This window comes from Hydrogenophaga sp. A37, assembly GCF_002001205.1.
Taxonomy (GTDB): Bacteria; Pseudomonadota; Gammaproteobacteria; order Burkholderiales; family Burkholderiaceae_C; genus Hydrogenophaga.
The window spans coordinates 1-55,975 of record NZ_MUNZ01000124.1; the positions used below are offsets into that span (position 1 = coordinate 1).

The 55,975-nt window shown below is 67.8% G+C and carries 54 protein-coding genes, 1 other RNA gene and 1 riboswitch; of the genes, 45 read left to right on the forward strand and 10 right to left on the reverse strand.

The features are described 5' to 3' along the window. Nucleotides 1-167: 167 nt before the first annotated feature. Together B0E41_RS16570 and B0E41_RS16575 are read right to left on the reverse strand one after the other, a co-directional pair. Complete coding sequence (locus B0E41_RS16570; RefSeq protein ID WP_077332309.1) at nt 168-644, reverse strand: peroxiredoxin; 477 nt, start codon at nt 642-644, stop codon at nt 168-170. Nucleotides 645-825: 181 nt separating this feature from the next. Beyond that, nucleotides 826-1,218, reverse strand: a complete 393-nt coding sequence (locus tag B0E41_RS16575; protein ID WP_077332311.1) for an Mth938-like domain-containing protein — start codon at nt 1,216-1,218, stop codon at nt 826-828. A 155-nt stretch (nt 1,219-1,373) separates the two neighbouring features. Here B0E41_RS16575 and B0E41_RS16580 point away from each other — a divergent pair, with 155 nt between their 5' ends. The 11 genes from B0E41_RS16580 to B0E41_RS16630 all read left to right on the forward strand — a co-directional run bounded on the left by B0E41_RS16580 (nt 1,374) and on the right by B0E41_RS16630 (nt 15,871). Continuing rightward, nucleotides 1,374-2,600, forward strand: a complete 1,227-nt coding sequence (locus tag B0E41_RS16580; RefSeq protein WP_077332313.1) for a pyridoxal phosphate-dependent aminotransferase — start codon at nt 1,374-1,376, stop codon at nt 2,598-2,600. Nucleotides 2,601-2,716: 116 nt separating this feature from the next. Further along, nucleotides 2,717-4,039, forward strand: coding sequence for a homoserine dehydrogenase (locus B0E41_RS16585; RefSeq protein WP_077332315.1), 1,323 nt, complete (start codon nt 2,717-2,719; stop codon nt 4,037-4,039). A 129-nt stretch (nt 4,040-4,168) separates the two neighbouring features. Further along, nucleotides 4,169-5,608 (forward strand): threonine synthase, encoded by a 1,440-nt coding sequence (gene thrC / locus B0E41_RS16590; RefSeq protein WP_077332317.1) that lies wholly within the window; start codon nt 4,169-4,171, stop codon nt 5,606-5,608. Between the two features lie 19 nt (nt 5,609-5,627). After that, entirely contained in the window at nt 5,628-6,161 is a 534-nt protein-coding gene (gene mobB, locus B0E41_RS16595; protein WP_077332319.1) for a molybdopterin-guanine dinucleotide biosynthesis protein B, read from the forward strand. Nucleotides 6,162-6,195: 34 nt separating this feature from the next. Beyond that, on the forward strand, nt 6,196-7,476 hold the full coding sequence (glp, locus tag B0E41_RS16600; protein ID WP_077332321.1) for a gephyrin-like molybdotransferase Glp: 1,281 nt from the start codon (nt 6,196-6,198) through the stop codon (nt 7,474-7,476). Continuing rightward, complete coding sequence (moaD, locus tag B0E41_RS16605; RefSeq protein WP_077332323.1) at nt 7,473-7,724, forward strand: molybdopterin converting factor subunit 1; 252 nt, start codon at nt 7,473-7,475, stop codon at nt 7,722-7,724. Before glp ends, moaD begins: the two co-directional genes overlap by 4 nt. A gap of 2 nt (nt 7,725-7,726) precedes the next feature. Further along, nucleotides 7,727-8,200, forward strand: a complete 474-nt coding sequence (locus B0E41_RS16610; protein ID WP_077332325.1) for a molybdenum cofactor biosynthesis protein MoaE — start codon at nt 7,727-7,729, stop codon at nt 8,198-8,200. 10 nt (nt 8,201-8,210) lie between these two features. Further along, complete coding sequence (locus B0E41_RS16615; protein ID WP_077332327.1) at nt 8,211-8,972, forward strand: GNAT family N-acetyltransferase; 762 nt, start codon at nt 8,211-8,213, stop codon at nt 8,970-8,972. Between the two features lie 143 nt (nt 8,973-9,115). Then, nucleotides 9,116-11,731: an ATP-dependent chaperone ClpB gene (clpB, locus tag B0E41_RS16620; protein WP_077332403.1), complete on the forward strand. Its 2,616-nt coding sequence runs from the start codon at nt 9,116-9,118 to the stop codon at nt 11,729-11,731. A gap of 202 nt (nt 11,732-11,933) precedes the next feature. Beyond that, nucleotides 11,934-14,396: a DUF1631 family protein gene (locus B0E41_RS16625; RefSeq protein ID WP_077332329.1), complete on the forward strand. Its 2,463-nt coding sequence runs from the start codon at nt 11,934-11,936 to the stop codon at nt 14,394-14,396. A 50-nt stretch (nt 14,397-14,446) separates the two neighbouring features. Beyond that, nucleotides 14,447-15,871 (forward strand): coniferyl aldehyde dehydrogenase, encoded by a 1,425-nt coding sequence (locus tag B0E41_RS16630; RefSeq protein WP_077332331.1) that lies wholly within the window; start codon nt 14,447-14,449, stop codon nt 15,869-15,871. A gap of 4 nt (nt 15,872-15,875) precedes the next feature. On the opposite strand, the gene B0E41_RS16635 is transcribed toward B0E41_RS16630, so the two are convergent. After that, nucleotides 15,876-16,121 (reverse strand): hypothetical protein, encoded by a 246-nt coding sequence (locus B0E41_RS16635; RefSeq protein ID WP_077332333.1) that lies wholly within the window; start codon nt 16,119-16,121, stop codon nt 15,876-15,878. A gap of 148 nt (nt 16,122-16,269) precedes the next feature. On the opposite strand from B0E41_RS16635, the gene arsC reads away from it, so the two are divergent. Further along, nucleotides 16,270-16,650, forward strand: a complete 381-nt coding sequence (gene arsC / locus B0E41_RS16640) for an arsenate reductase (glutaredoxin) (protein ID WP_077332335.1) — start codon at nt 16,270-16,272, stop codon at nt 16,648-16,650. On the opposite strand, the gene B0E41_RS16645 is transcribed toward arsC, so the two are convergent. Then, nucleotides 16,651-17,505, reverse strand: coding sequence for a helix-turn-helix transcriptional regulator (locus tag B0E41_RS16645; RefSeq protein ID WP_077332337.1), 855 nt, complete (start codon nt 17,503-17,505; stop codon nt 16,651-16,653). Nucleotides 17,506-17,594: 89 nt separating this feature from the next. Between B0E41_RS16645 and B0E41_RS16650 the strand changes: the two genes are divergently transcribed. From B0E41_RS16650 to B0E41_RS16665, 4 genes are all read left to right on the forward strand, one after another. Then, nucleotides 17,595-18,812, forward strand: a complete 1,218-nt coding sequence (locus tag B0E41_RS16650) for an MFS transporter (RefSeq protein ID WP_077332339.1) — start codon at nt 17,595-17,597, stop codon at nt 18,810-18,812. 26 nt (nt 18,813-18,838) lie between these two features. Then, a complete protein-coding gene (locus B0E41_RS16655; RefSeq protein WP_077332341.1) occupies nt 18,839-20,533 on the forward strand; it encodes a thiamine pyrophosphate-binding protein in 1,695 nt (564 codons plus the stop codon). A gap of 130 nt (nt 20,534-20,663) precedes the next feature. Then, the gene (locus B0E41_RS16660; RefSeq protein WP_077332343.1) at nt 20,664-21,359 is read left to right on the forward strand and encodes a LuxR C-terminal-related transcriptional regulator; all 696 of its coding nucleotides are present in this window, start codon (nt 20,664-20,666) and stop codon (nt 21,357-21,359) included. 6 nt (nt 21,360-21,365) lie between these two features. Next, on the forward strand, nt 21,366-22,016 hold the full coding sequence (locus B0E41_RS16665; RefSeq protein WP_077332345.1) for a cyclic nucleotide-binding domain-containing protein: 651 nt from the start codon (nt 21,366-21,368) through the stop codon (nt 22,014-22,016). Between the two features lie 126 nt (nt 22,017-22,142). Here B0E41_RS16665 and B0E41_RS16670 read toward each other — a convergent pair whose 3' ends face one another. Further along, the gene (locus B0E41_RS16670; RefSeq protein WP_077332405.1) at nt 22,143-22,586 is read right to left on the reverse strand and encodes an SWIB/MDM2 domain-containing protein; all 444 of its coding nucleotides are present in this window, start codon (nt 22,584-22,586) and stop codon (nt 22,143-22,145) included. Between the two features lie 258 nt (nt 22,587-22,844). On the opposite strand from B0E41_RS16670, the gene rraA reads away from it, so the two are divergent. After that, nucleotides 22,845-23,354, forward strand: a complete 510-nt coding sequence (gene rraA, locus B0E41_RS16675) for a ribonuclease E activity regulator RraA (protein WP_077332407.1) — start codon at nt 22,845-22,847, stop codon at nt 23,352-23,354. Here rraA and B0E41_RS16680 read toward each other — a convergent pair whose 3' ends face one another. The 4 genes from B0E41_RS16680 to B0E41_RS16695 form a co-directional block, all read right to left on the reverse strand. Continuing rightward, nucleotides 23,355-24,170: a sulfite exporter TauE/SafE family protein gene (locus B0E41_RS16680; RefSeq protein WP_077332347.1), complete on the reverse strand. Its 816-nt coding sequence runs from the start codon at nt 24,168-24,170 to the stop codon at nt 23,355-23,357. Between the two features lie 79 nt (nt 24,171-24,249). Further along, a non-coding RNA gene (gene ssrS / locus B0E41_RS16685) (6S RNA) lies at nt 24,250-24,428 on the reverse strand. A 71-nt stretch (nt 24,429-24,499) separates the two neighbouring features. Further along, the gene (locus tag B0E41_RS16690) at nt 24,500-24,883 is read right to left on the reverse strand and encodes a cell division protein ZapA (RefSeq protein WP_077332349.1); all 384 of its coding nucleotides are present in this window, start codon (nt 24,881-24,883) and stop codon (nt 24,500-24,502) included. Next, nucleotides 24,880-25,107: a DUF904 domain-containing protein gene (locus B0E41_RS16695; RefSeq protein WP_077332409.1), complete on the reverse strand. Its 228-nt coding sequence runs from the start codon at nt 25,105-25,107 to the stop codon at nt 24,880-24,882. The genes B0E41_RS16690 and B0E41_RS16695 overlap by 4 nt, the downstream gene beginning before the upstream one ends. Before the next feature lie 50 nt (nt 25,108-25,157). Beyond that, nucleotides 25,158-25,414: riboswitch (cobalamin riboswitch) on the forward strand. Between the two features lie 77 nt (nt 25,415-25,491). On the opposite strand from B0E41_RS16695, the gene B0E41_RS16700 reads away from it, so the two are divergent. The 28 genes from B0E41_RS16700 (at nt 25,492) to B0E41_RS16835 (ending at nt 55,198) form a co-directional block, all read left to right on the forward strand. Continuing rightward, on the forward strand, nt 25,492-27,324 hold the full coding sequence (locus tag B0E41_RS16700) for a TonB-dependent receptor (protein ID WP_077332351.1): 1,833 nt from the start codon (nt 25,492-25,494) through the stop codon (nt 27,322-27,324). Nucleotides 27,325-27,332: 8 nt separating this feature from the next. Beyond that, complete coding sequence (locus B0E41_RS16705) at nt 27,333-28,688, forward strand: cobyrinate a,c-diamide synthase (protein WP_077332353.1); 1,356 nt, start codon at nt 27,333-27,335, stop codon at nt 28,686-28,688. Continuing rightward, nucleotides 28,685-29,506, forward strand: coding sequence for a cobalamin-binding protein (locus tag B0E41_RS16710; RefSeq protein WP_253194938.1), 822 nt, complete (start codon nt 28,685-28,687; stop codon nt 29,504-29,506). The genes B0E41_RS16705 and B0E41_RS16710 overlap by 4 nt, the downstream gene beginning before the upstream one ends. Then, nucleotides 29,499-30,074, forward strand: a complete 576-nt coding sequence (locus B0E41_RS16715) for a bifunctional adenosylcobinamide kinase/adenosylcobinamide-phosphate guanylyltransferase (protein ID WP_077332355.1) — start codon at nt 29,499-29,501, stop codon at nt 30,072-30,074. Before B0E41_RS16710 ends, B0E41_RS16715 begins: the two co-directional genes overlap by 8 nt. 5 nt (nt 30,075-30,079) lie before the next feature. Further along, complete coding sequence (locus B0E41_RS16720) at nt 30,080-30,976, forward strand: helical backbone metal receptor (protein WP_077332413.1); 897 nt, start codon at nt 30,080-30,082, stop codon at nt 30,974-30,976. Then, nucleotides 30,973-32,052, forward strand: a complete 1,080-nt coding sequence (locus B0E41_RS16725; protein ID WP_077332357.1) for an iron ABC transporter permease — start codon at nt 30,973-30,975, stop codon at nt 32,050-32,052. Before B0E41_RS16720 ends, B0E41_RS16725 begins: the two co-directional genes overlap by 4 nt. An 8-nt stretch (nt 32,053-32,060) precedes the next feature. Continuing rightward, the gene (locus tag B0E41_RS16730) at nt 32,061-32,831 is read left to right on the forward strand and encodes an ABC transporter ATP-binding protein (RefSeq protein WP_077332415.1); all 771 of its coding nucleotides are present in this window, start codon (nt 32,061-32,063) and stop codon (nt 32,829-32,831) included. Nucleotides 32,832-32,889: 58 nt separating this feature from the next. Next, the gene (locus B0E41_RS16735) at nt 32,890-33,567 is read left to right on the forward strand and encodes an energy-coupling factor ABC transporter permease (protein ID WP_077332359.1); all 678 of its coding nucleotides are present in this window, start codon (nt 32,890-32,892) and stop codon (nt 33,565-33,567) included. 15 nt (nt 33,568-33,582) lie between these two features. Continuing rightward, on the forward strand, nt 33,583-34,152 hold the full coding sequence (gene cobO, locus B0E41_RS16740) for a cob(I)yrinic acid a,c-diamide adenosyltransferase (protein WP_077332361.1): 570 nt from the start codon (nt 33,583-33,585) through the stop codon (nt 34,150-34,152). Between the two features lie 143 nt (nt 34,153-34,295). After that, complete coding sequence (locus B0E41_RS16745; protein WP_077332363.1) at nt 34,296-35,132, forward strand: helical backbone metal receptor; 837 nt, start codon at nt 34,296-34,298, stop codon at nt 35,130-35,132. Nucleotides 35,133-35,187: 55 nt separating this feature from the next. Next, a complete protein-coding gene (gene cobW / locus B0E41_RS16750; protein ID WP_077332365.1) occupies nt 35,188-36,252 on the forward strand; it encodes a cobalamin biosynthesis protein CobW in 1,065 nt (354 codons plus the stop codon). Between the two features lie 4 nt (nt 36,253-36,256). Further along, nucleotides 36,257-40,057 (forward strand): cobaltochelatase subunit CobN, encoded by a 3,801-nt coding sequence (gene cobN, locus B0E41_RS16755; RefSeq protein WP_077332367.1) that lies wholly within the window; start codon nt 36,257-36,259, stop codon nt 40,055-40,057. Beyond that, nucleotides 40,054-41,103 carry an AAA family ATPase gene (locus tag B0E41_RS16760; RefSeq protein WP_077332369.1) on the forward strand — a complete coding sequence of 350 codons (1,050 nt, stop codon included), beginning with the start codon at nt 40,054-40,056 and terminating at the stop codon, nt 41,101-41,103. The genes cobN and B0E41_RS16760 overlap by 4 nt, the downstream gene beginning before the upstream one ends. Before the next feature lie 8 nt (nt 41,104-41,111). Next, a complete protein-coding gene (locus tag B0E41_RS16765; protein ID WP_253194940.1) occupies nt 41,112-41,792 on the forward strand; it encodes a VWA domain-containing protein in 681 nt (226 codons plus the stop codon). 15 nt (nt 41,793-41,807) lie between these two features. Then, on the forward strand, nt 41,808-42,200 hold the full coding sequence (locus B0E41_RS16770) for a DUF1636 domain-containing protein (RefSeq protein WP_077332373.1): 393 nt from the start codon (nt 41,808-41,810) through the stop codon (nt 42,198-42,200). 18 nt (nt 42,201-42,218) lie between these two features. Further along, nucleotides 42,219-42,908, forward strand: coding sequence for a 5,6-dimethylbenzimidazole synthase (gene bluB, locus B0E41_RS16775; protein WP_077332375.1), 690 nt, complete (start codon nt 42,219-42,221; stop codon nt 42,906-42,908). Between the two features lie 33 nt (nt 42,909-42,941). Beyond that, nucleotides 42,942-43,979 (forward strand): biotin synthase BioB, encoded by a 1,038-nt coding sequence (gene bioB, locus B0E41_RS16780; RefSeq protein WP_253194942.1) that lies wholly within the window; start codon nt 42,942-42,944, stop codon nt 43,977-43,979. A 49-nt stretch (nt 43,980-44,028) separates the two neighbouring features. After that, the gene (gene panD, locus B0E41_RS16785) at nt 44,029-44,445 is read left to right on the forward strand and encodes an aspartate 1-decarboxylase (protein WP_077332377.1); all 417 of its coding nucleotides are present in this window, start codon (nt 44,029-44,031) and stop codon (nt 44,443-44,445) included. An 8-nt stretch (nt 44,446-44,453) separates the two neighbouring features. Then, entirely contained in the window at nt 44,454-45,824 is a 1,371-nt protein-coding gene (locus B0E41_RS16790) for an adenosylmethionine--8-amino-7-oxononanoate transaminase (protein WP_143433870.1), read from the forward strand. Continuing rightward, the gene (gene bioD / locus B0E41_RS16795) at nt 45,814-46,494 is read left to right on the forward strand and encodes a dethiobiotin synthase (RefSeq protein ID WP_077332381.1); all 681 of its coding nucleotides are present in this window, start codon (nt 45,814-45,816) and stop codon (nt 46,492-46,494) included. Before B0E41_RS16790 ends, bioD begins: the two co-directional genes overlap by 11 nt. A gap of 4 nt (nt 46,495-46,498) precedes the next feature. Then, the gene (locus B0E41_RS16800; RefSeq protein ID WP_077332383.1) at nt 46,499-47,770 is read left to right on the forward strand and encodes an 8-amino-7-oxononanoate synthase; all 1,272 of its coding nucleotides are present in this window, start codon (nt 46,499-46,501) and stop codon (nt 47,768-47,770) included. Between the two features lie 41 nt (nt 47,771-47,811). Continuing rightward, complete coding sequence (gene cbiB / locus B0E41_RS16805; RefSeq protein WP_253194944.1) at nt 47,812-48,753, forward strand: adenosylcobinamide-phosphate synthase CbiB; 942 nt, start codon at nt 47,812-47,814, stop codon at nt 48,751-48,753. Between the two features lie 62 nt (nt 48,754-48,815). Next, complete coding sequence (locus tag B0E41_RS16810) at nt 48,816-49,793, forward strand: aminotransferase class I/II-fold pyridoxal phosphate-dependent enzyme (RefSeq protein ID WP_077332387.1); 978 nt, start codon at nt 48,816-48,818, stop codon at nt 49,791-49,793. Then, nucleotides 49,790-51,328, forward strand: coding sequence for a cobyric acid synthase (locus B0E41_RS16815; RefSeq protein ID WP_077332389.1), 1,539 nt, complete (start codon nt 49,790-49,792; stop codon nt 51,326-51,328). The genes B0E41_RS16810 and B0E41_RS16815 overlap by 4 nt, the downstream gene beginning before the upstream one ends. 14 nt (nt 51,329-51,342) lie before the next feature. After that, nucleotides 51,343-52,395 carry a nicotinate-nucleotide--dimethylbenzimidazole phosphoribosyltransferase gene (gene cobT, locus B0E41_RS16820; protein WP_077332391.1) on the forward strand — a complete coding sequence of 351 codons (1,053 nt, stop codon included), beginning with the start codon at nt 51,343-51,345 and terminating at the stop codon, nt 52,393-52,395. Nucleotides 52,396-52,537: 142 nt separating this feature from the next. Continuing rightward, on the forward strand, nt 52,538-53,350 hold the full coding sequence (locus B0E41_RS16825) for an adenosylcobinamide-GDP ribazoletransferase (protein ID WP_077332419.1): 813 nt from the start codon (nt 52,538-52,540) through the stop codon (nt 53,348-53,350). Continuing rightward, entirely contained in the window at nt 53,347-53,901 is a 555-nt protein-coding gene (locus B0E41_RS16830; protein ID WP_077332393.1) for a histidine phosphatase family protein, read from the forward strand. The genes B0E41_RS16825 and B0E41_RS16830 overlap by 4 nt, the downstream gene beginning before the upstream one ends. 19 nt (nt 53,902-53,920) lie before the next feature. Beyond that, entirely contained in the window at nt 53,921-55,198 is a 1,278-nt protein-coding gene (locus B0E41_RS16835) for a DUF445 domain-containing protein (RefSeq protein WP_077332395.1), read from the forward strand. A gap of 32 nt (nt 55,199-55,230) precedes the next feature. On the opposite strand, the gene nth is transcribed toward B0E41_RS16835, so the two are convergent. Further along, complete coding sequence (nth, locus tag B0E41_RS16840; RefSeq protein WP_077332397.1) at nt 55,231-55,866, reverse strand: endonuclease III; 636 nt, start codon at nt 55,864-55,866, stop codon at nt 55,231-55,233. Nucleotides 55,867-55,975 lie beyond the last annotated feature (109 nt).

Here is a 55,975-nt window from a genome sequence, read left to right on the forward strand (position 1 = left end):
GCACAAGGCGGAAAAAGAAAAAGCCGCCGGGGAAACCGGGCGGCTTTGCGGGCTGCAGGGGATGAAGTTGGGGGTTGGAGCGAAGGGGCTTCCCTGGGTCATGAATTCATTATGCACGACTCACTGAGACCCTTCTCTCCAGCCTCTTCAGGCCGAAGGCTCTCGCGTCAAGCGGCCTTTTTGAGTGCCTTGACGGCTTTGAGGACTTCTTCCACATGACCGGGCACTTTCAGGCCGCGCCACTCTTGCTTGAGCACGCCGTCAGCACCGATCAAGAAGGTGCTGCGCTCGATGCCCTTCACCTTTTTGCCGTACATGATCTTGTTCTTGACCACGCCAAACATGTGACACATTTTTTCTTCTGTGTCGGCGATCAGCTCGAAGGGAAGTTCCAGTTTGGTCTTGAAGTCGTCGTGCGACTTCATGTTGTCTCTTGAGACCCCAAAGACATGGGCTCCAGCTTTGACGAAGTCTTTGTACTTGTCGCGGAACTGCATGGCTTCGGTGGTGCAGCCAGGGGTGTTGTCCTTCGGGTAGAAGTACAACACCACCGTTTGGCCGACATGCGACTGGTTGCTGACCTTGATGCCGCCGGTGGCCAGGGACTCAAATTCGGGAATGGGTTTATTGACAACGACTGCCATGCTGCGTGGACCCCTGACGTAGGTTGGTGGAGATGCGTTGGTTTTCTGTTGCCCATGACTCCCAGAGCAACGGCTGCTCTCGGGCAGCTGGAAGAAAACAATCGGGTATTTTACCCCGAACGGCTGTCCCGGTCTGGCGTTTCCCAAAAGCCTTTTTCTCGCATCGGATGGGTCGACCGGTTCAGGTCTTTTCTCCGGCCTCGATCAGCAGCGCCGCAATCACCCGGCGACCTTCGCCCGCCAGGATGTTGTAGGTCCTGCAAGCGGCAGCGGTGTCCATGGTCTCGACGCCGATGCGACTGTCCGTCAGGTGTTGGATCAGTGCTGGATGGACAAATCGCAACCGCCGTCCGCTGCCCAAAAGCACCAGTTCTGGAGGTGGCGCGCCATCCTCAAGCAGTTTGTCGAAGTCTGTGATCGACAGGCTCTCGAAACGGCTCACGCCCCAGGCGCGCAACGTGCCGGATGCGCTCAGGACAAGGCTGTCCGTGTGGCGCTGCCCGTTCACCGCGATCCATCCATCACCGTAGGCAGTGACCGAGAGCGCATCGGGTTTGTCGGCGTGCAGTTTCATGGGTGGGCGGTGTGCGATGCAAGGGTCAGGCGAGCAGCGGAAGCGCTGTCGAACTGTGGTCAAATTGCAGGTTTTCCCTTGGGTAGGCTTCGTAATATAGCGCCCTGAGTGATGCCCCCGATCCCATGTGTCCGTCTGACTCCCCCGGAGGGAAATTGAAAACCATCCACAAATCCGCCAAGCTGGCCAATGTGCTTTACGACGTGCGAGGTCCGATCGTCGAGGCGGCCAAGCAGATGGAAGACGAAGGTCAGAAGATCATCAAGCTGAACATTGGCAATCTGGCACCGTTCGGGTTTGACGCGCCGGAAGAGATCCAGCAGGACATGATCCGCAACCTGCCGGAGTCGTCGGGCTATTCCGACAGCAAGGGGATTTTTGCGGCACGCAAGGCGGTGATGCATTACAGCCAGCAGCAGGGCGTGGCGGGCGTCTCGCTGGACGACATCTACCTCGGGAATGGCGCGAGCGAGCTGATCGTGATGGCGGCCAATGCCCTGCTCGATGACGGGGACGAAATGCTGGTGCCCTCACCCGACTACCCGTTGTGGACCGCTGCAACCAGCCTGTCGGGTGGCAAGCCGGTGCACTACCGTTGCGATGAGGCCAACGGCTGGATGCCTGACCTGGATGACATCCGAGCCAAGATCACCTCAAACACCAAGGGCTTGGTGGTGATCAACCCCAACAATCCCACTGGCGCGCTCTACAGCGATGAACTGCTGTCCGGCCTGGTGCAGATTGCGCGCGATCACGGGTTGGTTTTGCTGGCTGACGAGGTGTACGACAAGGTGTTGTACGAGGGCGAAAAACACACTGCCATGGCCAGCTTGTCGACCGATGTGCTGACTTTGACTTTCAACTCCCTGTCGAAGGCTTACAGGGCCTGCGGCTACCGCGCCGGGTGGATGGTGATTTCGGGCGACAAGTCCTGTGCCAAGGACTACATCGAAGGCCTGAACATGCTGGCCAACCTCAAGCTGGGCTCCAACGTGCCCGGGCAGTGGGCGATTCAGACGGCGCTCGGTGGCTACCAAAGCATCAACGACCTGGTCAAGGAAGGCGGGCGCTTGCGCCGGCAACGCGACCTCGCCTACGAGCTGATCACGGCCATTCCCGGCGTGACCTGTGTCAAACCCAAGGCCGCCCTGTATATGTTCCCGCGCCTGGACCCGTTGATGTATCCGATCCCGGACGACCGGCAGTTTTTCATGGAAGTGCTGCGCGCCACCCGGGTGATGCTGGTGCAGGGCACAGGCTTCAACTACCCCGACCAACAGCACTTCCGCATCGTGTTTCTGCCACACGAGGACGATTTGCGCGAAGCCGTCGGACGTCTGGCGAAATTCCTGGAAGGCTGGCGCAAACGCCACGGCACCTGACACGGACATCAAAGCTGGCTGTCGATGTCATCAATGGCATGGCGGCGAGCCGATAGCATGAAACTCCCTGGGGGGATGTGATTTTCCCCTCTGTTTTTGAGCGAATGAGACAAAGCATGAAACCGATTCAAGTAGGCCTGCTGGGCATAGGCACTGTGGGCAGCGGCACGTTCAACGTGCTTCAGCGCAACCAGGAAGAAATCAAGCGCCGGGCCGGCCGCGGTATCGAAATCACCATGGTGGCCGACCTTGACGTGGCGCGAGCCCAGGACATCGTCGGTCCGAACGTGACGGTGGTGAACGACGCGCGCGCTGTGATCGCCAACCCTGAAATCGACATCGTGATCGAGCTCATTGGCGGTTACGGCATCGCCAAGGCCCTGGTGCTCGAAGCGATCGCGGCTGGCAAACACGTGGTCACCGCCAACAAGGCATTGCTCGCGGTGCACGGCACCGAAATCTTTGCCGCGGCCTCGGCCAAGGGCGTGATGGTGGCGTTTGAAGCGGCGGTGGCCGGTGGCATCCCCATCATCAAGGCGCTGCGCGAAGGCCTGACGGCCAACAGCATCCAGTGGATCGCCGGCATCATCAACGGCACCACCAATTTCATCCTGTCCGAGATGCGTGACAAGGGTCTGGATTTCGACGTCGTGCTGAAAGAAGCGCAACGCCTGGGCTATGCCGAGGCCGACCCGACCTTTGACATCGAAGGCGTGGACGCGGCCCACAAGGCCACGCTGATGAGCGCCATCGCCTTCGGCATTCCGGTGCAGTTCGACAAGGCCTACGTGGAAGGCATCACGAAGCTGGGTGCCGCCGACATCAAATACGCCGAGCAACTGGGCTACCGCATCAAGCTCTTGGGCATCACCAAACGAACCAACAAGGGCATCGAACTGCGCGTGCACCCCAGCCTGGTGCCGGCCAAACGCCTGATCGCCAACGTCGAAGGCGCGATGAACGCCGTGATGGTGCAGGGCGATGCTGTGGGCACCACGCTGTACTACGGCAAGGGCGCTGGCAGCGAGCCCACCGCCTCGGCCGTGATTGCTGATCTGGTGGACATCACCCGCCTGCACACCGCCGACCCGCTGCACCGCGTGCCGCACCTGGCCTTCCAGCCCGATGCGATGAGCGATCTGGCCGTCTTGCCCATGAGCGACGTGGTGACCAGCTACTACCTGCGCTTGCGCGTCGCCGATGAAGCTGGCGTGTTGGCCCAAGTGACGGGCTTGCTGGCCACCGCCGGTGTCAGCATCGACGCGGTGCTGCAGCGCGAGGCCGACGAAGTGGGCGGCGAGGGCGCCACGTCCACCGACCTGATCATCCTCACGCACGACACTCGCGAAGGCACCATGAATGGCGTGCTTGCGCAGATTCAGGCGCTGCCGACCGTGTTGGCGCCCATCACGCGGATCCGAAAAGAAGAGTTGAATTGAACCCCCGCGTCGCCTGCGGCGCCACCCCCAGGGGGCAATGCCTGTGGCCCGGCGGAGCCGGTTCCACGGCATTCTGGGAACGCACCCTCTGTGGCGATGCGTTTCAGTTGATGAATCTGGAACACTGACATGCTGTACCTCTCCACCCGCGGCCACGCTGACCGCAAACACTTCTGCGAAATCCTGCTCGAGGGCCTGGCGCCCGATGGCGGCTTGTTTCTGCCCGAGCGCTATCCGCAGGTCGAGGCGGACACGCTGACGCGCTGGCGTGGAGTGTTCAACGGCGGTGCGCCCGGTGGTTACGCCGCGCTCGCGTTTGAAATCCTGTCGCTCTACATCGACGACATTCCCGCTGCCGACCTGAAGGCGCTGTGCGAGAAGACCTACACCCAAGCGGTGTACGGCACGGCGGCCATCGTGCCGTTGAAGCAGCTGGAAGGCGGTTTCTACCTGGAGGCCCTGTCCAACGGCCCCACGCTGGCGTTCAAGGACATGGCCATGCAGTTGCTGGGCAACCTGTTCGAGTACGAGCTGGCACGTCGCGGCGAAGAGCTCAACATCCTGGGCGCGACGTCGGGTGACACCGGCAGCGCGGCCGAATACGCGATGCGCGGCAAAAAGGGCGTGCGCGTCTTCATGCTCAGCCCGCACGGCCGCATGAGCCCGTTCCAGCAGGCGCAGATGTTCAGCCTGATGGACGAGAACATCCACAACATCGCCGTTGAAGGCGTGTTCGACGACTGCCAGGACATCGTCAAGAACGTCAGCAACGATCTGGCGTTCAAGCGCAAGTACAAGATCGGCACCGTCAATTCGATCAACTGGGCGCGCTTGCTGGCGCAAGTCGTTTACTACTTCGCTGGTTATTTTCAAGCCACGACAGACAACGATCAGAAGGTCAGCTTCACCGTGCCCAGCGGCAATTTCGGCAACATCTGTGCCGGTCATGTGGCCCGCCAGATGGGCCTGCCGATCGAGCGCCTGGTGGCGGCCACCAACGAAAACGATGTGCTCGACGAATTCTTCCGCACCGGTATCTACCGGGTGCGCGGCAGTTCGGACACCTACGAGACCTCCAGTCCTTCGATGGACATTTCCAAGGCCAGCAACTTCGAGCGCTTTGTGTTCGACCTGCTGGGTCGCGACGGCGAGCGCACGAAGAATCTGTTCGACGACGAGCTGCGCCTGCACGGCCGCTTTGACCTCGGCGCTGATCCGCTGTTCGCGCACGCCGCGGCGATGTACGGTTTTGCCAGTGGCAAGAGCACGCATGGCAACCGCCTCGCCACGATCAAGGAAACCTTCGAACGCTTCGACGTGATGATCGACACCCACACTGCCGATGGGGTGAAGGTGGCGCGCGAGCTGCGCCATCCCGGGGAGATCATGGTCGTGCTGGAAACGGCGCTGCCCATCAAGTTCGCCGACTCCATCCGCGAAGCGTTGGGGCGCGATCCGCACCGGCCGGCCCAATTCGAGGGCATCGAAGCCCTGCCCAAGCGAGTGAGGGTGATGCAGGCCGACACGGTCGAGGTCAAGCGCTACATCATCGACCATTGCCCGGTGTGAACACCGGAGAGGCTCGCACATGAAGGTCGTTGGCTTCGCCGGTTTTTCGGGCTCGGGCAAGACCACGCTGGTGGAACAGCTGATCCCCGCGTTCAAACTGCGTGGCCTTCGCGTGTCGGTGGTCAAGCACGCTCACCACAAGTTCGATATTGACCACCCTGGCAAAGACACCTGGCGCCACCGGGAGGCCGGAGCCTTTGAGGTGGTGGTGGCGTCGGCGAGGCGGCTCGTGCTGATGCGCGAGTTCGAACGCGCCACCGAGTTGAGCGTGCACCACCTGCTGGCTGAGCTGTATGCCGGTGTGGACTGGGTGCTGGTAGAAGGCTTCAAGGACAGCGATCTGCAGAAGATCGAGGTCTGGCGCGCCGCCAGCGCCAAGCCCGCCCGCTACCCCGACGATCCGTTCATCGTGGCCATTGCCACCGACCGCCCCGAGCAGTTGCCTGAGGCGACCCAACGGCCGGTGCTGGATTTGAACAATGCCGACGCCCTGGCTGGCTGGCTGGTCGACAATGGGGAGCGTTTCGACTACAACCCCGACGCCTATCTCTGACAACGCTGTTGCGGAGCATCTCTTTCAACCGGACATGACCGCTGCACCCCATCCCCCACGTGTTCCCCTGATGTCGCTGGACAGCGCGCTGTCCGATGTGCTCGGTCGCGTGACGCCGCTGTCGCGAACCGAGTCGGTGGCCACCTTCGATGCCGACCACCGCGTGCTCGCCACCGACCTCGTGTCTGCGCTGCACGTGCCGCCGCAGGACAACTCGTCGATGGACGGCTACGCCGTGCGTGTGGCCGACGTGACCGAAAAGGGGGGGGTGCTGAATGTCAGTCAGCGCATCCCAGCGGGTCATGTGGCCCTGCCGCTGCAAGCCGGCACCTGTGCCCGCATCTTCACCGGTGCGAGCGTGCCTCCCGGCGCGGATGCCATCGTGATGCAGGAAGACACGCGCGAGGTGGGCGGCGACTTGCACGCGGTGCACATCGACGCCGTGCCCGCACCCGGCCAGTGGGTGCGTCGCGCGGGCGAGGATGTGGCGCGTGGCGCCGTGGTGCTGCTTCGCGGCACCCGGCTGTCGCCCGCCAGCCTGGGCCTGGCCGCGGGCATCGGCATGGCGCGCTTGAGCGTGATGGCCCGGCCGCGCGTTGCCCTGTTTTCCACTGGTGATGAACTCGTGATGCCCGGTGAGGTGGCGCCCGAGGCGATGAAACCCGGCGCCATCTACAACTCCAACCGCTTTTTTCTGCGATCCCTGTTGCTGCGCCTGGGGTGCGAGGTGAGCGACCTGGGCATCGTGCCGGACCAACGGGCGCTCACGCTCTTCGCCCTCAAGACCGCCGCCGATCACCACGACCTCATCCTCACCAGCGGCGGTGTCTCAGTGGGAGAGGAAGACCACATCAAGCCTGCGGTGCAGCAGTTGGGCAGCCTGGACCTGTGGCAGATCGCCATGAAGCCGGGCAAGCCGTTCGCCTATGGCACGGTGCGGCGTGATGGCGGCGCGGGCACCGACGCAGCCCAGCCTTGCCACTTCATCGGCCTGCCGGGCAACCCGGTGTCCAGCTTCGTCACCTTCCTGCTGCTGGTGCGGCCCTTCCTGTTGAAGTTGCAGGGCGCGCCGGTGCCAGCCTTGCAGCCGGTCATGTTGCCCGCCCACTTCGACTTGCCGCGCGCCGATAAGCGCCGTGAATTCCTGCGCGTGCGCCGCAACGCCGCCGGTGGCCTGGACCTGTTTCCCAACCAGAGCTCGGGCGTGCTGACCTCGGCGGTCTGGGGCGACGGTTTGGTGGACAACCCGGCCGGCAGCACCATTGCCCACGGTGACCCCGTGGCCTACCTCTCTTTCGCGGACCTGCTCGCATGAAAGTCAACCTGCGTTATTTCGCCTCCATCCGCGAGGCCATCGGGACCGGCAGTGAATCACTGGACACGGGGGCCACGACGCTGACCGCGCTGCGCGACGAGCTCATCGCCCGGGGTGGCGCCCACGCCGACGCCCTGGCGCGCGGGCGTGCGGTGCGCGTGTCGCTGAACCAGACCATGGCCGACGAATCGGCGGCGCTGGTCGACGGCGCCGAGGTGGCCTTTTTCCCCCCCGTGACCGGAGGCTGAACATGAACGCCCGCGTCAGCATCCAGACCGAAGACTTCGACCTGTCCGCAGAAGTCGCCAGGCTGCGCGCGGACGAGAAGGGGGTTGGCGCCATCTGCTCCTTCGTGGGCACCGTGCGAGACCGCAACGACGGACAGAGCGTCAGCACCATGGAGCTGGAGCACTACCCGGGCATGACGGAGAAGAGCATCGAAGCCATGATCGACGAAGCCTTCAAGCGCTTCGACATCTTCGGCGCGCGGGTGATCCACCGCGTGGGTCTGTTGCAGCCGCTGGATCAGATCGTGCTGGTTACCGTGACCTCGGCGCACCGGGGTGAGAGCTTCCAGGCCTGCGAATTCCTGATGGACTACCTCAAGACCCAGGCGCCATTCTGGAAGAAGGAACAGACGCCCGAAGGCGCGCGCTGGGTCGATGCGCGCGTCAGTGACGATGCGGCGCTCGCCAAGTGGGGCATTCAAAGTCAGAACGTCTGAGGCGTTGCCGATGACGGTCCAGACCTTGAACGCCGCCGACATCGCCTCCATCGAGCGCGCCACGCTGACGGCGGTGGCGCCCGAGCGCATCGAATCCATCGACGCTTGGCTGCTGCCCATGGACCACGGCACGGTGGGCCGCGCGCACAGCGCCGTGCCGCTGCACCATGGTTTGCACGCCACAGCCTTGATAGACGAGATCGCGCAACGCTACCGAGGCGCTGGTCTGCGACCGGTGTTTCGCCTGCCGGACGTCCCGTCGTTCGAACCCTGGTGGCCGGCGCTGGCGGCGCGGGGGTTTCAGCGCAGGCAGCCGACGCTGACCCAAATCGGCACGGTGGACGGTCTGCTGAACCTGGCCCGCGACGCCGAGGGCGTGTCGCTGGACCCGCGCCCCGACGAAGCCTGGATGGCGATGTTTCTGGGGGAAGGGCTGGACCCGGTGGACGGCGCGAGCCGCTCCAAGGCGCTGTCACGTGCCGAGGGCACGATGTTCGCCAGCCTGCGCGAAGGCGGGCAGACCCTGGCTTGCGGCGCGGCCAGCTTCACTGAGGGCTGGCTGAGCATGCACGGCCTGCGCACGGCGGCTGGCCAGCGCGGGCGGGGGCTGGCGGGCCGGTTGATCCGCGGCATGGCGCAGGAGGCGCAGCAGCGGGGAATTGCCCGCGTCTTCCTTCAGGTCGACGGGGCCAACGCGCCGGCGCTCGCTCTGTACCGGCGGGCTGGCATGGTCACCGCTTGGTCCTACGCCTACTGGCGCGCTGCTGCGTAAAAAGGGCACTTGCGCCGTTGTAGGCGCTGGAGAGGGCATCGCGCACGCTGTTGACGCAGGTCAAACGCCACGTCAAAGCGCCTTGAAAACCGCGCATTCAGCGCCAGATGCACTCCAATCAACTTTTTGCGGAGTGCCTTTTCATGCGACTCGACAAACTCACCACCAAGTTCCAGGAAGCCCTGAGTGAGGCCCAGACGCTGGCGCTGGGCGCTGACCATGCCTACATCGACCCGGCCCATGTGCTGCTGGCCATGCTGCGCCAGACCGACGGGCCGCAGTCGCTGCTGCAGCGCGCGGGTGTGAACGTGCAGGGCCTGGCCAAGGCGGTTGAGGCGGCGGTCAAGCGCCTGCCCGAGGTGCAGGGTCAGGATCAGGTGCAGGTCGGCTCCGACCTCACCAAGATGCTGCAAGCGACTGAAAGAGAAGCCATCAAACGAGGCGATGAGTTCATCGCCAGTGAGCTGTTCCTGCTGGCGGTGGCCGACCAGAAAGGCGAGCTCGGTCGCATCGCCAACGAAAACGGCCTGACCCGAAAGAGCCTGGAAACCGCGATCACCGCCGTGCGCGGTGGCCAGAAGATGGACAACCCCGAGGCCGAAGGCCAGCGTGAGGCGCTGAAAAAATACACGATGGACCTGACCGAGCGCGCCCGCCTGGGCAAGCTGGACCCGGTGATCGGCCGCGACGACGAGATCCGCCGCGCCATCCAGGTGCTGCAGCGCCGTACCAAGAACAACCCGGTGCTGATCGGCGAACCCGGCGTGGGCAAGACGGCCATCGTCGAAGGCCTGGCCCAGCGCATCGTGGCCGGCGAGGTGCCCGATTCGCTCAAGGGCAAGCGCGTGCTGAGCCTGGACATGGCCGCGCTGCTGGCCGGTGCCAAGTTCCGTGGCGAATTTGAAGAGCGCCTGAAGACCGTGCTCAACGAGCTGGCCAAGGACGAGGGCCAGACCATCGTGTTCATCGACGAACTGCACACCATGGTGGGCGCCGGCAAGGCCGAAGGCGCCATGGACGCGGGCAACATGTTGAAGCCGGCGTTGGCGCGCGGCGAGCTGCACTGCGTGGGCGCGACCACGCTGGACGAATACCGCAAGTACATCGAGAAGGACGCCGCGCTGGAGCGCCGCTTCCAGAAGATTCTGGTCGGCGAGCCGACCGTGGAGGCGACGATCGCCATCCTGCGCGGCCTGAAAGAGCGCTACCAGGTGCACCACGGCGTGGACATCACCGACCCGGCCATCGTGGCCGCGGCCGAGCTGAGCCACCGCTACATCACCGATCGCTTCCTGCCCGACAAAGCGATCGACCTGATCGACGAGGCCGCAGCCAAGATCAAGATCGAACTCGACTCCAAGCCCGAGGTGATGGACAAGCTGGACCGCAGGTTGATCCAGCTGCAGATCGAGCGCGAAGCGGTCAAGAAAGAAAAGGACGAGGCCTCGCAGAAGCGGATGACCCTGATCGAAGAAGAGATCACCCGGCTGCAGAAAGAGATCGCCGATCTCGACGAAATCTGGAAGGCCGAAAAAGCCACCGCCCAGGGCAGCGCCCAGGTGCGCGAGGAAATCGACAAGCTTCGCCAGCAGATCGAGACCCTGACCCGCAAGGGTGACCTGGCCAAGGTGGCCGAGTTGCAATACGGCAAGCTGCCCGATCTGGAAAAGCGCCTGACGGAAGCGCAAGACAAGGAAGCGGGCAAAGCCAAGGGTGGTGCCGGTGTCGGCCCGCAGCTGCTGCGCACCCAGGTTGGCGCGGAAGAAATTGCCGAAGTGGTGGCGCGCGCCACCGGCATTCCGGTCGCCAAGCTGATGCAGGGCGAGCGCGACAAGCTGCTGGTGATGGAAGACAAGCTGCACGCCCGCGTGGTGGGGCAGGACGAAGCGATCTCGGCTGTGGCCAACGCCATCCGCCGCTCGCGCTCCGGCCTGAGTGATCCGAACCGCCCGACCGGCTCTTTCCTGTTCCTCGGCCCGACCGGCGTGGGCAAGACCGAGCTGTGCAAGGCGCTGGCGGGTTTCCTGTTTGACAGTGAAGACCACCTGATCCGCATCGACATGAGCGAGTTCATGGAGAAACATTCCGTGGCCCGCCTGATCGGCGCGCCGCCCGGCTACGTGGGCTACGAGGAGGGCGGCTATTTGACCGAAGCCGTGCGCCGCAAGCCGTATTCCGTGCTGCTGCTCGACGAAGTGGAAAAGGCGCACCCGGACGTGTTCAACGTGCTGCTGCAGGTGCTGGACGACGGTCGCCTGACCGACGGCCAGGGCCGCACCGTGGACTTCAAGAACACCGTGATCGTGATGACAAGCAACATCGGCTCGCACCTGATCCAGGCCATGGTGGGCCAGCCCTACGACGACATCAAGGAAGCCGTGTGGGGCGAGCTCAAGGACCACTTCCGGCCCGAGTTTTTGAACCGCATCGACGAAACCGTGGTGTTCCATGCGCTCGACGCGCAACACATCGCGTCCATCGCGGCGATCCAGCTGAAAGCGCTGCAGGCACGCCTGCAGAAGATGGACCTGCGTCTGGAGGTGGCGCCCGCGGCCCTCGAAGAACTGGCCAAGGTCGGCTTCGACCCGGTGTTCGGCGCGCGGCCTTTGAAACGAGCCATCCAGCAGCGCATCGAGAACCCGCTGTCCAGGCTGTTGCTGGAAGGCAAGTACCCGCCGAAATCTGTGATTCCGGTGGACGTGGACCCGGTTCGAAATCCCGGCGTGTTCGAGTTCAAACCCGCGTCGATCGCCGATTGATGCAACAGGTCCGGGCACCTCGGCGCCCGGACCCGAGACCTCGTTGCCGCCGCATGGGGGTCCGCCAGAATGTGCGGTATTTCACGAATCGAGCCGGTGCAAGTGAAACCCTTTTCGTGGGCTCGTCAGGTTCGATCACACGGGTCGCTGGTGGGAAGTAAGCTAGCGGTTTGTCTGAATTTCACCCCGAACAGACGCTCCGATGACCCAGCAACATGTGACCCTGCTCGATCAATGCACCCTGGAGGCGGAGCGCTGCGCTCCCGATTTCCTGAAGCGTTGCATCGACGCCACCACAGACTCTTTGCAGAGCTCGGAAAACGCGAGCAGCGGTGGTCAGCAGCGGCAGCTTCTGACCCAGGCGGCCTGGAGCCTGACGCAGAGCCGCGCGGTGCTGATTCGAACCTATCCACGACGCCTGCGAGAAGCCTTCCAGGCCCGTGAGGCCGAGGCGGGCATGACGCAGTTGGCTGAGCTGTCCGATTCGTCCATGATGCAGCTGGTGGACGACCTGACCGTCACCGAGTCTCTGGAGGCGGTGCGTCTCCTCCAGAACCTGTTGCCGCTGGTGGAGCATTCCCTGCCGGTGCTGGACGCGCGCATGAGCTCGCTCATCGGACTGGATTCGGTGCGGGTGGAAAAGAACCCGCTCAGGCCTTCGGTGTTCGTTCGTGCGCTGCGGGAGCTCATGGCAGAGATCGAATCCGACGCGGCGGTGCGCTCGCTGTGGCTGCGCCACATCGCCCAACCGCTCGGCCGAGAACTGGGGCAGCTCTATGAGCAGATCGCCTTGATGTTGCAGCGGGCCAACGTGCAGGAAGCCAGCTACCGCATCCGGCTGGTGGACGATCCCCAGGCGGCCGTCCGTCCGGCGTCATCCTCCGGGTTCACGCCCGTCGAAATGGAGCACATCGGCGAGGGTTGGAGCGCCGCCGCCACGGGCGGCGGTTCAATGCCCGGCCAGAACGCTGGGGTGGGCATGAAGGCCCTCGGCCGTTCACGATCATCCATTGGGGGTACGGTTTTTCAGGCCTTTCTGGGCGATCCCAAAGCGTCCTTCGGGGGGCGACTCAATCAGGACTTTTACGAACAGGTCGACAAGGAGCTGCGCCAGGTCAGTGACTTTGCCCGGCTCCCTGTGCTGGACGACGTGGTCATCCAGCGCGAGCAGTCGCGGTACCGAGACGTGCCCGCAGTGGACCGCCCGGCCCGCGCGGTGTCCATCGAGTCCCCGCTGCGTGCCGATCGGTGGGGCGAGTACGGCCAGGCCCATGTGCGCACGCGCGTGTTTCTGGAACTCAAGCAGCGCGCCAAGAATGTGTCGCAGGCCCTCGGGCTCGACCTCGTGCGCAAGCTGGTCAACCAGGTGGCGCGCGACCCGCTGTTGCTTGCCCCGGTGCGCGAAGCGGTGGTGGCGCTGGAGCCGGCGTTGCTGCGCCTGGCGCTGGCGCAGCCTCGCTATTTTGGACAACCAGACCATCCAGCCCGGTGCCTAGTGGAGCAGGTGGCGCATCGCAGCTTTCGCTTCAACGACGAGTTCTCGGCGAACTTTGCCGCGTTTGCGGAGCCGGTGCGCGAGGCCTTCAACCAGCTCAACGCGTTGCAAACCGACGACGAGCGGCCTTTCGCCGATGCGCTGGCCCGTCTGCGCGAGCGCTGGCTAGAAGACGACGCCGCTGCGCAAACGGCACGCCATGCCCAGGTGCAGGCGCTGCAGTTTGCCCAGGGTCGCCAGGAGTTGGCCGATCAGGTGGCGTGGGAGATCAGCCTGCGCCCCGATGTGTTCAACGTGCCCGAGGTGGTGCTGGACTTTCTGTACGTCACCTGGTCCCTGGTGATCGCGTCGGCCGAGCTGCGCGAGCCCGACGCCGGACCCGACCCGAAAGGCTATCGCGCCGTGGTGGGCACCTTGTTGTGGAGCGTCCGACCTGAAATTTTGAGGCAACCCAAAGAGGTGTTCGAGGCCCTGCCGGGGCTGGTGCGCACACTGCACTCGGGGCTGGACATGCTGGGCAAGCCGTCGGAAGAAACGCATGGCTTCTTCGACGCCCTGATCCGGCTGCACAAGCCGCTGCTCAATCTGCGGCGTGCACGCGCTCGAAACGACACCGTTCAATCCGGGCTGACGCCGCTGGAGACCTCGGTTGCGGATGCCGCGCCGCTGAAGCGGGTCGCGGGGAGCAGCATGCGCCCAGTGCCAGCACAGCAACCCTGGCTCACCGCACAGGAGTTGGCCGGTGCTGGCTTTGAAGACACCCTCCCAGACATCCAAGACGACCCAGTGTCGGATGAGCCGGACACCTTTGCATCCGATGCCATGGCCGAGCAGGCCGCTGAAGAAGCGGCTCGCCACGGAAGGGAGGCGACCGTGGCAGGGCTGATCGCCCAGCTGCGCGCGGGCAGCCTGGTGGATCTGTATTCCCACGGCGAGTGGATCCGCGCCGAGCTGATCTGGGTCAGCCGTCGGGCCACCTTGTTCATGTTCACAAGCCACGGCGGGCGGGCGCACTCCATGACCTTGCGCAGCTGCGAAAAGCTCGTGGCCAAGCGCTGGATGCGCCTGGTCGACACGCGTGCGGTGGTGGAAGTGGCCATGAACGACCTTCTGAAGGATCACCCGAGCGAGAACCACCAGGTCCGGCAGCCTGAGACGGCCTTGGGCTGATCGGAAGAGCGGTACTTTCGCCGGCCATGGCGTTTCAATATGATGGAACGATGACCCAGGCACCCCCCGATATCCCCTTGCGTACCCTCTTCGACGCGCAGTTCCACGCCAGCCGCGCTCAGATCGAGGTGCCGATTGCGCTTCGGCGTGATCGCCTTCGCCGCATGCGGGCATTGATCGACGCGCATGGCCCTGAGCTGGCCGATGCCGTGCAGGCCGACTTCGGTGTCCGCTCCACGCGACTCACCGAGGTGGCTGACTTCTTCGTTCTGCGAGCACTGATCGGCGATCTGGAAAAACACCTCGCGTCGTGGATGAAGACGCGGCGCGTGCGCACCCCGATTTATTTGCAGCCGGCCAGCGGCCACATCCAGCGCCAGCCGCTGGGGGTGGTCGGCGTCATTGGCCCGTGGAACTATCCGCTGCAACTCACGCTGGGCCCAGCCGCCACTGCGCTGGCCGCGGGCAACCGCGTGATGATCAAGCCCAGCGAGCTCACGCCCCACACCTCGGCCTTGCTGGCCACCGTGTCGCACCAGGCTTTTTCGGCCGATGAGCTGTGTGTGGTTCAGGGCGGGGCGGACGTGGCGCACGAATTCGCCAGCCTGCCGTTTGACCACCTGTTTTTCACCGGCTCCACCGGCGTGGGCCGCAAGGTGGCTGCAGCCGCTGCAGCCAACCTCACGCCCACCACGTTGGAGCTGGGCGGCAAATCGCCCTGCATCGTCGACGTTTCATGCGACATCGGCAGCGCCGCCATCAAGATCGCGCACGGCAAGCTGCTCAACGCGGGGCAGACCTGCATCGCGCCCGATTACGTGCTGCTGCCCCGGGGCCGCGAGGCGGAGTTCGAACAGGCCTTCGCCGCCGCCGTGGCGCGCCTGTTCCCGACCCTTGCCGGCAACCCCGACTACGCGAGCATCGTCAGCGACCGCCACCACGCGCGCCTGCAATCGCTGCTGTCAGAGGCGCAGGCCCAGGGCGCCCGGGTGGTCGAGATCCAGGCCGGTGGTACCCCGCCGGTCGCCGGCAACCGCCAGATGAACCCCGCCCTGGTGTTCAACGCCCAGCCTGGCTTGCGCCTGATGGGCGAAGAAATTTTTGGCCCCATCCTGCCGGTGCTGCCCTACGACCGCCTGGACGACGCCATCGCCGCCATCAACACCGGGCCGCGCCCGCTGGCGCTGTACTGGTTCGGAACCGACACCGCCGCGCGCGACCGGGTGCTGCAGCGCACGGTGAGCGGTGGTGTGACGGTGAACGACACGCTGTTGCACATTGCCCACGAGAACCTCCCGTTTGGCGGCGTGGGCGAAAGCGGCTGGGGCGCCTACCACGGTGAAACCGGTTTCCTGCGTTTCACGCAGCAAAAGCCGGTGCTGGTGCAGTCGCGCTTCGCGATGGGCAGCCTGTTTTATCCGCCGTATGGTCCGCGCTTTGACCAGGTGATGGGGCTGCTCAAGCGCTGGCTCTGAGCGTTCAGCTGCTAAGCGTGGTGTCCACGTCGCTGTACATCACGAGTGGAATCGGTTGCAGGTAGCCCTCCTGCTGCAGTCCGTGGGCCAGCTCGGACACATCGTTGCCCAGCAGCATCGACAGTTCTCTCTCGCTGCGTCGGCCGTTGGCCATCAGTAAAAGGCTGTGGGCTTGGCGCCCGATCTGGCCTGGCCTGGCGAGCGCGTCCCAGGCCTTGGGTGTTTTGGCGAACCGTTCGATGCTGACCATGTGTGTTCTCCCTGTGCGTGTGACGTCAGAACAGCAAGATACGGGCCGCTCGTGACGAGGATGTGACGGTTCTTCTGCGCCCGATGGGCGGGCACGTTGCACCACGAGCAGGCGCTATGCTCACGCCCGCGTCCACCCTGGCACCGTCATGAAGCCCATGCATCCCGACATCACCATCTTCCACAACCCGTCCTGCGGCACCTCGCGCAACGTGCTGGTCCTGATTCGCGAGGCCGGATTTGAGCCGAGGGTGGTCAACTACCTGACAACCCCGTACACCCGGGAACAGCTCGCTGGCCTGCTGAATGCCATGGCCCTGCGACCACGCGACGTGCTCCGCACCAAGGGCGATCTCTACACCGAGCTGGACCTGGCGCGTGCCGACTGGACCGATGAGCAGTTGCTCGATTTCATGGTGAACCACCCGGTGCTGGTCGAGCGGCCCATCGTTGTCACGCCGTTGGGCGCGCGCCTGTGCCGGCCCAAGGAGCGGGTCTGGGAGGTGTTGCCCACCGTGCGACCTGCCTGATCAGGCGGACGCCGGCCGACCCGGTCCGAAGCGCGTGGGCGGCTGCCCCAGTGCGGCCCTGAACATGGCGGTGAAGGCGCTGTCGCTGGCGTAGCCGCTGGCAGCGGCCACCTGGCTCACGGGCGTGCCGCGCGCCAACATGGGCAACGCATGGGCCAGCACCACCTGCTGGCGCCAACGCTGGAAGCCGGTGCCCAGCTCTTCGCGAAACAGCCGCGCCAGCGTGCGTTCGCTGGCGGCGCTGTGCGTTGCCCAGGCGGCCAGTGTGGCGTGCTGTGCGGGTGCGTTCATCACGGCCTCGCAGAGGGCGCGCAGTCGGCGGTCGCCGTGTTGTGGGTCGGGCATCGGCACACCCAGTGGCTGGGTGGGCGCGTTCGCGATCTCGGCCAGAACCAGCGTGGCCAGGGCCTGCTGCTGGGGCACTTGCTGCGCGTGGGGCTGATCCATGCCGCGCACCAGCTCGCGCAGCAGCGGTGACACCACCAGGACGCGCGAAGAGCGCCAGTCCGCTGGCACCACCGACGCGTCGATGTAGAGGGTGTGCAATTGCGAGGCTTCGAGCATGGTGACGGCGTGCCGCGCCCCCGGTGGAATCCAGACCGCGCGCGATGGCGGCACGATGGTCGTGGTTTCGAAGGCGGGCGCGTTGCTGGTCGGGTCTCCCGGCCTGGACACCGTCACTTGCAACAGGCCGCTGGCGCAGTAGGCGAGCTGGCCCCATGGGTGGTGGTGCGGCTCGAACTGGGTGTCAGGCCCCATGGCGCGTGCGCGGCAACGCACCGGCCGCGCCGGTGTGGGTTCAAAGGGGTCGGTGTCGCCAACCGGGACGGCTTGGCGCGGGCGGCGGGGTTTCATGGATGAGGCAGGGCGGTTTGGCTGAAATTCGACAGGAATTGTCTTTGTATCGTAAAACAGCCCGTTCCGCCCACCCTACCATTGACCGCATGAACACCGCCACCCTGGGCGCCACAGCGCCGGTCAATCCCATTCCCCTCAAGCAGGACGCCGCCGTCATCGGCCTGGTGGGCCTGGCACACGGCACTTCGCACTTCTCGCACCTGTTGCTGGCACCGTTGTTCCCGATCTTCATGCGCGACTTCGGGCTGAACTATTCCGATGTCGGTCTGCTGATGACCATCTTCTTCGTGATCTCGGGTTCGGGCCAGGCCATGGCTGGCTTCGTGGTGGACCGAATCGGTGCACGACCGGTGCTGTTTGCCGCCATCAGCTGTTTCCTGCTGGCGGCGCTGGCCGCGTCCATGGTGACGGGCTACATGGGCCTGGTGCTGGTGGCTGTGTTGGCAGGGCTGGGCAATGCGCCGTTTCACCCGGCGGACTTCACCATCCTGAACCAGCGCGTGTCGGCACCGCGCCTGGGTCACGCCTTCAGCGCCCACGGCCTCACCGGTAACCTGGGCTGGGCGCTGGCGCCCGCGTTTCTGGTGGGCATCACCGCGCTGACCGACTGGCGCACGGCGTACCACGCCGCCGCGCTGCTGTATGTGGGCGTGCTGGCCCTGCTGTTCTGGCAGCGCGACAAGCTGCTCACCCAGGTGCATGTGCGCCACGCCGACGCGCCCAAGGGCTCGGACCTGGCCTTCATGAAACTGCCCGTGGTGTGGTGGTGTTTCTCGTTCTTTTTGCTCTCCACCATGACGCTGGCGGTGGTGCAGAGCTTTGCGCCGTCCATCTTGAAGGCGGTGCATGGCGTGAGCGTTGAGGCGGCCACATTCACCATCAGTGCCTACATGTTGTGTGGCGCTTTCGGCATGCTGGTCGGCGGCTTCGTGGCGGCCTACACGAAACAAAGCGACCGCGTGGTGGCACTGGCCATGTCGGCGGGCGCCGCTTTGCTGCTGGTGTGTGCCACCGGCTGGCTGGGCGCCACCGGCACCATGGTGGCGCTCGCCGCCACGGGCTTCGCCGTGGGCGTGGGGGGGCCGAGCCGCGACATGATGATCAAGAAGGCCACGCCCAAGGGGGCCACCGGCCGCGTCTACGGCACCGTGTACTCGGGCCTCGATGTGGGCTTTGCCGTATCGCCCTTGATCTTCGGTGGCTTCATGGACCGAGGCTGGTATGCGCTCACGCTGACCGGTGCGGCGGTGGCGCTGTTCATTTCGGTGTACGCGGCCCTCGGTGTCGGCCGCAGAACGGCTTGACACCTGTCGCGCGGCACAATGCCGGCATGACTGAAAAACTCGCTGGCCACCTGCTCGTCGAATGCCTGATCGCCCAGGGCGTGACCCACGCTTTTGGGGTGCCGGGTGAAAGCTACCTCGCCGCGCTCGACGGCTTCCATGCCCACGCCGACCGCATCCGTTTCGTGGTCAACCGGCAAGAGGGCGGCGCCGCCTTCATGGCCGAAGCGCAGGGCAAGCTCACCGGCCGCCCCGGCGTGTGCTTCGTGACCCGCGGACCGGGCGCGACCAACGCTTCCATCGGGCTGCACACCGCCTTTCAGGACTCCACGCCCATGGTGTTGTTCATCGGCGACGTGGCCAGCGACGCGCGCGACCGCGAAGCTTTTCAGGAGGTGGACTACCTGAGCTTTTTCGGCCCAACCACCAAGGGCATGGCCAAGCGCGTGGAGCGCATCGACGATGCGCGCCGCATCCCTGAATATGTGGCGCGCGCCTTCGCCACCGCCATGAACGGCCGGCCCGGCCCGGTGGTGCTTGTGTTGCCTGAAGACATGCTCACGCAGACCGTGGACGCACAGCCTCTGCCGCGCGTGGAGCCGGTGCAGGCCTGGAGCGACCCCGGCGCGCTGCGCAGCCTGCGCGAACTGCTGCTGCAGGCCCAGCGCCCGCTGGTGATCGCTGGCGGTGGCGGCTGGACCCCGCAGTCGGCTGCGGCCTTGCAGCGCTTTGCTGAAAACTGGCAACTGCCGGTGGCCAACGCCTTCCGTTTTCAGGACTGTTTTGACAACCACCACCCGCAATACGCGGGTGACGTCGGTCTCGGCATCAACCCGGCGCTGGCCGTGCGCGTGCGCGAGAGCGACCTGCTGATCGCCATCGGCCCGCGCCTGGGCGAATCCACCACCGGTGGCTACACGCTGATCGAAGCGCCGGTACCGAAACAGAAGCTGGTGCACATCCACGCCAGCGCCGAAGAGTTGAATCGCGTCTACCAGGCCACGTTGGCGATCAACGCGACCATGAACGCGGCCGCGCGCAGCCTCGAAGTCCTCACAGCCCCCCCGGGCGTGGCCTGGGGCCAGTGGACGCAGGCCTGCCACGCCGACTACGAGGCCAATGTGGACGTGGCCAACGGCGGCATCGTGCTGCCCGGCACGATCGACATGCCGGCCATCATCCACGCGTTGCAGCGCCACCTGCCGACCGATGCCGTGCTCTCCAACGGCGCCGGCAACTTCGCCAGCTGGTTGCACCGCTTTTACCGTTACACCGGTCTGGTCAAGGGCCACAAGACCCAGCTCGCGCCCACCAACGGCGCCATGGGCTACGGTGTGCCAGCCGGCATCGGCGCGGCCATCCTCACCGGGCGGACCGCCTTCACCATCGCAGGCGATGGTGATTTCCTCATGAACGGCCAGGAACTGGCCACCGCCGTGCAGCATGGTGCGAAAACCATCGTGCTGCTGCTCAACAACGGCACCTACGGCACCATCCGGATGCACCAGGAGCGCGAGTACCCGGCGCATGTGAGCGGATCGGACCTGCGCAACCCCGACTTCTGCGCGCTGGCCCGGGCCTACGGCTATGCGGCTGAGCGCATCACCCACACCGCCGAATTTGAACCCGCCTTGCTGCGCGCGCTGGCGGCACACACAGGCACGGTGATCGAGGTGACCCTCAATCCAGAAGTCATCACGACGCGGGGAACGCTCACGGCGATCCGGAACAAATCCCGCTGACCGGCGTTGATTTGTGGTGTTTTGGCAACCCGGTATGTGAATACATCACAAACCGCCGGGCAATGGCACACGGGCTGAACCAGTCCATTCTCCCTAAGCTTTCCTCACTCCCAACACCGAGGAAAGCACCATGCAAGCCACCATCCAACGCAGCGCCAGTGACTTCTTTTTCCACGCAGAACCAGCGTCCAGCAATGAGGGTTTCGGACAGGCCCTGTTGCTGCGTGTGCTGGACGAGCTGGACTACGGTCTGCTGGTGATCGATGCCCAGGGGCACATCCGCCACGCGAACCACCTCGCCAGGCACGAGATGGCCAAGGGGCGGCTGATCGTGACCCACGGCCATGCCTTGTTGGGGCGCAGCACCGATCTGACCGCCAAGATCCAGGTGGCCTTGGAGCACGCCTTGCGGGGTCAGCGGCGGCTGGTGCTGCTCAAGCAAGGCGAACAAGAGCTTTCCATGGCGTTTGTTCCCTTGAGCCACCCGCTGGAGTTCGAAGCGCCGTCGGTGCTGGTGTTGCTCTCCCGCCAGAACGCTTGTGACAATCTCGCGCTGCGCATGTACGCACGTGCCCAGAACCTGAGCCCCAGCGAAGAGTCGGTGCTGATTGCCCTGTGCCGAGGCTTGGCCATTCCCGACATCGCGCGCGAACACGGTGTGGCTGAGTCCACCGTGCGCAGCCAGATCAAGGCCCTGCGCGAAAAGACCGGTTGCAGCAGCATTCGCAGCATGATGCAGCGTGTGCACAGCCTGCCGCCCGTGGTGCCCGCATTGCGGGTGATCTCCCCGATGCTTCACAATGCCATGGAGTTTTCACAACCATGAGCCTGGATGCCCGCCTCCCCGTTTCTTCCCGCCAATGATGCGCCATCACCTCACATCAAGGCACTGGCCGAATTGGGTTTTCAGCGTCACTACCGCAGTGGCGCGCTGCTGATTCAGGAAGGTGAAACGGGCGACACGATCTACATCGTGCTCCAGGGCCGCCTGCGCGCCTTTCTCGGCGACGGCAACGGCAAGGAGCTGTCCCTGGGTTTTTACGGACCCCTCGAATACGTCGGCGAGATGTCGCTCGACGGCGGTCCACGCTCCGCCAACGTCGAGGCGGTGGCTGCCACCACCTGTTCGGTCGTGTCGCGGCCGGTGCTGCTGAGCTACATCGCAGCCCACCCTGAATTCGCGCTGGAACTGATGGCCCGCCTGATTCACAGGGCGCGCCTGGCCACGCAGAGCGCGGGCAATGTCGCCCTCATCGATGTCTACGGACGCTTGGTGCGATTGCTCAATCAGTGGGCCACCGAGCCCAACTCGCTCGGTGAACGCCGGCTCAGCGAGCGGCCCACCCACCAGGAGATGGCGCAACACCTCGCCTGTTCCCGCGAAATGGTCAGCCGTCTGCTGAAAGACCTTGAAACCGGCGGCTACATCGCCGTGCGCGCCCGCTGGATCTGGCTGCTCAAGACCCTGCCGACCCGTTGGTGAAGGGCGTGTTGATCAGGGTTCGGGCCGCCTGAGGCGCGGTGGTCGCACAGGCAAAAAAAGAGCCGGCATCTGCCGGCTCTTTTGGGGAGAAGTGACAGCGCCCCAAGCGCTGAGCACATCACACGATCACTTCAGGTGTTCGTTGATCATCTTGGTCATTTCGAACATCGAAGCCTGGGCCTTCTTGAAGATCTCCTTCAGCTTGGCGTCGGCATTGATCATCCGCTTGTTGGCAGCGTCCTGCAGCTTGTTCTTCTTGATGTATTCCCAGACCTTCTTGGTCACTTCGGTGCGGGGGATGGCGGTGCTGCCCACGATGGCGGCCAGCGCGGCGCTGGGCGTCATGGCCTTCATGAAGGCCGCGTTGGGGGTGCGCTTCTTGGCCGGAGCGGCGGCCTTCTTCGCAGGAGCAGCGGCTTTTTTGGCCGGTGCTGCGGCCTTCTTAGCGGGAGCAGCGGCCTTCTTGGCTGGTGCTGCGACCTTCTTGGCCGGAGCGGCCTTCTTCACGGGGGCGGCGGCTTTCTTGGCCGGAGCGGCTTTCTTTGCGGGAGCTTTTTTTGCAGTTGCCATGATGGTGTTTCCTTCTAGAAGTGGAATATTCACCAGCGGAAAACGCGCTTTCTCACTGGTGTCACGGATGCTAATGGAGATGCAACGCCATTCCAAGGTGGGTGATGGGTTTTTTTGCTGGTTTTCATAGGGGAAAGTGAGGTTTTTGACCCCGAAAACAACAATCAGCTGCGCGCGCTCTGCAAGCCATTTGTCAGAGCGAGCGGCCATGCTCCAATTTGCCTGTTGAAACAACCCTTCGCCGACGCGCTTTTCATCATGAATTCGATGCCCGACTTTTCAACCTGTGACCTGTGCGACGCGCACAAGAGCGACACCACCGGCGCGTTCCGCGTGTTGCCACCGATGTTCCGCGACTTCGGTGGTTTGCAGCGGTTTGCAGGACCTGTTGTCACGGTGCAGTGCCTGGACGACAACAGCCTGGTCAAAGCAGCCGTGGAGAGCGTTGGCGAAGGACGCGTGCTGGTGGTGGACGGTGGTGCTTCACTGCGGCGTGCGTTGCTGGGCGGCACCCTCGGGGCCGCTGCCGCAAACAATGGCTGGGCGGGCGTGCTGATCGATGGCTGTGTTCGCGACGCGGCCGAACTGGCGGTGTGTCAGACCGGCATCCGTGCGCTGGGGCTCATGCCACTGCCGACCGAGCGGCGCCAACAGGGTCTGCGCGATCTGGTGGTGCGCATACAGGGCGTCTGGGTGCGCCCGGGCGATTGGCTTTACGCCGATGAAGACGGCACCGTCATTGCAGACCGGCCACTGCACGCAGCCTGATCAGGCAGACAGGCCTTTGTAGAGCATGTAGGCCGCCAGCACATACAGGATGCCCGCGAACACGCGCTTGAGCGATTTGACCGGCAGTGCATGGGCCGCCTTCACGCCCAACGGTGCCATGAACACGCTAACGATGGCGATCACCAGCAGGGCCGGCAGGAACACATAACCCAGCGATCCGCTGGGCAGGTTGGCCACACCGTGGCCTGAGATCACATAGCCGATGGCGTTGGCCAATGCGATGGGAAAGCCCAGCGCCGCGCTGGTGGCCACGGCGTTGTGGATGGCGACGTTGCACCAGGTCATGAAGGGCACGCTCACGAACCCACCGCCGGCTCCAACCAGTCCTGACAAAAAACCGATCGCGGTGCCCGCGCCGAGCTGGCCAGCCAGGCCAGGCAAGGTGCGCGAGGCTTTGGGTTTTTTATCGAGCAGCATTTGCGTGGCGGAGAAGCTCACGAATGCCGCGAACAGCAGCGCCAGTGATCCGCCTTTCAGCACCGCAAACACCCCGAGGCTGGCAATGCACGCGCCCAGCACGATGCCCGGCGCCAGGCGCTTGACGATGTCCCATCGCACGGCGCCGCGTTGGTGGTGGGCGCGCACGCTGGAGATGGAAGTGAAGATGATGGTGGCCATCGAGGTGGCGATCGCCATCTTGACCGCCAGGCCCGGCTCCACGCCCCGGTGGCTGAGGATGGCGCTGATGAAGGGCACCATGATCATGCCGCCGCCGATGCCCAGCAGGCCGGCGAGGAAACCCGTGCACAGACCGAGCGCGACCAGTTCAACGATCAGAAGTGGGTCGAGGCTCATGGGCAGCTGGGGAATGCAGAGGGACCACTCAAGGGGCCACAAACGACTTGCGGCCCACAACGGGCCGCAAGGGAGGAAGAAGGTGTCTGCAATGCCGCCGGACCGTCATCCTGAACCGGGGTTCAGGTGGGCCAGGGCAGCGTGACTTCGGGTTCATCTGACGCGAGATGCTCACACCCATCAGGCAATGTACCTAGCCCGTGCTCATGGAGCATTGGTTCAAGGAAATATAAAGCCCGGCGCGCACTGCAGACAGTGCAAATTGTAGGCGCAGCCAGCGCGTTGTGCCGCAAGTTCGTGCAATAAAAGCGTGCGAAACAGCGGCCTTTTCAGAGCAACTGACCGTCGCTGCCCAGCGAGTGGTCCAGGCGACGGATCAGGTCGTCCATGCGGGCTTGTGACGCTGGGTCGACCGGTTCGCCGCTGGAAGGAAAGCCGTGCTCCTGCAACGGGGCGGGTTCCGACTGCGCGAAGGACGACGCTGAGAAGCTCTGGGCCTCTTTCTGCGACAGCTCGAACGCGAGGTTGAGCGAGGCGAGCACGGCAATGCGGTCCCTGGCCTTGACTTTGCCGGCGTCGCGGATGCGGCACATCGCGGTGTCGACCCGTTCGACGGCGTCCAGCAGCGAAGACTCGCCGCCTGTCGGGCAGGCGAGCAGGTAGCTCTGGCCCATGATCTGGACTTCGATCTGCTTGGACGCGGGCTTGTTCATTCGGTGTCCTTGGGCGTGTCTTCAATGCCTGCGGGGAGGCGGTCGAGCAAGGCGTCAATGCGCGCGCGTGCCGCGTTCAGCCGTGATTTGAGCGAGTCGCGCTCGCTTTTGAGGGCTGCCACCTGGTCGAGCAACAGACTATTGGTGCGCTGCAGTTCTTCATGGCGCAACAGCAAGCGCTCGACGCGCTCGGCGATCAGATCAAGGTGCTTGGGATCGGCCATGGTGACAAAGTGTTGGTTTTGCATTGTAGGGTTCCCGCAAGAAGGCCGGGCTTACAATCCCGCTCGTTGGTGCTCGCGGTGTGGTTCACATGCCGCAGTTCAACGGGAAGCAGGAGGGAAAGTTCACACGAACAGACCTAACCTGCGCTGCCCCCGCAACGGTAAGCAGACGGGACCACTGAAGCCATTTCAGGTGTCTCCGCTTTCATCCCGCAGCCACTGGCGAACCGGCTCAGACCGGTTCACTGGGAAGGCGATGAAGGTTGTTCTGTCAGCCCGGATACCGGCCAACAAGGTGGCGGTGCGTCCTTCGTGGGATGCGCCGTCTTGACGCCCATGCGCTGTCGGGGAAGACGGCGAGGGCACATCAGCTTGTGATCTTTCATGAAAACCCGTGCTTTTTCCGTGCGTCTGGCCGTTCTTCCCTTGGCCTGCGCCGCTGCTTTTCCCGCCCTGGCCCAGACGCCCCAAACCCTGCCCGAAACCGTGGTCACGGCGACCCGCTCCCAGATTCCCGTGACCGATGTGGTGGCCGATGTGTCCATCGTGGACCGGGAGGAGATCGAGCGCAGCGGCGCCAACGGTCTGGCCGACGTGTTGTCGCGTGTGCCAGGCATCACCGTGACCCGCAATGGCGGCCCCGCTTCGACCACCAGCGTGTACCTGCGCGGTGCCGAGACGCGCTTCACCGCTGTGTTCGTGGACGGGGTCCGCGTGGATTCGCAGTCCACCGGCGGCGCCAGCTGGAACGCGATCCCCTTGGCGCAGGTCGAGCGCATCGAGGTGCTGCGCGGTCCTGCGGCCGCGATCTACGGGTCGGACGCTCTGGCCGGTGTGGTCCAGATCTTCACCCGCCAGGGCGAAGCGGGTTTCTTTCCCTCGGTGCATCTGGGCGTGGGCACGTACAACACACGCGACATGAGCGTGTCGCTGCGGGGCGGCGAGGGCGCGGTGAACTACGCGCTGGGTCTGTCGGGCGAACGCAGCGACGGCTTCAATGCCAAGCCCACCGGCAACCCGGACCGCGACGGCTACCGGAGCCAGTCCGTCTCTGGCCGGCTGGGCTGGAAGTTCGCACCCGGTCATGAGTTGGAAGCCACGCTTCTCGACAGTGAGCAAACCTCGGCATACGACGGCTTCCGCCCCGGCCAGGACGACCAGAGCCAGCAAGACCTGCGCACCCTGGGGCTCACCTGGTCTGCGGCCTGGAACGACACTTGGAAAACCCGGGCGGGTGTGACCCGCGGCATCGACCGCTATCAAACCACGCCGTCGCCATACCTCACCAACACGCGCATCGACACCTACCTCTTGCGCAACGAGTGGCGCATGGGCACGGCCACCCTGAGCGCCGATCTGGAGCGCCGCGAAGACCGTCTCATGAACGCCAGTACCACCCCCGAACAGACCGACCGCGACCAGAACGCGCTCGCGCTGGGTTACACGCTGCGCCAGGGTGCGCACACGCTTCAGCTCAATGCCCGCCACGACGATGACAGCGAGTTCGGTGGCCAGTCCACCGGCGGCGCCGCCTACGCGTTTGCGTTCACGCCCGCATGGCGCGCGACCGTGTCGGCCGGCACCGCGTTCCGCGTGCCCACCCTGTTTCAGCGCTTCAGCTTTTACGGCACGCCCGAGCTGAGGGCAGAAACGGCCCGCAACTTCGAAGCTGGCTTGCGCTACCAGGCGGGTCATGATCGGGCCGGGTTTGCGCTGTACCGCAACGATGTGAAAAATCTGATTGATTACGTGGAGGGGCCTGGAACCTGTGCCAACGGCATGGGTGAATTCGCGGGTTGTTACGGCAACACGGGCCGGGCGCGCTACAGCGGCATCACGCTCAGCGGCGGCACCCGTGTGGGCACGGTCAACCTGGGTGCTTCGCTCGATCTGATGCGTCCCAAAGACCAGGAGACCGGCCTGCGCCTCGCGCGTCGCGCCCAGACCCAGGCCACGCTGACCGCCGACACCCCGCTCGCCAGCTGGACACTCGGTGGCGAGTTGCAGCATGTTGGCTCTCGCTTCAACGACGCCGCCAACTTGCAGCTCCTGCCGGCCCACAGCCTGCTGAACCTGACGGCCAGCACCGCGCTCACGCCCGACTGGAAGCTGCAGGTCCGTGTCGACAACCTGACCGACAAGGCCTACGAGTCGGTGCTGGGCTACGCCACCGCCGGCCGCACTTTGTATGTCGGCCTGAACTGGTCGCCACGCTGAGTGCCGCCATGGACCACGCCGTTGCTGTCTGCCCCGCGCTGCTGATCGCGGCCCCGGCGTCGGGCCAGGGCAAGACCACCGTGACGGCGGCGCTCGCGCGGCTGCACACGCGGCAAGGCCGCCGGGTGCGGGTGTTCAAGTGTGGTCCTGATTTTCTGGACCCGCACTGGCACACGCTCGCCAGCGGCCACCCGGTGCACAACCTCGACCTCTGGCTGAACGGCGAGGCCGACATCCGCGCCCGCCTGTTTGAGGCCGCTTCGTCGAGCGACCTGATCCTGATCGAAGGGGTCATGGGGCTGTTCGACGGTGAGCCCAGCACGGCCGACCTCGCGCGGCGCTTCGGGCTGCCGGTGCTGGCGGTGATCGACGCGTCGGCCATGGCGGGCACCTTCGGCGCGCTGGCGCACGGGCTGCGCCACTACCAGGACGGCCTGCCCTGGGCGGGCGTATTGGCCAACCGGGTCGCCAGCGAGGGGCACGCGCAGATGCTGCAGCGCTCGTTGCGACCGGCGATGGCCGACGGTGATGCGGTGGGCATCGACGCCGGCTGGCTCGGGGCATTGCAGCGAGACGCGGGCTTCACGCTGCCCGAGCGGCACCTCGGCTTGACGGTGGCGTCCGAGCTGCCCGACGCCATGGAGCGGCTGGACGCCGTGGCCGACGCGCTGGCGCAGACGCCGCTGGGGCAGCTCGACCACGCGGGTTGGCAGCGTTGGGCGGTGCGGTTTGACGCGACAGCCGAGGCCCCCGTGGTGCCGATGCTCAAGGGCCGCACGGTGGCGGTGGCGCGCGATGCGGCCTTCTGTTTCATCTACCCGGCCAACCTGGACAGCCTGCGCGCACTCGGCGCTGAGCTGGTGTTTTTCTCGCCGCTGGCCGACGGGTCGGTGCCGGCGTGCGATGCGGTGTGGCTGCCGGGCGGCTACCCGGAGTTGCACGCGACCACGCTGACGAAAGGCGCGCGCTGCCGTGCCTCGTTGGCCGAACATGTCGCGGCCGGTCGGCCCGTCTGGGCCGAGTGCGGCGGCATGATGCCGCTGTTTGACACCCTGGCCACCGCCGATGGCGACGAACACCCGATGTGGGCCCTGCTGCCTGGCCGCGTGACCATGCAGAAGCGCCTGGCCGCGCTCGGGCCGCAGCGCTGGGACACGGCGCAGGGCGAGTTGCGCGGGCACACGTTTCACTACTCGACCACCGATTCGCCGTTGGCCCCACTGTCCCGGACCGAGGCGCAGCGTGCGGGCGGGCGCGGCGAGGCCATCTACGCGCAGGGTCCGGTGCGGGCCAGCTATTTCCACGCCTGGTTTGCTTCGAACCCTGAGGCTGCCGCCTCGCTGTTCCTTGAGGAGGTTTTGTGAGCACACAGCACCTGGGGCCTCAGCGCATCGTGTGCCTGACCGAAGAGACCACCGAGTGGCTCTACCTGCTGGGGCAGGAGCACCGCATCGTCGGCATCAGCGGCTACACGGTGCGCCCGCGCCGCGCGCGCGACGAGAAGCCCAAGGTCAGCGCGTTTCTGAACGCGAAAATCGACAAGATCCTCGCGCTGCAGCCCGACTGCGTGTTCGGTTTTTCGGACCTGCAGGCCGACATCGCGGCGGCGCTGATCCGTGCCGGTGTGCAGGTGACGGTGTTCAACCAGCGCAGCGTGGACGAGATTTTTTCCATGCTGTTTCAGGTGGCCGCGATGGTGGGCTGCGCTGAGGACGGCCTGGCGCGCATCGACGTCATGCGCCAGCGGCTCGCCGCGATCCGCGCCGAGGTGGCCGCGCTGGTGGCAGCGGGCAAGCGCCGCCCGTGCGTGTTCTTTGAAGAGTGGGATGAGCCGCACATCAGCGGCATCCGCTGGGTGTCCGAGTTGTTGGGCATCGCGGGCGGCGACGATGTGTTTCCCGAGCTGGCGGTGCAGTCGCTGGGCAAGCACCGCATCATTGCCGACCCCACCGAGATCGTGGCGCGCGCGCCCGATATCGTGATCGGCTCCTGGTGCGGCAAGAAGTTCCGCCCCGAGAAGGTGGCAGCGCGTCCGGGTTGGCAGGATGTGCCTGCGGTCAAGAACGGCCAGCTGTTCGAGATCAAGTCGGCCGACATCCTGCAGCCCGGCCCCGCAGCGCTGACCGATGGTGTGGAGCAGATGCACCGCATCGTGAAGCAGTGGATGGTGGCTCATGGTTGAGGTGGCCTGCAGCGAATTCATCCTGGGCGGGCAGCGCAGCGGCAAGTCGCGCCGCGCCGAAGTGCTGGCTTGCCAGTGGCTGGAGCGTTCGCCCGATCACCGTGCCATGCTGATCGCCACCGGCCAGGCCTGGGACGGCGAGATGCGCGAACGCATCGCGCGCCACCAGCGGGACCGCGCAGAGCGGGTGCCGGGCATGGTCACGGTGGAGGAACCGCTGGCGCTGGCCGAGGCGCTGCACCGTGCCAGCGACGCGAAGACCCTGGTGGTGGTCGATTGCCTGACGTTGTGGCTGACCAACCTGATGATGCCGGCCGACGCTGCGCTAGCCCTGGATGAGACCGCCGTTGTAGCCGCGGGTCACGCGCTGTGCGAGGCCATCGCCGCCGCCCCCGGCCCTGTCGTGCTGGTGGGCAACGAGATCGGTCTGGGCGTGATCCCCATGGGGCGTGAGGTGCGCGCCTTTGTGGACGCGCTGGGCCGTCTCAACCAAAGCGTGGCTGCCGCGTGCGAGCGCGTCACGCTGATGGCGGCGGGACTGCCGCTGACCTTGAAAGACAAGCCATGAATCCGATGCGTGACATCCTGGCCGCTGTGGCATTGGCTGGGCTGGTGCTGCTGTCCCTGCCGGCCCACGCCGCACTCCAGATCACCGACGACCACGGCGTGGTGGTGAACTTCGAGCGCTCACCACAGCGAATCGTGAGCCTGCTGCCTTCGCTGGCCGAGACGGTGTGCGAACTCGGTCAGTGCCAGCGCCTGGTGGGGGTGGACCGTTACACCAACTGGCCCGAGAGCGTGAAACCCTTGCCCAAGGTGGGCGGCGGGCTGGACCCGAACATCGAACAGATCGTGGCGCTGCGGCCCGACGTGGTGCTGATGGCCACGTCTTCGCGCGCGGGCGACCGGCTGCGTGCGCTGGGCCTCAAGGTGGTGGCGCTGGAGCCCAAGACACATGCCGACGTGCAACGCGTGATGCTCAAGATCGGGCAACTGCTGGAGGTGCCCGACGCGCAGAAAATCTGGCGCGCCATCGACGCAGCCGTGATGGCAGCCGCGCAGTCGCTGCCCGCCAGCGTGCGTGGCACGCGGGTGTATTTCGAGGTCAATCCCGGGCCGTATGCCGCGGGTGAAAGCTCCTTCATCGGCGAAACGCTGACGCGCCTGGGCGCCAAGAACATCGTGCCCGCGTCGCTCGGGCCGTTTCCCAAACTCAACCCCGAGTACATCGTGCGCGCCGACCCCGACCTGATCATGGTTGGCCAGCGCAGCGTGGACGGCATGTTGCAGCGCCCGGGCTGGATGGCCATGCGCGCCATGCGCGCGCAGCACCTGTGTGTGTTCCCGGCCGAAGAGTCCGACACCCTGGTGCGGCCCGGCCCGCGCATGGCCGAGGGTGCCCGGCTGATGGCGCACTGCCTGGCCGAGAAGGCGCCCGGCGCGAAGCCGCCAGCCGGAGCGCGCCCTTGAACGCACGCCGCGCGTCATGGTTGGTCGTCGCCCTGCTGCTGGCGGCCGCGGCGCTGGCCGCACTCGGCGTCTGCGTGGGCAGCGCGGGCTTCGAGAACCTGGTCGGCCCGCTGCTGAACCCGCACGCCGACCCGGCCGCCACCGCGATGGCGCAGCAGATCGTGTGGGAGATCCGCCTGCCGCGCACGCTGGGTGCCTGGGGCGCAGGCGCCTTGCTGGGGCTGGCCGGCGCGGTGGCGCAGGGCCTGTTCCGCAACCCGCTGGCCGATCCGTTTCTGCTCGGCAGCGCCTCGGGTGCCTCGCTCGGCGTGGCGCTGGCGCTGGCCGCGATGGGCGGCGGCGCGGGCATGTTGGGCGCCAGCATGATGAACAGCGGTGTGGCGGTGAGCGTGTTCTCCAGCAGCGCCTGGGTGCGCCTGGGGCTCACCGGTGCGGCCTTCGGCGGCGCGGTGCTGGCGGTGCTGCTCACGCTGCTGCTCTCGCGCGGCGTGCAGCACACGCTGCGCCTGCTGCTGGCCGGTGTGGTGGTGGGCGTGGTGCTCAGCGCCATGACGCACCTGGTGCTGCTGTTCTCGCCCGAGTCGCTGCAGGCCATGCAGGCCTTCATGCTCGGCTCCACCAGCTTCGTGGGCTGGACGGCCTGCGTGCTGATGGTGGCCGTGTGGGCGCTGTGCGCGCTGGCGGCCTGGCTGCTGGCGCGGGTGCTCGACGGCCTGAGCCTGGGTGACGCCACGGCGCGCAGCCTGGGCCTGCCGCTCGGCCCCATGCGCGCGGCGCTGGTGGCGGTGCTGGCGCTGGCCACCGGTACCGCCGTGGCGCAGACCGGGTTGATCGCTTTTGTCGGCCTGGCCGCGCCGCACCTGGTGCGCTCGCTGGTCAAGACCACCAGCGCCCGGCTGATGCTGCTGGCCAGCTGCATGGGCGGCGCGCTGCTGATGGCGGCCGACACGCTGGCGCGCTGGCTGATCGCGCCGCAGGAGCTGCCGGTGGGCGTGCTCACCGCCGTGTTGGGCGGCGGTTATCTGCTGTGGCTGATGCAACGCAACACGCGCGTGTCGCGGGGGGCGGGGCTGTGAACGTGCCCATGAACGCCAACGCCATCGCCGTTGAAGCGCGCAACCTGAGCGCGCGGCTGGGCGACACCGAGATATTGCACAACATCACCCTGGCGCTGCCGCGCGCGCGCTGGACCAGCATCGTTGGCCCCAATGGCGCGGGCAAGTCAACGTTGCTCAAGGCACTCGCCGGGCTGTTGCCGCGCAGCGGTGAGGTCGCTTTGCTGGGAAAGCCGCTGGCCGTGTGGCCCCATCGCGCCCGCGCGCAACAGCTCGCCTGGCTGGGGCAGAACGAATCCAGCGGCGACGACCTCACCGTGTGGGACGTGGCCATGCTCGGGCGCCTGCCGCACCAGGCCTGGCTCAGCCCGCCCAGCGCCGCCGACCACGCCGCGGTGGAGCGCGCACTCAAAGCCACCCAGGCCTGGGACTGGCGCGCCCGCTCGCTCGGCCAGCTCTCGGGCGGCGAGCGCCAGCGCGTGCTGCTGGCCCGCGCGTTGGCCGTCGAGGCCCAGGTGCTGCTGATGGACGAACCCCTGGCCAACCTCGACCCGCCACACCAGGCCGACTGGCTCGATCTCGTGCAGGCGCTGGTGCACGAGGGCAAGACCGTGGTGAGCGTGCTGCATGAGATCGCCATGGCCCTGCACGCCGACGAACTGGTGTTGATGGCGCAAGGCCGAGTGACCCACCAGGGCCTGTGTGCCGAGCCCGCCACGCACCGCGCGCTGGAGGCGGTGTTCGACCACCGCATTGCCGTGCATGCCCTGCACGGTCAGTGGGTGGCGCTGCCGCGCTGATTTTTTGAGTTCTTAAACCCGCGTTGTCGACAACGCATTTGCCCCAAGGAGAAACGCCATGCACATCGAACCCGGACTGGTTGATGGAACCAAAATTGTCCTGAGCCATGCCACCGCCGCCGGTGCCCTGGGCTATGCCGCCAAATTGGCGCTGGACACCGCCCGGAAAGACGGCATCCCCGCGTTGTTGCTCCGCTCGCTGATCACCTCTGCCCTGGTGTTCTGCTTCTTCGAGTTGTTTCCGCACCACCCGGTCGGCGTGTCGGAGGTGCACCTGATTCTGGGCACCACCTTGCTGCTGATCTTCGGGCAGGCGCCGGCCGCCATCGGACTGGCCGGTGGGCTCTTGCTCCAGGGGCTGTCCTTCGCTCCGTTCGACCTGCCTCAGTACGGCATGAACGTCACCACGCTGCTGGTGCCACTGTTCGCCACCTCTGCACTGGCGCGCCGTGTCATTCCCGACAATATGGCCTATGTGGACATCGGTTACAGCCAGGCGCTCAAGCTGTCGCTGGCCTACCAGGGTGGCATCGTGTTGTGGGTGGCTTTCTGGGCCTTGTACGGTGCGGGCACCGGCTCGGAGAACCTCGCCAGCATCGGCAGCTTCGGTGTGGCCTACATGGGCGTGGTGCTGCTGGAACCCCTGATCGACCTGGGCATTCTCGCGCTGGCCAAGCTGGCGCACCAGCTCAAGGGTTCGGTGGTGGTGCACCAGCGCCTGCACCACCCTGTCTAACGGGAGTCGAACGCCATGGACATCGAAACACCACCGGTGCTGCGCGATACCCCCAAAGCCCAGGGCGACCGGCGGGGCCTCGTCATGGTCCACACCGGCAACGGCAAGGGCAAGAGCACGGCGGCCTTCGGGCTGGCTGTGCGGGCCCATGGCCGCGGCAAGAAGGTCAAGATCTACCAGTTCATGAAGGTGCCGTCGGCCCGCTTCGGGGAGCACCGGCTGTTCGAACAGCTGGGCATCCCCATCGAAGGGCTGGGCGACGGTTTCAGCTGGAAGAGCCGCGACCTGGCCCACTCGGCCGAGCTGGCGCAGGCCGGGTGGTCCAAGGCCGAGGCCGCGATCCGTGCGGGCGAACACTTCATGGTGGTGCTCGACGAGATCATGTACCCCTTGCGCTACGGGTGGATCACGCTGGAGACGGTCTTGACCTGTCTGCGCGAGCGGCCGTCCTCGGTGACCGTGGTGCTCACCGGCCGCAATGCCCCGGCCGAGCTGATCGAGCTGGCCGACACGGTGACCGAGATGACGCTCATCAAACACCACTTCAATGCCGGCGTTCCGGCGCAGCGCGGCATTGAGGACTAGGATGAAACACCCCCCGCGCCGCTTCGCGTCACCCCCCTCAAGTGGGGCGGCACTGGCCGTCCGGCAAAGCCGGCCCGGCGGTGCCTCTGGGTGGCGTTGTTTCATGCATCGCGGGTGGCGCTCCGGCGCCTTGGAAAGCTGACATGGCCTTTGTCGCCCAAGCGCCGGCCGCCGCCCTGATGGCCATGGGCATGCTGGTCATGCCGCCGGCCCTGGCCCAGCAGCGCATCGTGACCCTGTCGCCTTCGCTGACCGAGGCGGTGTGCGCGCTTGGCCGCTGCGCGGCGCTCGTGGGCACCGACCGGCATTCGAGCTGGCCCGAGAGCGTGCACCGATTGCCTCAGGTGGGCGGGCTGGCGGACGCGCAGATCGAGAACATCGTGCTGCTGCGTCCCGACCTGGTGCTGCTCGGTCCGCGCAGCCGGGCCGAGGAGCGGCTGCAGTCCCTGGGCATTCCGGTGCAGAAGTTCGATGCCCGCACCCATGCGGACCTCAAGCACACGCTGCTGGCCCTAGGGCGGGTGCTGGGCGAGCCGGCCAGGGCGGCCGAGCTGGTGCGCCGCATCGAAGACGAGCTCCAGGCCGCCGCCCGCCGCATGCCGCCGGCCCTGCGTGGGCGCAGCGTCTATGTCGAGGTCGGGGGCATTTCGTCTGCCGCCAGTGCCGGCAGCTTCATCGGCGAGACGGTGGCCGCGCTGGGCCTGGTCAACATCGTGCCGGCCGACATGGGGCTGTTTCCCAAAGTGAACCCCGAGATGGTGGTGCGCCGTGCGCCCGAGCTGATCATCGCGCCGCAAAGCAGCGCCCAGGGCATGGCCGACCGGCCAGGCTGGAGCGAGATCCCCGCGGTCCGCCAGGGCCGCATCTGCCTGCTCGACGACGCGCGCATGGACCTGCTGTCGCGCCCCGGCCCCCGCGTGGGCGAGGCGGCCCGGATGCTGGTGGACTGCCTCAAGGCCCTGCCGGCGATCCCCCATTGAGGGCCTCCCTTCTGGCCCTTCTATCAACCCTGTTCCCTTACTGCCAAGGTCCGACATGAACCTCCAGAAAATCCCCGCCACCGTCATCACCGGTTTCCTCGGTGCGGGCAAGACCACGCTGCTGCGCCACCTGCTCTTGAACGCGCAGGGCAAGCGCATCGCCGTCATCGTCAACGAGTTCGGTGAGCTCGGTATCGACGGTGAACTGCTGCGCGCTTGCGGCATCGGCTGCGACGAGAGCGGCGCCGACAACGGCCAGCTGTTCGAGCTGGCCAACGGCTGCCTGTGCTGCACGGTGCAGGAAGAGTTTGCCCCGGTGATGGAGCTGCTGGCCGCGCGGCGCGACCAGATCGACCACCTCGTCATAGAGACGTCTGGCCTGGCCCTGCCCAAGCCGCTGGTGCAGGCCTTCCAGTGGCCCAGCCTGCGCAACACCTTCACGGTGGACGCGGTGATCACCGTGGTGGACGCGCCCGCCGTGGCCGCCGGCACCTTCGCCGACAACCCGGTGGCGGTGGACGCGCAACGCCGTGCCGACGACAACCTGGACCACGATTCGCCGCTGGCCGAGCTGTTTGAAGACCAGTTGGCCACGGCCGATCTGGTGGTCATCAACAAGACCGACGGTCTGGACGCGGCCGCGCTGGCGGAGGTGGAGGCCATCATCCGCAAGGAAACGCCCGCTGGCGTGAAGCTGGTGCACGCGCAACACGGCCGGCTGGACCTGGGTGTGCTGCTGGGTCTGGAGCGTGCGGTGGAAGACGCGATCGACGGCCGCAAGACCCACCACGACGAGGAAGAAGACCACGACCACGACGCGTTCGATTCGGTGTCGATCACGCTGGACGTGGCAGACCGCCAGCGCCTGCTGGACGCGCTGACCGCGCTGGTGCAGCGCCACGAGATCTACCGCGTGAAGGGCTTTGTGGCCCTGCCCGGTGCGGCCATGCGCCTGGTGGTGCAGGGCGTGGGCCAGCGCTTTGACAGCCACTTCGACCGCCCCTGGCGCGCCGACGACCTGCGCACCACGCGCCTGGTGCTGATCGGCGACCACCTCGACGGCACCGCCCTGCAAAACGAGCTTCAAGCCGCGCTGCTCGCTGACACCGCCACCGCCTGAAGCCATGCACCTGCTCAGCACGCGCCCCGGAGGCCACGTCGAAGACGGCGGGCAGGGCGTGGTGCGCGTGGCGCAGACGCCGGGCGACATCGTGGTGCTGAGCGCGGCCGACACCACGCTCTCGCTGCTGGCCGACGCGGCCGCCAGCCTGGGCGACAGCTTTCCCAAAGTGCGACTGGCCAACCTGATGTGGCTGCGCCAGCCCGCGTCCACCGACATGTACGTGGACGACGTGCTGCGCCACGCCGGCGTGGTGGTGATCGACCACCTGGGCGCCCCCAATGACTGGGCCTATGTGGTGGAGCAGGCCACGTCGCTTGCCGCGAAGCACGGCCAGTGGCTGGCGCTGTTTTCCGGCGACAACGTGCAAGACCCGCAACTGCTCATGCGCAGCACCGCGCCGCCCGAAGACTGCGACCGGCTCTGGCGCTGCCTGCGCGAAGGTGGGCGCGACAACGCGCTGGCCTTCTTCTCGCTGATCGGCCACGCCGCCTTCGGGCTCGGTCAGCCGCCATCGCCACCAAAACCCCTGCCGCCGGTGATGCCCTACGCGCCGCAGGCCGCTGCGCCCTGGCGCGCGGGCGCGCCCGTGGCGCTGCTGGTGTTCTACCGGGCGCACCTGCAGGCGGGCAACACGGCCGTGTTCGACGCCATGCTGGCTGCGCTGACGGACGCCGGCCTCAACGCGCTGGCCGTGGCGGTGGACTCGTTGAAGAACCCGGCCAGCCTGGCCATGCTGCAGACCATGGCCGCCGATCACGGCGTGGGCGTGGTGCTCAACGCCACCAGCTTTGCCATCGCCTCGCTCGATGGCGGCGACGAAGCCCCTGCGAACGAACCGCTGGCCGGCGATGCGCCGGTGCTGCAGCTCATCACCGCCGGTTGTTCGCTGGAGCAGTGGCAGGCCGACCCGCACGGCCTGGCGCCGCGCGACCTCGCCATGCAGGTGGTGCTGCCCGAGGTGGACGGCCGCATCGGCACGCGCGCCATCAGTTTCAAGGGCCTGGCCTGGCGCTGCGAGCGCACCGAGGTGGACGTGGTGCGCTACCAGCCCGAGCCCGAGCGCATTGCCTTCGTGGCCGAGCTGGCGCGCCGCTGGTGCGTGTTGCGTGAGAAGCCGAACGCCAGCAAACGCATCGCCCTCATCCTGGCCAACTACCCCAACGACGACGCGCGCCTGGCCAACGGTGTGGGGCTGGACACGCCCGCCTCCACCGTGCTGGTGCTGCAGGCCTTGCGCGACGCGGGTTACGGCACCGGCGAGCTGCCCGACAACGGCGACGCGCTGATGGCGCAACTGGTGCGGGGCGTCACCAACAACCTCGACAGCAACCACCATCGACCCGCAGGCCAGAGCCTGGCGATGGCCGATTACCTGGCCGACTTTCACCGCTTGCCGCCCGACAGCCAGCAAGCGGTGAACGCGCTGTGGGGGCCGCCCGAACACGACCCGATGCAACGCAGCGGCCGCTTCATGGTGCCGGGCCAGCGCCTGGGCCAGGTGTTCGTGGGCATACAACCCGCGCGCGGCCGCGATCTGGACTTGGTGGCGAGTTACCACGACGCCGACCTCGTGCCCACCCACGGCTACCTCGCCTTCTATTTCTGGCTGCGCCGCGCCTTCGTGGTGGACGCGGTGGTGCACGTGGGCAAACACGGCAACCTCGAATGGCTGCCCGGCAAGAGCGTGGCGCTGGGTGCGGCCTGCTGGCCCGATGCCATCCTGGGTCCGCTGCCGCACCTCTACCCCTTCATCGTGAACGACCCGGGCGAAGGCAGCCAGGCCAAGCGCCGCACGCAGGCGGTGATCATCGACCACCTGATGCCCCCGCTGACCCGCGCCGAGACCTACGGGCCGCTGCAGGAGCTGGAGCGGCAGATGGACGAGTACTACGAGGCGCTGTCGCTCGACCCGCGCCGCGCGAAGCTGCTGCGCGAAAGCATCCTGCAGCAGGTGCTCAAACACCAACTGCACCAGGAGCTCGGCTTCCTGGCGCCGGCCGACGAGGCACAGCGCGAGCAGTTGCTGGCGCGGCTCGATGCCTACCTGTGCGAGATCAAGGAATCGCAGATCCGCGACGGCCTGCACATCTTCGGCCGCTCGCCGCAGGGCCGCCAGCGCACCGACACGCTGGTCGCGCTCGCCCGCTTCCCCGGTGGCCAGGCGGCGGGGCAGGGCAGCCTGCTCGTGGCACTGGCACACGACCTGGGCCTGGAGGGCTTCGACCCGCTTAACCCCGAGTGGGCGGACGCCTGGAGCGGCCCGCGCCCCGAGGCCTTGCAGGTTCTCAGCGACGAACCCTGGCGCCACGCGGGCCACACGCGCGAGCGGCTGGAGCTGCTGGCCATCGCGTTCGTCACGGAGCACCTGGGCAGCGAAGACACGACGCTCGACGCGCAAGCCTGGCCACACACCGCGCCCGTGATCCAGCGCATGCGCCAGACGCTGGCGCCGCGCCTGGACGCCTGCGGCCCGAACGAGATCGAGCAGTTGATGCGCGGGCTCTCGGGCCGCTTCGTGCCCGCCGGCCCGAGCGGCGCGCCCTCGCGCGGCCGGCCCGACGTGCTGCCCACCGGGCGAAATTTCTATTCGGTGGACACGCGCGCCGTGCCCACGCCCACCGCCTACGCCATGGGTGCGCTGGCGGCCGAGCGCGTGATCGAGCGCCACCTGCAGGACCACGGCAACTTCCCCCGCGCCATCGGCCTCTCGGTCTGGGGCACCAGCACCATGCGCACCGGCGGCGAAGACATCGGTCAGGCCTTCGCGCTGCTGGGTGTGCGGCCCAAGTGGGCACCGGGCAGCCACCGGGTGGTGGACATCGAGGTGCTGCCCATGGCCATCAGGAACCGGCCGCGCATCGACGTGACCCTGCGCGTTTCGGGCTTCTTCCGCGATGCGTTTCCGAACGTGATCGACCTGTTCGACACCGCGGTGCGCGCCGTCGCTGCGATTCCGGAAGACGACGAGCCGGACGACGTGAACCCGATTCGCGCCCGTGTGCGGCGCGAGGCCGCTGCCGCGGTGGCGGCCGGCGCGGCGGCCGAAGATGCGCAGCGCAGCGCCACCTGGCGCGTGTTCGGTCCGCGCCCGGGCGGCTACGGCGCGGGCCTGCAAGAGCTGATCGCCAGCGGCCGCTGGAACGAACAGGCCGACCTCGCCCAGGCCTACCTGCGCGCCGGCGCTTTCGCCTACGGGCAAGACGGCCATGGCAGCGCCGCGCGCGCGGCCTTCGAGCAGCGGCTGGCGCTGGTGGACGCGGTGCTGCACAACCAGGACAACCGCGAGCACGACATCCTCGACTCCGACGACTACTACCAGTTCCAGGGCGGCATGGCCTCGGCCGTGCAGCACCTGGCCGGTGCGCCCGCCGCGCTGTACCACGGCGACTTCAGCACGCCCGGCGCGCCGCGCGTGCGCACCCTGGGTGAAGAGGTGGCGCGCGTGGTGCGCGCGCGCGCCGTCAACCCGAAGTGGATCGATGGCGTGAAGCGCCACGGCTACAAGGGCGCGTTCGAGATGGCCGCCACGGTGGACTACCTGTTCGCCTTCGACGCCACCACCGGCGTGGTCGGCGACCACCAGTACGCGCTGGTGGCCGACGCTTATGTGCACGACGACGCCACCCGCGATTTCCTGCAGCAACACAACCCGCTGGCCTTGCGCAGGATCGGCGAACGCCTGCTCGAGGCGATGCAGCGCGGCCTGTGGGCCGAGCCGGGCGAGCACCGCGAACGCATCGAACAGACCCTGCTTGAGCTGGAACACCGGCTTGAAACCCAGGGTGAAGGACCTCTGACATGACGCAAAACCCCCTCCACACCGAACGGGCACCCGACCCAGGCTTCCCCTTCTCCGCCCTGGTGGGTCATCCCGAACTGCGCCTGGCCTTGCTGCTCGCTGCGGTGGACCCGGCCATTGGCGGCGTGCTGATCAGCGGCCCGCGCGGCACCGCCAAATCGACCGCGGCGAGGGCCCTGGCGGCGCTGTTGCCGGGCGCACCCTTCGTCAGCCTGCCGCTGGCCGCCAGCGTGGAGCAACTGGTGGGCACGCTCAACCTGGAAGGCGCGCTGCGCGACGGGCAGGTGCGCCTGGCGCCGGGCATGGTGGCCCGCGCCGATGGCGGCGTGCTGTATGTGGACGAGGTCAACCTGCTGCCCGACGCGCTGGTGGACGCGCTCCTGGACGTGGCCGCCAGCGGCGTCAACACCGTCGAGCGCGACGGCATTTCGCACCAGCACGCGGCGCGCTTTGTGCTCGTGGGCACCATGAACCCGGAAGAGGGCGAGCTGCGTGCGCAACTGCTCGACCGCTTCGGCCTCTGCGTGGCACTGGACAACCCGGCCACCCCCGAGCTGCGCCAGGCCATCGTGCGCGCCCGTCTGGCGTTTGACCAGAACCCGCAGGCCGTGCATCGGCAGCAGGCCGCAGCGCAGGCTGCGCTGGTCAACCGCCTGGCTGCTGCCCGGTTGGCCCTGGCGCAGCTGGACTGGCCCGACGCCGTGCTGGCCCACGCCACCGGCCTGGCCCTGGCGGCCGGTGCGGATGGCGTGCGCGGCGATCTGGTGCTGCTCAAGGCGGCGCGGGCCCACGCCGCCTGGCAAGGCCAGTCGACCGTGAGCGTGGCCGATGTGGACACCGTGGCCGAGCTGGCCCTGGTCCACCGCCGCCAGCAGACCGCACCACCCCCACCGGCGTTCCGGGCATCCACCGCGCCACAGGCGTCAGGCCCCACGCAGGCGCCGGCCACTGACCACGCCACAAACGGCGACTGGGGTGCGCTGCCACCGCAAGCCGAAGGCATGGCCGCGCTGCGGCCCACGGGAGGGCTTGTCGCAAAAAAAGCCTGAGCCACCCCGTGGGGCGGGCGCCCGTGGTGCCCGGCCTGCGGCGGTGGCCCGCCCACACAGCCGCGCTGGCGCCACGCCTGGCTTCAGCCGAGCGTCCGGTGCAAGCTGAAGACGCCGCGCGCATCCACTGGCCACGCACCCTGGTGCGCAAGGGGCCTGAGCGCTTGCGGCCTGAGCACCTGCAACGCGTGCGGCCGCCGGCCGAGGTGGGGGCCCTGCACCTGATTGCACTGGACAATTCCGGTTCCATGCGCAGCGCTGCGCGCCTGGCCCAGGCCAAGGCATTTGCGGCCAGCCTGGTGGACGATGCCGCCCGCGCGGGCACTCATGCGGCTCTGCTGCTGTTTGGCGGGCAGGGTGTGCAGTGGCTCCAGAACGCGGCCCCCGCGCGGCGTGCGGCCATCGGCCGCATCGGCCGCCTGGGGGGCGGAGGCGGCACGCCACTGGCCGAAGCGCTGCGTCAGGCGCAGAACGAGCTGCAGGCGTTCCGCCGTCGGCACGGAGCGGCACCGCGCACGCTGTGGCTGCTCACCGATGGCCGCAGCCTGGAGCGACCCGCGGCGCCGCCGGCCGCTGACCATGTGGTGATCGTCGATTTCGACGACCCGATGCGCCCGCTGGGCCGCTGCCGCGACTGGGCCCGGCACTGGGGTGCCGAATGGCGCCGTCCCCTGACCACCCTTGATTGAGAACCCATTGCCCACATGACCGAACTCATCATCTGCACCACCTGCCGAACCGCTGAGACACCGCGCGACCAGCAGGCGGCCGGCGAGATCCTGTTCCACGCCGTTCAGGCCGAACAGGCCTTTGGCGATCAGCCCGAATGGGCGGCCGTGCGCGTGCGTGGCGTGGCCTGCACCGCCGGCTGCTCGCGCGCCTGCACCGTGGCCTTCCAGGCACCGGGCAAGCACAGCTACCAGTTTGGCGACCTCGCACCCGCAGAAGGAGTTGCCCAGCAGTTGCTCGACTGCGCCGTGATGCACCACCGGGCGCCCGATGGCAACCTCGCCCGCGATGCGCGCCCACCGTTGTTGCGCAACGGCATCTTGTGCCGCCTGCCGCCCACCGTGATCACCGGTGGAGAAGCCCCATGACGATCCAGGTGGCATGACGTGACCCAGGCGACCACCTCCGATCAGGCTTTTTCTCCGGCCGAGCGCGATGCCGTGTATCGAGCCATCTTCGAGCGCCGCGACATGCGGCACTTCGCGGGGGGTACGGTCGCGCCCGAGCGGATGCGCCGACTGCTCACCGCCGCGCACCACGCGCCCAGCGTGGGGTTCATGCAGCCATGGCGCTTCGTTCGCGTGGCTTCGCGCGCACTGCGGGCCGAGCTGCACGGGCTTGTGGAGCAGGAGCGCATGGAAACCGCCCAGGCTCTGGGCGAGCGCTCGGAGGCATTTCTGCGCCTGAAGGTCGAAGGCTTGATGGACGCTGCCGAGGTCTGGGTGGTGGCGCTCGCAGAGGACCGTGAAAGGCATGTGTTTGGCCGCCGGACCCTGCCGCAGATGGACCTCGCCTCGACCGCCTGCGCGATCCAGAACCTGTGGCTGGCCGCCCGCGCCGAGGGCCTGGGCATGGGCTGGGTATCGATGTTCGATCCGGTGGCGGTGGCGGCGCTGCTGGGCATGCCCGACAGTGCCGAGCCCGTGGCCGTTTTGTGCATCGGCCCGGTGCAGCATTTCTATGAGGAGCCGATGCTCCAGCAGCAGCGCTGGGCCCAGCGCTGCGCATTGGACAATATGCTGTTTGAAAACGCCTGGGGCCAGCCCTTGGGCACCCGCGAATCGGTGACGGGGTGACCCCACCGCTGCTTGAACTTTGAGGAGACCACGATGACGACCAACACCACCCTGCTGCCTTCCACCGAGCAGACCCTGCATTTCCACGCCCCGCGCAAAGCCGCAACGCCATCTGTCGAGGCCCGCCAGCAGGCCTGGCCAGTGGCCGAGGTGCAGGCCCTGCTGGACCTGCCGTTTCCCGAACTGATGCACCGCGCCCAGACCGTGCACCGCGAGCACCACGACCCGACCCACATGGAGCTGGCCACGCTGCTGTCCATCAAGACCGGCGGCTGCCCCGAAGACTGCGGCTACTGCCCCCAGTCGGTGCACCACGAGACCGGTGTGCCCGCCACCAAGATGATGACGCCCGAGGAAGTGCGCGAAGCCGTGCTCGGCGCCAAGGCGGCCGGTGCCTCGCGCTTCTGCATGGGCGCGGCCTGGCGGGCGCCCAACGACCGCGACCTGGAGAAGGTCGAGGAGCTGGTGCGCGTGATCAAGGACGAGGGCCTGGAGGCTTGCTGCACCCTGGGCATGCTCACGGGCGACCAGGCGCAACGCCTCAAGGGCGCGGGCCTGGACTACTACAACCACAACCTGGACACCGCACCCGAGCTGTACGGCGACATCATCACCACGCGCGACTACCAGGACCGGCTGGACACCCTGGGCCACGTGCGCGGGGCGGGCATCCATGTGTGCAGCGGCGGCATCGTGGGCATGGGCGAATCCCGCGCCGGGCGCGCCGGCCTGATCGCGCAGCTGGCCAACCTGGCGCCGTACCCCGAGTCGGTGCCGATCAACCACCTGGTGAAGGTGCCGGGCACGCCGCTGGCCGACGAGCCCGACCTCGACCCGCTGGAGTTCGTGCGCACGGTGGCCGTGGCCCGCATCACCATGCCCAAGGCCAAGGTGCGCCTGTCGGCCGGGCGCCGGCAGATGGGCGAATCGACCCAGGTGCTGTGCTTCCTGGCCGGTGCCAACTCCATCTTCTATGGCGACAAGCTGCTGGTGACCGGCAACCCCGACGTGGAGGCCGACCAGGACCTGCTGACCCGCGTGGGCATGCACACCACACGCGCGCACGCCTGACTTTGGCCTTGTCGATGGCCGAGACCCCCTGAGTTCAAGGAGATCCCTCATGTTCCGCACCCTGCTGAAATCCAAAATCCACCGCGCCACCGTCACCCACTGCGAGCTGCACTACGAAGGCTCCTGCGGCATCGACGAGGACCTGCTGGAGGCGAGCAACATCCGCCCCAACGAACAGGTGCACATCTGGAACATCAACAACGGCGAACGGTTTATCACCTACGCCATCAAGTCGCCGCGCGGCAGCGGCATCATTTCGCTCAACGGCTCGGCCGCCCGGCGCGCCAGCGTGGGCGACCTGGTGATCATCGCGGCCTTCGGCATGGTGCACGAAGACAAGCTCGACGAGGTGATCCCCAAGCTGGTGTTTCCCGACGCCGCCAACCGCATCGTCGAGACCCGCAGCGAACCCGCCGGTCCCCAGGCCGGCGACCCGGTCATCCTGCCCCTGGGCGCCGAGCTTTGACGCAGCCCGTGTCGGCCAACGCCGCCTGGCGCCAGCGCAGCCTGGCCGCCGTCTGGCACCCCTGCACGCAGATGAAGCTGCATGCGCCCGACGGCGCGGCCTTGCCGCTGATCCCGGTGGCGCGGGCCGAGGGCGTGTGGCTGCACGACCACGAAGGCCGGCGCTATCTGGACGCCATCAGCTCCTGGTGGGTCAACCTGTTCGGCCACAACCACCCGGCGATCCGCGCCGCGCTCATCGACCAGCTGCACACGCTGGACCACGTGATGCTGGCTGGCTTCACCCATGGGCCGGTGGTTGAACTCTCCGAGCGCCTGGCCGCGCTCACCGGCCTGGGCCACGCCTTTTACGGCAGCGACGGCGCCAGCGCCACCGAGATCGCGCTGAAGATGAGCGCCCACCACTGGCGCAACGCGGGCCGGGCCGAGAAGAGCCGGTTCGTCGGCGTGGCCGGGGGTTACCACGGCGAGACCGTGGGCGCGCTGGCCGTGACCGACATTGCGCTGTTCCGCGAAGCCTATGCGCCGCTGGTGCGCCTGGCCGCCACCGTGCCCAGCCCCGACGCCCGCGGCGCGGCGCCGGGTGAGTCGCCTGCCCACGTGGCCGAGCGGGCCGCCGCCGCCCTGGGCGACTGGCTGGCCGAGCACGCGCACGAGACGGCCGCCGTGATCATCGAGCCGCTGATCCAGTGCGCCGCCGGCATGGCCATGCACGATCCGCTCTACCTGAAGCTTGCGCGCGAGCTCTGCGACCAGCACCAGGTGCACCTGGTGCTCGACGAGATCGCGGTCGGCTTCGGCCGAACCGGCACCCTGTTCGCGCACGAGCAGGCGGGCATCCGCCCCGACTTTCTCTGCCTCTCCAAGGGCCTGACTGGCGGCACGCTGCCGCTGTCGGTGGTGCTCACCACAGACGCGGTGTACGCCGCCTTCTACGACGACGAGGTGGCGCGCGGGTTCCTGCATTCGCACAGCTACACCGGCAACCCGCTGGCCTGCCGCGCGGCGCTGGCCACGCTGGACCTGTTCGAGCAGACCGACGCGCTGCGCCTGAACCTGGGCACCAGCGAACGGCTGGCCGCGCAGTTCGCGCCGATTTCCAACCACCCCCGCGTACGCCACGCGCGGCGCAAGGGCATGGTCTTCGCGTGGGACGTGGCGAGCAGCCTGCCCGACTTCGGCCGCCGCTACGCCCGCCACGCGCTGGCCCAGGGGCTGCTGCTGCGCCCCATTGGCCACACGCTCTACGCCATGCCGCCCTATGTGATCGACGAGGCCGAGGGCGAGTTGCTGGCCCGCGGCGCGCTGGCCGCGCTGGAATCCACGCTGGCCGAAGAAACCAGCCCGGCGACGGTGAGCGGAGTGCCCGATGGCGTTTGACGGCTGCTTCGTCACCGGCACCGACACCGGCGTGGGCAAGACCCTGGTGAGCGCCGCGCTGCTGCACACGCTGGCGCGTCACCACGCCCGCGTGGTTGGCATGAAGCCGGTGGCGGCCGGCCTGGTGCAACAGAACGGCGCGTGGGTGGCGGAAGACGTGCTGGCCTTGCGCGCCGCGTCCACCGTGGCCGTGCCGCCCGCGCTGGACAACCCGGTGGCGCTGCCCGAGCCGCTGTCGCCCCACCTGGCGGCCGCGCGCGCGGGTCGGCGCGTGGGCGTGGCCGAGCTGGTGGCGGCGCACCGCGGGCTGCTGAGCCTGGCCGACGTGGTGCTGGTCGAGGGCTCGGGCGGCTGGCGCGTGCCGCTGAACGACAGCGAAACCCTGGCCGACCTGGCGGTGGCGCTGGCCCGGCCGGTGGTGCTCGTGGTGGGCCTGCGCCTGGGTTGCCTGAACCACGCGCTGCTGACGGCCGAAGCCATCCGCGCCGACGGCCTGCCGCTGGCCGGCTGGGTGGCCAACACCGTGGACCCGGCCATGGCCTGCCGCGACGAAAACATCGAAACACTGCGCCAGCGCCTGGCCGCGCCACTGATGGGCGTGCTGCCCTGGCACCCCCAAACCCCCGATGCACGCCAGATCGTGCTGGATCTGCCTGAAACATGGCGATGAAAGGATGGCCATGAGCTGGCTGAACGAATTTGACGAGCGCCTGGCCGCGCTGGACGCGCAGTCGCTGCGCCGTGTGCGCCGCGCGGTCACGCCCGAGCCGGGTGCCCGGCTCAACGTGGACGGCGAGTCCCTGCTGGCCTTTTGCAGCAACGACTACCTGGGCCTGGCGCAAGACCCGTTGCTGCGCCAGGCGGTGCACGCCGCGGTGGACCGCTACGGCGTAGGCTCAGGCGCCTCGCCCATGGTCAGCGGCCACAGCGTGGCCAACGCCGCGCTGGAGCGCGAGCTGGCCGAGGCCGTGGGCCTGCCGCGCGCGCTGTATTTCTACGCTGGCTACGCCACCAACGCCAGCACCGTGCCGGCATTGGTTGGCGAGGGTGATGCGCTGTTCTCCGACGCGCTGAACCACGCCTGCCTGATCGACGGCGCGCGCCTCTCCAAAGCCACGGTGCACCGCTTCTCCCACGGCGACCTGGCCCGGCTCGACGCCTTGTTGGCCGCCAGCCCGGCGCGCCGCAAGCTGGTGATCAGCGACGCGGTGTTCAGCATGGACGGCGACGTGGCCGACATCGCCGGCCTGCATGCGCTCTGCGAGCGGCACGATGCCTTGCTGCTGCTCGACGACGCACACGGCTTCGGCGTGCTGGGTCCGCAGGGGCGGGGCGCGCTGGCCGCCGCCGGCCTGACCGGCGCGGGCGCCTCGCCGCGTGTGCTCTACATGGCCACGCTGGGCAAGGCCCTGGGCGTGGCGGGCGCCTTCGTGGCCGGGCCCGAGCGGCTGGTCGAGTGGCTGCTGCAGAAAACCCGCAGCTACACCTACGCCACCGCCGCGCCGGCCCTGCTGGCCGAGGCCGTGCGCGCCGGTCTGCGCTGCGCGCTGGGCGCTGAGGGCGAGCGCCGCCGACAGCACCTGAACGCTTTGATCGCGCAACTGCGCGAAGGCCTCGCGCCCGGGGCCGATGCCGCGGTGGATGCCGCCGGCTGGACCCTGATGGCGTCAAGCACCGCGATCCAGCCGCTGGTGATCGGCGACAACGGGGCCGCATTGGCGGTGATGGCCGCGCTGCGCGAGCAGGGCATCTGGGTGCCCGCGATCCGCCCGCCCACCGTGCCGGTGGGTACCGCGCGGTTGCGCATCGCACTGTCGGCCGCACACCAGAGCGAAGACGTGGCCGCGCTCGTGGACGCGCTGCGGGCCGCAGCCGCCGGCCTGGGCGCGGGCCGCGCCGATGGGCCGGGCCAGCACCGCGCGGCCGCAGCCGCGCTGGAGGCCTGAGCCCCATGGTCGAGCTGGCAACGCTGCCTGATGGAGCCGCGATGGCCCTCGCTGTCTGCGTGGCTCTGCTCGTCGATGTCCGCTGGGGCGAGCCACCGCCCCGCTGGCACCCGGTGGTGTGGATGGGTCACTACCTGGAGGCGCTGGGTCGGCGCATCGCGCCCGCTGTGGGCGAATCGTCTGCTGGAGCGGCCGGGCCGTTCGTGCGCGGCGCGCTGGCCTGGGTCGCCGGGGCGCTGCTGGTGGTGTCGGTTGCGCTTGCGGCGGTCTGGGTTGTGAGCGGCGGGCCGCTGTGGCTGCAGGTGCTGGTGTTGGGCCTGCTGCTCAAGCCGCTGTTGGCCTGGCGCATGCTGCGCGACGAGGTGCGTGCGGTGGAAACAGCGTTGGGCGAATCGCTGGATGCGGGCCGCGCGCGACTGGCCTGGCTGGTCAGCCGCGACGTGACGGCGCTGAGCGAGCGTGAGGTGCACGAAAGCGCCATCGAAACCCTGGCCGAGAACCTCAACGACTCCGTGGTCGCGCCGCTGTTCTGGTTCGCCGTGGCCGGCCTGCCGGGCGCCGCTCTCTACCGCTTCGCCAACACGGCCGATGCGATGTGGGGCTACCGGGGCGAGCGCCAGGGCCGCGATTGGACCTGGGCGGGCAAGTGGGCCGCGCGGGCTGACGACGTGATGTCGTGGCTGCCCGCGCGCATCACGGCGGCGCTGCTGGGTCTGCTCGGCGCGGCGCACACGTTGCGGCAGTTGCCGGCGCAGGCGGGCCGCACACCTTCGCCCAACAGCGGCTGGCCCATGGCCGCCATGGCGCTGGCGCTGAATGTGAGCTTGGCCAAACCCGGCGTGTACACCTTGCACCCGGCCGGGCGCAGCCCGCAGGCGGCTGACACCGCGCGCGCCCTGCAGCTGGCAGGCCGGGTGGTGGGCGCATTGGCCTTGCTGGCCGGCGCAGTGGCGTTGTACGAGATGGGGAGGGCGTTTGCATGAGCGCCGCGCTGGGCCGTTCCCAAGCGAGCTCGAACCGCAGCTCGACGAGCGGAGGTATGTCAATGAGCCATGAACACGGCGGACCCGATGCCCTGGGCGTGCCCCGCTGGGACTTTTCGACCAACGCCAACGCCGTCGGGCCGTGCCCCACGGCGCTGGCCGCTGTGCAACGGGCCGATCCGCAGCGCTACCCCGACCCCGCCTACACCGGCCTGCGCGGTGCGCTCGCCGCTTTTCACGGTGTCGCGGCCGAGCGCATCGTGGTCGCGGGCAGTGCGAGCGAGTTCATCGCGCGCACCACGGCAGCCGTGGTGCGCGTGGGCGGGCAAAGCGTCTGGTGGCCTGCGCTGGCCTATGGCGATTACGCACACGCGGCAAAGGCCTGGGGCCTTCAACGTGTGGACGATCCGGCAAAGGCCGATCTGCTGTGGCTCTGCGAACCGTCCAGCCCGCTGGGCACGGCCGAACCCCTGGCGCAGGCGGTGGCTGGGCAGGGCGGTGTGGTGGTGCTCGACCGCGCCTACGAACCGCTGCGCCTGAGCGGCGACTGCAGCCTGGGCGCCGACGCACTCGACTCCGTGTGGCAACTCTGGTCGCCCAACAAGGCGCTGGGTCTGACGGGGGTGCGCGGTGCCTACGCCATCGCGCCGCTGCAGGGCCTGGCCCTGGCCCGCTCGCTGGAACAGATGGCGCCATCGTGGCCCCTCGGTGCCCACGCGGTCGCGATGCTCACGGCTTGGGTGCAGGCTGACACGCAGCGCTGGCTGGTGCAAAGCCGCTTGCAGCTGGCCGAGTGGAAGACCGCTCAGCGGGCGATGCTGCAAGACGCGGGCTGGCAGTGCCTGCCCAGCGAGGCGAACTACCTCTGTGCCCGCGCGCCGCACGCGCTGGACGTCGAAGCCCTGCGCGCCCAAGGCATCAAATTGCGCGACACCACCTCGCTCGGTCTGCCCGGTCACTGGCGCCTGGGCGTGTTGTCCCCTCAGGCGCAGGCGGCGCTGGCCGAGGCGCTGCAAACCAACACGGAGATCCATTCATGACCGCCCTGTGTGTGATGGTGCTCGGCACCACCAGCGGCGCCGGCAAAAGCTGGCTGACCACGGCCCTGTGCCGCCACTACGCGCGCCAGGGCCTCAAGGTCGCGCCGTTCAAGGCGCAGAACATGAGCAACAACGCTCGGGTGGTAGCAGGTCCCGGTGGTGCCCTCGGCGAGATCGGCAGTGCGCAGTATTTCCAGGCGCTCGCCGCGAACACCGAACCCGAGGTGCGCATGAACCCGCTGCTGCTCAAACCCGAGGCCGACACGCGCAGCCAGGTGGTGCTGATGGGGCAGGTGAGTGAAGAACTCTCGACCATGCCCTGGCGCGGCCGCAGCGAGAAGGTCTGGCCGGCGATCACGGCCGCGCTGGACGCGCTGCGCGCCGAGAACGACGTGGTCGTCATCGAAGGCGCGGGTTCGCCGGCCGAAATCAACCTGCACGCCAGCGACATCGTCAACATGCGCATCGCCCGCCATGCGCAGGCGCGCTGCCTGCTCGTGACCGACATCGACCGCGGTGGCGCCTTCGCCCACCTCTACGGCACCTGGGCGCTGCTGCCGGCCGACGAACAGGCGTTGATCCGCGGCTTTGTGCTCAACAAGTTCCGCGGCGACGCGGCGCTGCTCGCGCCCGGCCCGCAGATGCTGCAGGACCTGACCGGCGTGCCCACCGTGGCGACGCTGCCGATGTGGTGGCAACACGGCCTGCCGGAGGAAGACGGGGTGTTTGACATGACCCCCACGCTCGGCACTGGCGTGTCCTCGCTGCCCCCCAAGGGGGCTCGTTTCGCCTTGGGGCGGCCCGGCGGCGAAACCGCGACAAGACCCGCGTCGATCACCATCGCCGTCATCGCCTACCCACGCATCAGCAACCTCGACGAGTTCCAGCCGCTGAAGAACGTGCCCGGTGTGCGCCTGGTCTGGGCGCGCAGCCCGGCCGATTGCGCGGGCGCGGACTGGATCGTGCTGCCGGGCTCCAAGGCCACCGTGGCCGATCTCGCCTGGCTGCGCGCGCAGGGACTGGACCGCGCCGTGGCCGAACACGCGGCGTCGGGTGGTGCGGTGCTTGGCATCTGCGGCGGCCTGCAGATGCTGGGCGAGGCGTTGATCGACACGCACGGCATCGACGGCAACGCGCCCGGCCTGGGCCTGCTGCCGCTGGTGACCGCGTTCGATCCGCAGAAAACCGTGCGCCACACGCAGACGCGTTTCACCGCGCTGGCGGGCCTCTGGGCGGCGCTCTCTTCGGTGAAAGCCGCCGGCTACGAGATCCACCACGGGCAAACCGCCCAGCACCCGGCCATGGCCGCCAAGGGCGACGTGGCGCGCGCTGTGTTGCCCGACGGCCTGGGCTGGCAAAACGCCGCCGGCAATGTGCTCGGCGTCTACCTGCACGGCCTGTTCGAAGACCCGCGCGTGTTGCACGCGCTGTTCGGCGCCAGCGCGCCCACGCTCGACAGCGTGTTCGACGGCCTGGCTGATTTCATCGAACAGCACGTCGAACCCGGCGTGCTCAACCAACTCATCCAACCCTGACCCTGGAGCCTGCCATGTCCTACACCCCTCCCGTCATCGCCGACATCGCCCAGCCCGCGCTCGCCGCGCGCCTGCAGCACCTGCTGGACAACAAGACCAAGCCGCTGGGCTCGCTGGGTCGCATCGAGGCGCTGGCGCATCGCATCGGTGTGATCCTCGGCAACGAATCGCCCGAACTGAAAGACCCACAGCTGGTGGTGTTTGCCGGCGACCATGGCCTGGCCGCACGCGGCGTGTCGGCCTACCCGAGCGATGTGACCTGGCAGATGGTCGAGAACTTCCTGGCCGGCGGCGCGGCGGTGAGCGTGCTCGCGCGGCAGCACGGCATCGGCCTCACGGTGGTGGACTGCGGTGTGCGTCACGACTTCGCTCCTCGCAAGGGCTTGCTCATCCACAAGGTCGCGCCCGGCACGGCGGACGCGCTCGAAGGCCCGGCCATGAGCGCCGCGCAGCGCGACACCGCGCTGGCCAACGGCGCCGCGCTGGTGAAGGCGCTGCCGGGCAACGCGCTGCTGCTGGGCGAGATGGGCATCGGCAACACCTCGGCCGCGTCCATGCTGCTGTCCCGTCTGGCCGGCCTGGCCGTGGCCGACTGCACCGGCGCCGGCACGGGGCTCGACGCCGAGGCCGTGCAACGCAAGATCGGCATCCTGCGCGAGGTGCTGGAGCGCCACGCCGAGGCACGGCAACCGATGGACGCGCTGGCGGCGTTCGGCGGTTTTGAGATCACCACCATGGTGGGCGCGGTGCTGCAGGCGGCGGCCGAGCGCCGCGTGATCGTGGTGGACGGTTTCATCGCCAGCTCGGCCGTGCTGGTGGCCGCGGCATTGCAGCCGGCCGTGCTGCAGCGCTGCGTGTTCGCGCACCGCTCGGGCGAACGCGGCCATGCGCTCATGCTCGCGCACCTGCGCGCCGAGCCGCTGCTCGACCTGGGCCTGCGCCTGGGCGAAGGTTCGGGTGCGGCCATGGCCTGGCCGCTGCTGGTGAGCGCCTGCGCCATCCTGCGCGAGATGGCGAGTTTTGAGGCGGCGGGGGTGTCGCGCAGCGACGAAACCACGCCTGTCTGAGGAGCGCACGGTGCACGGCGAAGACGCTGAGCGGCCCTCCGACCGGAGCGCCAGCCCTGGAACCGGCTGGGCCGGGCCAGAGGCTGTGTCCCCCCTCCCGCAGGAGAGGGGGGAAGACGCGCAGCGGCGCAGGGGGGTGTTCATGCCCGTCCGACACTTCCTGCTGGCCCTCCAGTTCTTCACCCGCATCCCGGTGACGGGCCGGCTGGCGGCCTGGGTGGGCTTCAGCCCGGCCATGCTGCGCGCCAGCGCCGCGCACTTCCCCGGTGTGGGCTGGGTCGTTGGCGCGTCCACGGCGGCGGTGTTCGCAGGTGTGTGGTGGTTCCTGCCCGCGCAGCCGGCGGCGCCCTGGGTCGCGGCGCTGCTCAGCACCGTGTTCAGCGTGATGCTGACCGGCGCGTTCCACGAAGACGGCCTCGCCGACACGGCCGACGGCCTGGGTGGCGCGGTGAGCCGCGAGCGCGCGCTGGAGATCATGAAAGACTCGCGCATCGGCTCCTACGGTGCGATCGCGCTGGTGCTGGCCTTGCTGAGCAAAGTCGCGTTGCTGGCGCTGATCGCGCAGAGCGGCGGCGCGGCGGTGGCGGCGCTGGCGCTGTTGGCCGGGCACGTGACCTCCCGGCTCATGCCGCTGTTCATCATCCACACGCTGCCCCACGTGGGCGACACGCCTTTGTCCAAGTCGAAGCCACTGGCCGAGAGCATCGGCCTGGGTGGCCTCGTGGTGGGGCTGGTCTGGTGGGGGCTGGCGATGGCGCTGGTCCTGTGGCTGTTGCCCACCGTGCGCTGGGCGCAGGCCGTGCTGGGTGCGCTGATCGGCCTGGCCTGGATGTGGCGCCTGCTGCGCCGCCGCCTGCAGGGTTTCACCGGCGATGGCCTGGGCGCCACGCAGCAGGTGTGCGAGCTGCTGTTTTACCTGGCGCTGGCCTTGTCATTGCCCGCGGTCGCACCGTGAAGCTCTGGCTGCTGCGCCACGCCCGCGTCACGCTGGAGGCCGGGCTGTGTTACGGCGCCAGCGACGTGCCGGCGGACGCCGCGCTCACGCAGGGCGCCGCCGAATCCGCCGCTGCGCTGCTGCCGCAGGGGCTGCCGGTCTGGGTGTCGGGCCTGGGGCGCGCGCAGCAACTGGCCCACGCGCTGCGGGCACTGCGCCCCGACCTTCACACACCGCTCACCGACACACGCCTGAACGAAATGGACTTTGGCCACTGGGAGCTGCAGCGCTGGGACGCCGTGCCCCGAGCGGCCTTCGACACCTGGATGGCCGACTTCGCCCATCACCGTTTCGGCGGTGCCGAGAGCACGCAACAGGTGATTGACCGCGTGGCCGACGCGCTGCATGGGCTGCGCGAAAGCGGGGCCAGCGAGGCGTTGTGGGTCACCCATGCGGGCGTGATCCGCGCGGCACAGTTTGTGGCCGCGCACGGGCGTGGACCGATCACCGACGTGGCGCAGTGGCCGCAAGAAGCCCCCGAGCCCGGCAGCCACCTCTGCATGGACATCTGATCAGGGCACACTGTTGCCCATGGACATCCCACACTCCAACCCCCGAGCCAGCCTCGCCCGCATGAAGGCGCTGGCGCTCGGCTTGCTGCTGCTGGCCGTGGTGATTTACAGCGTGGCCACACTGCTCACCCCGCGCCACCCCGCCTGGGCCTATGTGGCCGCCGCAGCGGGCGCGGCGGTGGTGGGCGCGCTGGCCGACTGGTTCGCCGTGGTCGCGCTGTTCCGCCATCCGCTGGGCCTGCCCATCCCGCACACCGCCATCATCGTGGCCAACAAGGACCGGCTGGGCGCGCAGCTCGCGCGCTTCCTGGGCACGCACTTCCTCACCGCCGAACACGTGCGCCCCATGCTTGAGCGCTGGGACCTGGGCCAGGAGCTGGGCCGCTGGCTGGCGCAGCCCGAGTCCGCCGCGCGCGTGGGCCGGTGGCTGCAGCAGGCCACGCCGGCTTTGCTGAACGCGCTGGACCAGCCGCTGGTGCGCCAGTGGGTCGCGCAACTCGCGCAGCGCCTGCTGCGCCAGGTGGACGTGGCCACACTCGCCGGGCAAGCGCTGGCGGCGCTCACACAACACGGCCACCACCAGCAGTGGCTCAACGGCCTGTTGCAGCAACTGGCGCACTGGGCCGAACAAGAGGGTGTGCAAGAGCAGCTCACCGAGCGCATCGCGGGCGAGCTCAAACAACTCAAGTACGTGGGCCTCGACCAAATGGCCGCGCGCCTGGCCACCCGCAAGCTGGTGGCCGCGCTCACCCACACCCTGGCCGACGTGGCGGCCGACCCGCAGCACGAGCTGCGCCACCGCTTCGACGACTGGATGGCGCAGTCCATCCAGCGCCTGCAGACCGACGCCGACTGGCAGGCCCGCGTGGCCACCTGGCGCGACGCCTGGCTCGATCAACCGTTGTGGAACGAGCCCATCGAAGCCTGGTGGCACGAGGTGATGCAGCGCCTGGGCGACGAGGCGCTGCAACCCGACACCACGCTGGCCGAGCGCTACGCCAGCGTGGCGCAGACCGCCGGCCAGCAGCTGCTGGCAGACGCCAGCTTGCGCGGCTGGCTCAATGCCCAGGCCCAGCAGGTGCTGCTGCGCGCGTTGGAGGGCAGCCGCGACAACATCGTCGGCTTCGTGGCGCAGCGGGTGGAAGCCTGGGACGCGCACGACATGAGCCGCGTGCTGGAAGAGCACATCGGCCGCGACCTGCAGTTCATCCGCATCAACGGCACGCTGGTGGGGGCGTTGGTGGGGTTGCTGCTGCATGCCTTGACCGAAGCGGCGAAGGCCTGGATGGGCGGGTGAGGGCTCAGGCCGAACGGATCTGTGGTTGCCGTTCAGCCCACCGTCTTCGGCGTGAAATCGCAATACGCCGACACCGCGCACCGGTGGCACAGCGGCTTGCGCGCTTGGCACACGTAGCGCCCCAGCAAGATCAGCCAGTGGTGCGAGTCCACCGCGTAGGCGGGCGGCACGCGCTTGAGCAGCTGTTGCTCCACCGCCAGCGGCGTCTTGCCTGGGGCCAGGCCGGTGCGGTTGCTGACGCGGAAGATGTGCGTGTCCACCGCCATGGTGGGCTGGCCGAAGGCCACGTTGAGCACCACGTTGGCCGTTTTGCGGCCAACGCCGGGCAGGGCTTCCAGCGCCTCGCGCGTGCGCGGCACCTCGCCGCCGTGGCGCTCCACCAGCATCTGGCAAGTCTGCATCAGGTGCTTCGCCTTGCTGCGGTACAAGCCAATGGTCTTGATGTAACGCTCCAAGCCGTCCTGCCCGAGCGCCAGCACTTTCTGCGGCGTGTTCGCCACGGGAAACAGCTTGCGCGTCGCCTTGTTCACGCCCACGTCGGTGGCCTGGGCCGAGAGCAGCACAGCGGCCAGCAGCTCGAACACGCTGGTGTATTCCAGCTCGGTGACCGGGTGCGGGTTGGCGGCCTGGAGGGTGGCGAAGAAGGCTTCGATGGCGGCGGTTTTCATGCCGCGCAGTGTAGTTCGGAGGTAGAAGAATCCATGGGACGGGTGACCGTCCGACGCCGAGGCGGCCCACCCCAGGGCACCGCCGGGCCGGCTGTGCCGGACGGCCAGT

Excerpts from the sequence above, each read along its gene's own strand:
- rraA (WP_077332407.1), top strand. The coding sequence starts at position 22,845 with ATGAATTCGATGCCCGACTTTTCAACCTGTGACCTGTGCGACGCGCAC.
- bioD (WP_077332381.1), top strand. The coding sequence starts at position 45,814 with ATGGCGTTTGACGGCTGCTTCGTCACCGGCACCGACACCGGCGTGGGC.
- B0E41_RS16800 (WP_077332383.1), top strand. The coding sequence starts at position 46,499 with ATGGCCATGAGCTGGCTGAACGAATTTGACGAGCGCCTGGCCGCGCTG.
- cobW (WP_077332365.1), top strand. The coding sequence starts at position 35,188 with ATGAACCTCCAGAAAATCCCCGCCACCGTCATCACCGGTTTCCTCGGT.
- B0E41_RS16570 (WP_077332309.1), bottom strand. The coding sequence starts at position 644 with ATGGCAGTCGTTGTCAATAAACCCATTCCCGAATTTGAGTCCCTGGCC.
- B0E41_RS16575 (WP_077332311.1), bottom strand. The coding sequence starts at position 1,218 with ATGAAACTGCACGCCGACAAACCCGATGCGCTCTCGGTCACTGCCTAC.
- B0E41_RS16815 (WP_077332389.1), top strand. The coding sequence starts at position 49,790 with ATGACCGCCCTGTGTGTGATGGTGCTCGGCACCACCAGCGGCGCCGGC.
- B0E41_RS16650 (WP_077332339.1), top strand. The coding sequence starts at position 17,595 with ATGAACACCGCCACCCTGGGCGCCACAGCGCCGGTCAATCCCATTCCC.
- B0E41_RS16655 (WP_077332341.1), top strand. The coding sequence starts at position 18,839 with ATGACTGAAAAACTCGCTGGCCACCTGCTCGTCGAATGCCTGATCGCC.
- nth (WP_077332397.1), bottom strand. The coding sequence starts at position 55,866 with ATGAAAACCGCCGCCATCGAAGCCTTCTTCGCCACCCTCCAGGCCGCC.
- B0E41_RS16665 (WP_077332345.1), top strand. The coding sequence starts at position 21,366 with ATGCCCGCCTCCCCGTTTCTTCCCGCCAATGATGCGCCATCACCTCAC.
- thrC (WP_077332317.1), top strand. The coding sequence starts at position 4,169 with ATGCTGTACCTCTCCACCCGCGGCCACGCTGACCGCAAACACTTCTGC.
- B0E41_RS16695 (WP_077332409.1), bottom strand. The coding sequence starts at position 25,107 with ATGGCCGATCCCAAGCACCTTGATCTGATCGCCGAGCGCGTCGAGCGC.
- B0E41_RS16730 (WP_077332415.1), top strand. The coding sequence starts at position 32,061 with ATGAACGCCAACGCCATCGCCGTTGAAGCGCGCAACCTGAGCGCGCGG.
- B0E41_RS16610 (WP_077332325.1), top strand. The coding sequence starts at position 7,727 with ATGAACGCCCGCGTCAGCATCCAGACCGAAGACTTCGACCTGTCCGCA.
- B0E41_RS16630 (WP_077332331.1), top strand. The coding sequence starts at position 14,447 with ATGACCCAGGCACCCCCCGATATCCCCTTGCGTACCCTCTTCGACGCG.
- B0E41_RS16700 (WP_077332351.1), top strand. The coding sequence starts at position 25,492 with ATGAAAACCCGTGCTTTTTCCGTGCGTCTGGCCGTTCTTCCCTTGGCC.
- cobT (WP_077332391.1), top strand. The coding sequence starts at position 51,343 with ATGTCCTACACCCCTCCCGTCATCGCCGACATCGCCCAGCCCGCGCTC.
- cbiB (WP_253194944.1), top strand. The coding sequence starts at position 47,812 with ATGGCCCTCGCTGTCTGCGTGGCTCTGCTCGTCGATGTCCGCTGGGGC.
- B0E41_RS16715 (WP_077332355.1), top strand. The coding sequence starts at position 29,499 with ATGGTTGAGGTGGCCTGCAGCGAATTCATCCTGGGCGGGCAGCGCAGC.
- B0E41_RS16720 (WP_077332413.1), top strand. The coding sequence starts at position 30,080 with ATGCGTGACATCCTGGCCGCTGTGGCATTGGCTGGGCTGGTGCTGCTG.
- B0E41_RS16835 (WP_077332395.1), top strand. The coding sequence starts at position 53,921 with ATGGACATCCCACACTCCAACCCCCGAGCCAGCCTCGCCCGCATGAAG.
- glp (WP_077332321.1), top strand. The coding sequence starts at position 6,196 with ATGACCGCTGCACCCCATCCCCCACGTGTTCCCCTGATGTCGCTGGAC.
- B0E41_RS16745 (WP_077332363.1), top strand. The coding sequence starts at position 34,296 with ATGGCCTTTGTCGCCCAAGCGCCGGCCGCCGCCCTGATGGCCATGGGC.
- B0E41_RS16670 (WP_077332405.1), bottom strand. The coding sequence starts at position 22,586 with ATGGCAACTGCAAAAAAAGCTCCCGCAAAGAAAGCCGCTCCGGCCAAG.
- panD (WP_077332377.1), top strand. The coding sequence starts at position 44,029 with ATGTTCCGCACCCTGCTGAAATCCAAAATCCACCGCGCCACCGTCACC.
- mobB (WP_077332319.1), top strand. The coding sequence starts at position 5,628 with ATGAAGGTCGTTGGCTTCGCCGGTTTTTCGGGCTCGGGCAAGACCACG.
- bioB (WP_253194942.1), top strand. The coding sequence starts at position 42,942 with ATGACGACCAACACCACCCTGCTGCCTTCCACCGAGCAGACCCTGCAT.
- B0E41_RS16680 (WP_077332347.1), bottom strand. The coding sequence starts at position 24,170 with ATGAGCCTCGACCCACTTCTGATCGTTGAACTGGTCGCGCTCGGTCTG.
- cobN (WP_077332367.1), top strand. The coding sequence starts at position 36,257 with ATGCACCTGCTCAGCACGCGCCCCGGAGGCCACGTCGAAGACGGCGGG.
- clpB (WP_077332403.1), top strand. The coding sequence starts at position 9,116 with ATGCGACTCGACAAACTCACCACCAAGTTCCAGGAAGCCCTGAGTGAG.
- B0E41_RS16770 (WP_077332373.1), top strand. The coding sequence starts at position 41,808 with ATGACCGAACTCATCATCTGCACCACCTGCCGAACCGCTGAGACACCG.
- arsC (WP_077332335.1), top strand. The coding sequence starts at position 16,270 with ATGAAGCCCATGCATCCCGACATCACCATCTTCCACAACCCGTCCTGC.
- B0E41_RS16690 (WP_077332349.1), bottom strand. The coding sequence starts at position 24,883 with ATGAACAAGCCCGCGTCCAAGCAGATCGAAGTCCAGATCATGGGCCAG.
- B0E41_RS16760 (WP_077332369.1), top strand. The coding sequence starts at position 40,054 with ATGACGCAAAACCCCCTCCACACCGAACGGGCACCCGACCCAGGCTTC.
- moaD (WP_077332323.1), top strand. The coding sequence starts at position 7,473 with ATGAAAGTCAACCTGCGTTATTTCGCCTCCATCCGCGAGGCCATCGGG.
- B0E41_RS16705 (WP_077332353.1), top strand. The coding sequence starts at position 27,333 with ATGGACCACGCCGTTGCTGTCTGCCCCGCGCTGCTGATCGCGGCCCCG.
- B0E41_RS16825 (WP_077332419.1), top strand. The coding sequence starts at position 52,538 with ATGCCCGTCCGACACTTCCTGCTGGCCCTCCAGTTCTTCACCCGCATC.
- B0E41_RS16625 (WP_077332329.1), top strand. The coding sequence starts at position 11,934 with ATGACCCAGCAACATGTGACCCTGCTCGATCAATGCACCCTGGAGGCG.
- B0E41_RS16585 (WP_077332315.1), top strand. The coding sequence starts at position 2,717 with ATGAAACCGATTCAAGTAGGCCTGCTGGGCATAGGCACTGTGGGCAGC.
- B0E41_RS16660 (WP_077332343.1), top strand. The coding sequence starts at position 20,664 with ATGCAAGCCACCATCCAACGCAGCGCCAGTGACTTCTTTTTCCACGCA.
- B0E41_RS16810 (WP_077332387.1), top strand. The coding sequence starts at position 48,816 with ATGAGCCATGAACACGGCGGACCCGATGCCCTGGGCGTGCCCCGCTGG.
- cobO (WP_077332361.1), top strand. The coding sequence starts at position 33,583 with ATGGACATCGAAACACCACCGGTGCTGCGCGATACCCCCAAAGCCCAG.
- B0E41_RS16645 (WP_077332337.1), bottom strand. The coding sequence starts at position 17,505 with ATGAAACCCCGCCGCCCGCGCCAAGCCGTCCCGGTTGGCGACACCGAC.
- B0E41_RS16635 (WP_077332333.1), bottom strand. The coding sequence starts at position 16,121 with ATGGTCAGCATCGAACGGTTCGCCAAAACACCCAAGGCCTGGGACGCG.
- B0E41_RS16735 (WP_077332359.1), top strand. The coding sequence starts at position 32,890 with ATGCACATCGAACCCGGACTGGTTGATGGAACCAAAATTGTCCTGAGC.
- B0E41_RS16615 (WP_077332327.1), top strand. The coding sequence starts at position 8,211 with ATGACGGTCCAGACCTTGAACGCCGCCGACATCGCCTCCATCGAGCGC.